We start from the raw sequence: 57,671 nt of genomic DNA on the forward strand, positions 1-57,671 counted from the left end.
ATATAATGCTGCACCTGATTGATGATATGCCGCCAATTGATGCAGTTTTCATTACGCATGACCATTACGACCACATGGATTACCAATCCATCGTAAAACTAAACAGCAAAGTATCGCACTTCTTTGTTCCTCTCGGGTGTAGTGCTCATTTGATACGATGGGGGGTTCCGGAAGAGAAGATCACGGAACTCAACTGGTGGGAAGAAACGGAGTATCAGGGCTTGACCGTTGCTTTGACACCATCCCGACATAGCTCTGGAAGAGATCCATTCAGTATCGATACCACACTCTGGGGAGGATGGGTAATTCTGGGAAGCAAAAACAGAATATATACCAGTGGAGACGGTGGATATGGTCCGCATTTTAAGGAAATCGGGGACCAATACGGACCTTTTGATCTTACCTTGATCGAAGGTGCCCAATATGACCGGAAATGGTCGGAGATTCATATGATACCGGAGCAATCAGTCCAGGCTAATCTGGATGTAAATGGTGAGACCATGATGCTGATGCATTGGGGAGCATTCACGTTAGCCAATCATGCCTGGAATGAACCAATAGAAAGGGCGCTGGAAGAAGCAGGTGAAAGGGAAGTGAACATAATTGCCCCTCAGATCGGTGAAACTGTCCTATTGGATTCAGATCTGCAAATGCCTCCGACTTCATGGTGGTATCTCTGACCTAGAAACACACATCGATCCGTCTGCATTATTGGCAGAGAATAGTAAAGCACCTTCATCATTCGAGGCAGAATAGAGTGAAGTAATTATGCAAAAATCAGAGGGAATCCGATAAATTACTTACATTCCATTATTCTGCATAATACTCATCCTTATATACAAGTAAATGTTTTAAGTAAATGACTGATTGGTCACTCACACTTTAGTACCACCCCTAAAATCCACTCTCATCACCCCAAAACCAACCAAATTGAGTGACTGATCATTCATTTTCAAATAAATTAAGATAACACCAATGAGGTATGAAAATGAAAGTATTATTAGTAAACGGAAGTCCGCATGAGAAAGGTTGCACCTATACTGCTCTTACGGAAGTAGCAGAGACATTGAAAGAAGAAAGCATCGACACTGAGATTTTTTGGATCGGGAAAAAACCACTATCCGGGTGTACTGCCTGCCGGAGCTGTGCCAAAACTGGAAAGTGTGCATTTAACGATAAAGTCAACGATTTCCTTGACATTGCCAAAGATGCTGATGGATTTTTCTTCGGTTCACCTGTACATTATGCCGCTGCCACTGGCGCTATAACATCTTTTATGGACTGTGCATTCTACACAAACCTGCTTGGAGGCAGAAATACCTTTTATTTGAAACCTGCAGCAGCAGTTATCTCTGCACGCAGAGCAGGAACTACAGCCACACTTGACCAGCTTAATAAGTATTTCACCATTTCGGAGATGCCCATAATTTCATCTAGATACTGGAATATGGTTCATGGAGCAAAGCCGGAAGATGTAAAAAAGGATCTGGAAGGATTGCAGACCATGCGTGTGCTTGCACGGAATATGGCATGGTTCCTTAAGTGTAAGGAAGCTGGCATGAAGGCTCGCGTACAGCTCCCGGTGAAGGAAGAGATGATCTTTACAAACTTCATTCGGGAATGATCAGTATTTGAGATTTTTGAGTGCTGGTAAACAAAAAAAGTGGGACAAAACTGATGAATTTGAAAGATAAGAAATGTCTGATAGCCTATTATTCCCGTAAAGGGAATAACTATGTTAGTGGACAGATCATGAATCTGCCGATCGGTAACACTAAAGTGGTAGCTGACATGATCTGGGAAATAACAGGGGGCGATGTTTTCCAGATTGATACTGTAAAGTCATATCCAAAGGATTATTCTGCAACCACCAACATGGCAAAAAAGGAATTGAATGAAAATGCCAGACCGGAACTTTCCGGCCATGTGGAGAACATGGAATCTTATAACGTGATATTCCTGGGTTATCCTAACTGGTGGGGAACGATGCCAATGCCGGTGTTCACATTCCTGGAAGAATATGACCTTTCAGGAAAGACCATTGTCTCATTCTGTACGCATGAAGGAAGCGGAATAGGTCGCAGTGAGAATGATATTGAAAAGCTTTGCCCGGAAGCGACACTTTTGAAAGGCTTCGCTATTTATGGATCTCGTGTAAGTGCTGCAAAAAAGGATGTTGCAGACTGGTTGAACCAACTATCATAACTTCACAAACTGCTTGAATATCGATATTTGAGAATCTTTAACTGACAAATAAGGAGATAATTTCAATGAGCAAAAAAGTATTGATACTATCCGCCAGCCCGAGGAAAGGCGGAAACTCCGACCTGCTGTGTGACCAGTTCATGCGTGGAGCAGAAGAAGCGGGCAACCAGTCTGAGAAGATCTTTGTGAATGACAAGATGATCTCCTACTGTATAGGCTGTGGAGTCTGCTTTAACAGAGGGAATGGATGTTCCCAGAAGGACGACATGGATGAGATACTGGAGAAAATGATTGCAGCAGATGTGATCGTAATGGCTACTCCGGTGTACTTCTACACATTGAACGGTCAGATGAAGACCCTGATAGACCGTACCTGTGCCCGATATACAGAGATCAGTGACAAGGATTTTTATTTCATTGTAGCAGCTGCCGTAGATAGCGAACCGGCCATGGAGAGAACACTTGAGGGATTCAGAGGATTCACTTCCTGTCTAGAAGGACCAAATGAAAAAGGTGTTGTCTATGGAACAGGTGCCTGGAATATAGGGGATATCAAAGGAAGCAAAGCAATGGACCAGGCATATGAAATGGGGAAGGCGGTTTAATCCTGGAAGAAAAATAATGAGTGGAGCAGGATTATCCAAACCGAAAATTGAACAATTATCTGGAGATGGCAGGCTGGAAAATTATTTTTGGCCGTTCTTGCGGCTGATTAATTACTCGTGATAGATTGTTGATAAAATCTATCACGATTTTCAAAAATATTAAGTTCAGAGAAAATTGACGAATGGAAAAATACCGGAGGTACTTAAAGACGATAAAGATCAATCCAATACTCATCATTGGACTACTGTTTATCTTGGCAACATTTATTACAGGCTGTATGGAAAAAGATACTGTCATTCATCCTGTGCCCGAAGGTACAACAGTTACTTCAAACTCGACAAGTAATGGGAGGATTATTCTTTATGGGGCAGTTCGGCGGGTGCCAGGATGGCCGCTCGGCTCGGTTCAAATGGAGCTTTTGCCTATGGAGGGAATGATATTCCAAAACCATGTACTGTTGTAATGGCTTATACCGGTCATTCGGATTTTTCTCTAAATGACCCACCGACCTTTGTTACATCGAGCGAAGATGATCCCATTGCCAGTGTATCCGCTATTGAAAGACGTGTAGAATCCATGAGAAGTGCCGGAATATATGTCGAGTATCGTAAATACAAGAATGCCGGGCATGGCTTTGGGCTTGGTACAGGCACTGATGCCCAAGGGTGGATAGAATACGCAATCCGCTTTTGGGAAGAGCATATGTCTGACTAATACAAATGATCAAGGTAAAAAGTTCACGGGATAATCGGTTCTGTGGACTTTTCATAGAACTTGTTCGTAAATTTTAGATACATGCTGGGTAGCTGAAGGAATAGAGTATATCTACCCAAAATAATGAATAGTTCGAAAAGAGATTAATTTGCCATAATCATGTGAGTGATTGGTCAATCAAAGCAAATATATACTAATATCTCCAAGTATGACTGACTATTCAGTCATTATATTGTGATATAATCTTATACTATTCAAAATACAGGAGAACTAAGATGTTATACAGGAAAATGCCAAAGAACGGAGACGAACTTTCGATACTTGGATTCGGATGCATGCGCCTCACCTCAAAGGAAGACGGCAGCATAGATGAAGAAAGAGCCACCAAGCAGGTACGCCATGCAATTGACAAGGGAGTGAACTATGTTGACACGGCCTGGCCCTATCACATGGGAGCAAGCGAGCCATTCCTAGGTCGAGCTCTTGCTGACGGCTATCGCGAGAAAGTAAAGATTGCAACAAAACTTCCTTCATGGCTCATAGAGAGCCGGGAAGACATGGATAAATTCCTGAATGCTCAGCTTGAGAAATTGAACACCGATCATATCGACTATTATCTCATACACGCTCTCGTTGGTGATTTGTGGGACAGTGCTGAAAAACTGGGTGTAGCGGATTTTCTTGATAAAGCCAAAGCTGATGGTCGCATTATAAATGCTGGTTTTTCCTTCCACGGAGCAGCAGAGGATTTCAACCGCATAGTAGATGCTTATGACTGGAATTTCTGCCAGATACAGTACAACTTCCTGGATGAAACGAACCAGGCAGGTACCGCAGGTCTGGAATATGCAGCCTCCAAAGGTCTTGGTGTTATCATCATGGAGCCTCTGCGTGGAGGGAATCTTGTAAAGAACGTGCCTCATGCCGTGAAAAATATCTGGGACGAAGCCCCGACAAAGAGGTCCTCTGTAGAATGGGCTCTACGCTGGATATGGGATCATCCTGATGTCACAGTGGTTCTTTCCGGTATGAACGAGGAGGCCCATGTAGAGGAGAACCTTAGAATAGCATATGAAGCATACCCGAATTCGCTGACAGAAGCGGAAATGCAGCTGGTAAAGAGGGTGGAAAGCAAGTACCGCGAGCTTCTGAAAGTGGGATGTACTAGTTGTCAATATTGTATGCCCTGCCCGGCAGGTGTGAACATTCCGCTCTGTTTCGAGCATTATAACAACCTGGCTCTCGTGGACAACCCTGAAGGGGAACGGTTCATGTATGCTGCACGTTTGGGCGGTGCTGTCGCTCTCGGGGAACCAGAGTTTGCATCCCTGTGCATACAGTGTGGAGAGTGCCTTGAGAAATGCCCCCAGAGTATTGATATACCAACGGTTCTTGCATCGGTTGTGGAAGAACTGGAAGGATCTGACATTGAGCAGAGAGCTGCCATGGCAAGGGAGATGTTCAAGCAGGTATAAACAGCGGAAATTATCTGCCGTACAAAAAGACAACAATAAATATTGTTTCAGGTTCTTTTGTTGAAAGATCAGACAGTATTCCATTTCAATTTGTTCATCTTTTTGTTAACTATTGAAATATTATCCTTTTTAGGAAAGGGTTATCACATGGAACTCACTGAGCTTTTCAGAGCTGTCAAAGACGGAAAAATAGATGTTGAGACTGCGGAACAGCAGGCACGTGGTCTTGGTTTTGTGTCCTATTTGGATATTGCAAAACTGGATTCCCACAGGAAATGCAGAACGGGAGTTATCGAGGCTGTTCTTGCCGACTGCAAAGAGCCTGATGATGTCGTTGAGATTGCAAGGGTGATGGTCTCACATAGCAAAAGAGCTCTGATCACCCGTGTATCTGCAAAACATCTTAAGGCTTTGAAAGCAGCATTTGCTGACGATAAACTTGAGTGGAACAGTCGGGCCCGTGCAGCTGTAGTCCATGACGGTACTCTTGCTCCAAAAACTGGCGGAGTTGTAGGAATCATCTCTGCAGGCACGGCAGACATTCCGGCCGCAGAAGAGGCTAGGGTTGTAGCTTCCGAAATGGGGTGCGAGACTGTTACCGTATACGATGTAGGAGTTGCAGGTATTCATAGACTCGTTCCCGAACTTCAGAATATGAAATCGAAGAATCCGGGGGCTATCGTGGTTGCAGCCGGAAGGGAAGGCACACTTCCCACGATAGTCTCGGGACTTGTTGATGTGCCTGTGATAGGTCTTCCTGTTTCCACAGGCTACGGTGCAGGCGGCAAAGGAGAAGCTGCCCTGATGTCGATGCTCCAGTCCTGTTCCACACTTGCAGTCGTTAACATTGATGCAGGTTTCGTAGCAGGGGCATATGCGGCCAGGATAGCGAACATGATCGCATCTGCAGGAACAGGATGTAAGAAAGAACAGGAGGAAAGATCATGAGATCACTAATATTCAATCCTTTTTCCGGGGCAGCCGGAGATATGATCCTTGGATGTACTCTGGACCTCGGAGCTGACAGGGAATCCGTAAAAGAACTCATAGAAGCTTCTGCTCCCGTATCTGTGGATATAAGGGAAGTCGTGAAAAAGGGAATAAAAGCCTTAGATGTCAGGATAAACGTACCGGAAAGAGAGCATGCACGCACATATCCCGAACTTGTGGATCTGATAAAGGAAGCAAGACTGCCTTCTAGAGTGGAGGCAAGTGCACTCGATATCTTTTTGAAGATGGCAGAAGCTGAAGCCTCGGTCCATGGAGTGGATGATCTAGATAAACTCCATTTTCATGAGGTGGGACAGAGTGACGCCCTTGCGGATGTCATTGGCTCTTCGGCAGCCATCCATTCCCTTGGATGTGATTCTGTTTACTGCACTCCTATCAATGTGGGAAGTGGAACTATAGAATGCGCACATGGGACTCTGCCGGTCCCCGCTCCGGCTACTCTTGAACTGCTCAGGAAAGGAAAACTCTATTTCAGAGGAGGAAATGAAGAAAAAGAACTTCTGACTCCGACAGGGGCTGCTATACTTTCCCATTTTGCAAGACCTGTAGAAACTTTTCCACAGGGCAGGGTAATTTCAATAGGCTATGGAGCCGGAGATACCGAGCTTAAAGGGCCAAACGTACTCCAGGGAATATTGTCTGATCTGGATTCCTGCCTGATCCCTGATATGATAGAAGTGCTTGAGACAAATGCTGATGATGTGAGCGGGGAAGTACTGGGTAACCTGTTCGAGGAATTGCTTGCTATGGGGGCAAGAGATGTTGCAATAGATGCTTAAATTTGAACTTGAAGGGCAAATGCATGAATCCGCAGTGAAGATTGCCAGAGACATTGAAGGTGTTTTGCTCAATATCTCTGCTGAGTTTGAGGACTGTAAGAAAATTGCAAGAACAAGTGGTATTCCTGTAAAGGAAGTTATGAGAAAGGCAGAAGAGGTCGCAAGAAAGGTATTCCAACATTCCTAAGGTCAAGAAAGTTTGATTTTTCCGTGATTCAGTTACGATCGATTTTGGAGAGCTTGAACGAGAGAAAAAACAGTACATACATAACAATCAACTTTTTTGTATTATGTATGCATTAATGCATATTTTATTATTTGAATATGCTTAATATTATATCGTTAAAATTGACGATATTCAAATTGAACTACTTAATATATAGTTAGGAATGACGATAAATTTGCTGCATATTACATATTATTTATTATATTTAATTGTTAGATTTGTTTATAGAAAAATACTCGTACATTTTAATGTACTATTGTTCGAATTCATGTAAGAAACGATATTACAACAGTTTGAAATTATTTCATAGAACTACTTAAAGTAAGCGTATCTTTTAAATAATATATTATTTTACACTATGTTTTCGGAACTACTGTTAAATTGAAGAAGCTATATAATGGATTCAAATGATATCATATATCTGTTATTGGTACTGAATCCTTTAAATAGTAATCAAAGAGGTCCTTTCCCCATTCAAGCGCAGTGGTGCTATAAGATATCAATGATTTTCCATCGGAGTTACCATCGTTTCGTAACATGACAAGTAAAATACAGTAATCATTCACTGCAAAATAGAGAGAATGAAATGATTTATCGTATAAATAGAAATGATTGTTTTTGTTGCTCAATAACTGCTGAAGCTCTGTAAAGTGTTGTATCCTTAGTTTTTCGAAGAATTCTTTTGTGAGGACCATTTCAATTTTTACTTCATTCTCTGCCCAGAGATTGAACAGATCCATAAAATTAGGGTGAAATATGTTAGTAACGGCGCACATTCTCTTTGATGATGCTGTTGTCCCAATCAACTCCCAGTTAGGTTGATTAATATCGCATAATAATGGCTCGATTATCTTGTAGGGGTATAGCTCTTTTATCCTTTGCAGGAGTGCAGGAGGAATGAAATTTAAATCGCGGTTTCCCATGTAATCTACATCAACGTCAAAAACATTCAGTGTATCCAGAAAGAAAGTAATTTCATCAACGATTAATTTCCCAAGGACTGTCAATTGATAGGTATCCTTGTGGTGAGAAACGAGATAATGCTTTTCAAGTACCTTCACCTGTGGCAGCAGTGCCGTCCTGGTAGTATCCAGCGACTCCAGAATGGCAGGCATTTCCTTAGGCCCGGCCTGTAACAACAGGAGCAGGTTCTTTCGTTTCTCGGAGGCAAATATAACCTCATGTAAAGGTTTATTCATTCCCAACACTCTCTGATCGGCAGGTAAATAATGCTATTTAAAACGAATCGTAGTTCTAATTTCAGATGCAAGTACAAAATCTATTAACGGCTTCATTCCACATCCCAACCCCGAAAAGCTTGTCCACTTAATGTATTTATGGAGTTGTGCTATTTAAAAGAGGCAGAAACTTTAACGCCTATTGAAAATGTATTGGCATTAAAAACTCGCCTGCACGCTAAATAGGTTATTATCTGCATGATTAAAACTGGTTCATGTTATGTAAACGTGACTTGCTAGAAATTGCGTGTATTGGGTCGCTCGCAAAAGGAAGCGTAATTGATGTAAGAAGTCACCTTATTCACAAGATAGTGGTTCATGGATATTCGACATCTGCATTGTTCCACCACTCATAAATGTTCTCACAACTAGTAATCCAGGCGTTTTTTTGATTGCAGTAGTCAAGTATTTTTACATATAACTTATTCCATTCCTTTAAATGCGGAGAACTGAAAATATTATTGTGCCATAGTAATGTTATTATGCCGTTATACTTATGCCCGACATCCAGTATCTGCTTTGATATCTCCCAGGCCTGCCTGAAAGAGCCTGCCTGTTCAAAAAGTGCTATATCCATGATATTAAGAGGTATTTCCAGGATATCCAGCGCCTTTCCCTCTGCATATGGCCTGAAAGGATGACACATACCATTCCTGAAACCTACGACATTATTAAATCCCAGGGTGGTATCATATTTGAAGCCCGCTTTGGAGAGTATTTCCCATGACTCGCTTATCTTTAACTTGAGGTAATGGTTCCTGAACCCAATAACCGGCTTCCCCAGGACCGCTTCAAGCTTTTTCTTTTCATGGACCACATTCTCATAGTTGTCGTAGGAATAGTAACCGCCATGCAGCCCTACTTCGCAGCCTCTGTCAACGATTTCCCTCATATAGTTCCCCACATCTTCTATATCATACCTGAACCTCCTGGGATCCTTTTCTGCAGTCAAAAAATAAAAAGAGGACTTTGCATCGAACTTCTCCTCGATATCCATTATTTCCTTGAAATTTATATATGGTGACTGCTGTTTGCCGTTAACCCTCCACAGGGTGTGCTTTTTTAACTGGGCCAGATTTGCATCTTTGACCGAGTGCAGCATTGATAGGAAGCTATGATGGAAAGGCGGGTAGATATCATCGATATCATGGGTCAGACATACCCCGAATTTCCTGTCTTCAGGAAATTCTACTTCAAGGCCATTTTCAATAAATGTCCTGGAGACATCAGGGGAAAGGACCTCACCGGTATCGTGCTTTTCAAGGTCGCAGTAACTGTCCACAGATGAATATTGGCCAAATTCATCACCTTTAGCGATGAATCTGCCCCATATTTTCGGTTGCTGCTTTATTGAATCATACATTTATACCCGCAGGAAAATCTTCCAGCCTGGCTGGAATGAAGTCCAGATACGCCGTTATAAATTTAGTCACACTCATCTTCCTGGTCAATTCATGTTTATTTAAGGCGAGATCAGTTCAAACTGGCTCACACCTGGAAAATCCTGTTGGAATATATCTTTGGCTTTGTTTTTTGTATCGGCATGAACAGGCACTTCTCTTAAAATCTTTTCATTTTCGTCTTCACGGAATTTTACCCAAAAACACATAGTGTAGTTCCTCCTATTCTTCATTACATGTTCAAGTTGCACAGGTAGTGTATCAGTTTCTGGCTGGCTGTTGCTTTGAAAGCTTATGGAACTTCCTGAGCATCATTTTTAAAGATCTGTCCCTGATCGCATCCCTCTCTTTAATGGAGGAATTACTGGACAAATGGTGCCCGCAGTCTGGACAGAAATAGAATACTTTCCTTCCAAGAACCTGCTTTTTAAGTGCAGCTTTGCACCTGGAACAAGATATCATTTCTTGCTTCCTTATTTCTCGATACTATGCGAATAACATTACCGAATCCATTCTGGCAGTCCCCTTCTGGGTCCAGTATCCACAATTCGCACAATGTTGTATATTTTGGTCCATGAAATGAAGACGTGCCTTACATTCCGGACATTCTTTTAATTGTTTCAAATACTCACCCCATAAGCATTGAAAAATATGCCTTTTCTGGCTCGGTATCCACATATCTCACGATGCTGTATTTTTAGATCCATGTCATGCAGGCGTAGCTTGCACTCAGGACATTCTCTTATCTGTTTCAATTATGTACCCCACTTACATCAGGAAATATAGTTTCCCCATTCGTGTTATATGAATGCCCCGGGAACTTCATCCTGACACTTGATATGAATCATCTGTTTTTATTTAAGGTAAACCGTTATTAAATTCAACAGCTTGTTTCAAATCACATGCCATTGAATTTTTCGATAACGTCTACTTATAATCCTTCTGAAAGAAGAATGGTAACAGAATACACTGTTTCTATGGATTTTCAGCTTTTATTCAATGTACAATTAATATAAAATTAAATATATTACAATGCAGATGCTAATTTTCAACAAAAGCTGGTTTAAGTATTCTCAGGTATGAAAGATTATTCCGGATTATGAAAACAGTTTTCAATAAGTGCAATATGGGACTTGGGTATAAGCATAGTTACGGTCATGGTTTGCTGGATTTGATAATGTGGCTTTTATATAACCATTTATTATCCAAAATTTCTTTTTATTTTCTTGAAAGTAAGTTTCTGGTTATTGTACTCATGAGACTGTCCAATAAAATAGTTAAACAATAATATTATAATAACTATTTATTTATATGTTGACAGTAGATAGTGGTTATGTCATTATCTATACGCTGTAAATATCTATTCCTTGTTGTGGCGCTCACCGGAGCGCTGGTTCTGGCTTCAGGATGCCTCTTGGAAAGTGAAGATCCCTCTGCAGACCTGAGTGGCTCCGCGCCAGCTCTCAACTCCTCAGTATCTCCGGAGAAACTCGTAGTGTTCGTTGAGGAAGCTCACGAATATGCGCAAATTCACGGAAAGGAAGCGGCTCTGCGGGAGTTCAATGACCAAAACGGCCAGTTCATTGATGGTGAACTCTATATCTTCGCCTACGATTCTGAAGGTACTACACTGGCTCTTCCCTTCCAGCCCGAGGTCATCGGGACTGACCGGTGGAACAACACGGACATAAACGGCACAGCATATGTCCGGGATATTGTTACCACTGGACAGTCAGGCGGGGGATTCACCCGATATCTCTATGCAGACCCTGCAGATAATTTCACGGTCAAACAAAAACTCAGCTATGTGATGATGGTGGATCAGAACTGGGTTATCGGAGCTGGCATCTACTTCCCAGACATACGGCCGAAAATGACAACGGATGAGCTGGCTGCATTTGTAGAGAATGCTTCGGAATATGTAGATGCGGTTGGGGAGGATACTGCTCTTGACGAGTTTTCAAAAAAGGACGGGCAGTTTTCGAATGATGTTGCCTACATATACACTTACGATCATAACGGGACACTTCTTGCAGACCCCTATAGCTCCGATGTCGGGAAGAACTTTATGAACTGGACCGATATACGTGGGCTACCGGTGGCCCGGATAGTTGCGGATACTGCTTCCAATGGCGGAGGATTCATAGCATACCTGTATCCGGTAGACGGGGATGGAACAATAGATGAGAAGGCAAAGAGTTCCTACCAGCCTGTGCTCAGTTATGTCTCCCCGGCCGGAGAGCGTTTGTGGATTGTCTCTGATATATACTTCAGTGATCTAACAGGTGAAGGTTCAGGCAAGGTATCACAGATGGTCGAACTTGTTGAGAACTGTGCTGCCTATGGAAAAGATCAAGGATCTGATCTTGCATTTGCCGAAATATCGAACCGTTCCGGAACGTTTGTCGATGGAGAAGGGCACTATATCTATGCCTACGACTACAACGGCACGCTACTCGCCCATCCCTACCTGCCGGAGATGATCGGATCCAGCCTTATAGAGAAGCGCGATCCGTTCGGGATGGAAAATATCCAGGCGCTTGCGGATACAGCACGTTCCGGTGGCGGTTACATAGTATTCGTGTGGCCTAACCCGGATAAAGAGAATAGGGAAGAACTGAAGATTGGTTATGTTCTCCCGGTAAATGACACCTGGTGGGTCGGTTCCGGAGTCTATCTGAGCGAGATCACGGGGGAGGATTCATTCCTATCCTCCTCAGTTCCCACATAATCTCCTATTTTTTGCATAACTCCCTTTCATTTCCCTCCACAGAATCCTATTTTGTCTAAGCATTTTCATACTCCGGCTCTTTGACACTCATCAACTATATCCGTAATGTCTTCAGGTGCTCTGCTCTATCCATATGTAGAACTAGACCACCAAACTATGGAGACAGTCAGGAGCTGATAATCGACAAATATCAAACTATATTATGATATTAATTATTTATTCGAAAAGGATATAGGAAAAGTCTGTATCCAATGTATCAGGCATATTGAAAAAAGAGAGTTAGAATGAACAGTTCAGAGGTTGGTGGCACGGGTATCGGCTTGTGATCTTCTGTGTTCTCTGTAATATCTTGTGGTTGAGCTCAAAATAATGGTTTTTTACACAGCCGCTTTTTTCGTTAATATTATTTACTAAATCAATGCCTTGAGGACGATACTAACCCTGTCAAAGACGGGGGAATACGTATCATAATTCCTCTTCAAAGGACATTATATGGTTAAAAAATAGCTGAGGGCTTAGAGCCCTCCATTATCTTTCTGTTTTTTTTACAATTACGATCACAAGGGCCAGAATAATTACTATGCCGATAATCCAATAAAGATAGCCAAAACCACCTTTATCTTCAACCGTTTTTTCTTCTGCACTCTCAGTGAATGTTTCAGCAACTGCTCCTTGCGTTTCAGCTACTATGTCCTGTGTTTCTTCTGAATCGGTTCCGAACAGTGCATAGAGTGAGAAATGGCTTATCATAGCTGTTGCCCTGCCATTTTCCCAGTCAACAGTTGTTTCAAGGGCGATCCATCCCTCTTCGGATGTGTAAGTGTAGATTACCGGAGCACGTCCTTCAAACAGTTCCGGATCGAAATCCATTGTTATCATTACCTCCTGACTGAATGTGGTTCCGGAAGGACCGAACCTGAAGTAAAGGCCGGACTCGATGACCTCTCCTGGAGTATCGGCAGGCAGGGAGGACGGAGTGGTGATTATTATACTGCTCACAGGATTGCCGAAAGGATCAAGAGCTTTAGTTCCTTTATAAAAGGTCAATGTTGTGGATGTATCTGATGACTTTACAACAGAGTCACCAGTTATTTCCCCATCATTACCTAAAGGCAGATCTGTTATGGTCCCTTCTCTTCTTTCCCTTTGAACTGCAGAACCACTGTTAGAACGGGGAGTTTCTCCATCTATGAAAAGTGCCAATGTAACTGTGTATGTTGGGCTTTCTTCCATTATTCCAACAGGAGCAACACCATCATTTTCATTAATGGTTGCAGAAACATAGTTACCGCTGGTGTTGAGTGTGGCATTTGGAACTTCGACCCATTCATTGCCATTCAGCCTGAACAAAGCGATTGAAGATTCATCCTCATTGCTCATGCCAGGGTTTTCATAGTGAAACTTGATTTCCGTACCTAGGTAGTCTATCGATTCAAGGGCAATGCTACTCAGGTAATCGGGTGAGCGGATAAAGTCTACATAGCCATTGACGTTGGTTTTACCGGATAAAGATACGGAGTTTGAATCGTATCCTCTTAGATAGGTCTTGCCATAATCAGTTACAAAAGACATCTGTGCCAGGTCTTCGGTCAGTATGAGATTGTTTACGGTAGTGTTCAGTGACCTCAATGCATAAAATGCATAATAATTGCCTGTTGAATAGGTACCTGATAGTGTATTGTTGTAACAATCCACAATATGCACTCCATATGATACTGGTGGAATATCATCACTGTATATGGAGTTAATCATATTTGCAGAACTGGATACAAAATTACTGTTGAACTTATTAATGATATTGTATTCGTTAAATGGAGTGTTGCTTAAAGATCCACTATCCATACTTCCCACACCAAAGCCAGAATCGCCTGTACTATCCTTGACGATGTTATTGCCCAATACATTATCACTTGACTCCTGAAGAATAATGCCCGCTAATGAATTACTATTAGCGGTGTTATCTATCAGTTCATTGTCGCTTGATTCGTAAAATCCGATACCGGCAATATAATTTGAATTGGCGATATTACTGACTAAACTGTTATTAGCAGAAGATTCATGGTCAATACCAATCAAATTATCATTGGCAGTATTGTATGTCACGTCATTATTGTCTGATCCTAGAAGTCCGATACCTATCAGATTGGAATTGGCTGTATTGTTCTCTAAAGTGTTCCTATCAGCAGAATTGATAAGAACGATACCGACTAAATTGCCAGTGGCAGTATTACTGTTCAGGGTGTTGTAGTTACTTGAACCCGAAAGAGAAATCCCGTATCCACTGTTGGAATTAGTAATACTGTCGGAGAGCGTATTGTTATTGGATGCACTGATAAAAATGCCATAATCGTTGGTGTTTGCTATGATGTTGTCAAGAACGTTAAAACTGGAATTGAATAGATAGACACCTGATTCACACTCTGATGCTGAGAAGTTCTCTATTATCGAATTGTCCGTATATGCAAATACTGCGCCTGCAAAAGCATTCGAGACTTCAATTTCCCTGACAGTGATGTTAGTTGAGTTTACGACGTATACCTGCCCTACACCAGGGGGAATTTCTTCGTCCGCTTGACTGACTAAGTAATAGAGTGGCTTTCCATTAATTAAATTATTAGTATTATCGATATTATGGATGAAATGCTCAAGGCCAGGTCCGTAAACGCCAAAATTGTAATCATTTGACCCCATTGTGTTATTCATCAGGGTATTGTTGGTTGAATATTCCAGGTAAATGCCATGATCGTTAGAGGTGGCAGTGTTGTTGGTTAAGATGCTGTTGTCAGAATTATAAAGTTTGATGCCTGTGTCACTTCGAGTGGCAGTGTTGTCTGTTAAAGCATTGAAGTTACTTGAATTGTAAATGTAAACACCTTTATCCAAGTTGTCACTTGCAGTGTTGTTTGTCAACGTATTGTAACTTGAAGAGTTGAGATAAATGCCGTGATGAGTATTGTTGCTGACAATATTGCTGCTAATGGCATTGTCATGGGAGTTGTAAAGATCGATCCCGGATTCAGGATTGTCAGTGATGACATTGTCTTCTAATGTATTGTTTCCCGAGTGATCAAGATAGATGCCATCACAGCCATTGGAATTGATAGTGTTGTTGCTGATGATATTGTGTTCACTTGAAGAATAAAGAGCAATACCATCCCACTCGTTATTGCTGACAATATTATTGGTCACAGTATTATAGTAACTTGAAGTGTAAAGATAAATACCTTCAAAAGTGCTGGAATTTACAATACTGTCGGATAATGTGTTATTATTTGATTCATCGATAATAATGCCATAATCGTTGTTATTTGAGCTGATGTTATTAAGGATATTTAAATCAGACTTAAATAAGTAAAAGCCATATTCACATTCTGATGCAGTGACATTCTCTATTTTTGAATTGTTGGTATATGCAAATGTCACACCGTCTAAACAACTCGACACTGTAATATCCTTAACAGTGACATTGGTGGAGTTAACGACATAAACCTGTCCTGCATCGGATGATACCTGCATATTTGCCTGATCTATCAAATAATAGAGTGATTTTTCATTGACCAGATTACCAGGGTTTATATCATGGATAAAATGTTCCATGCTTGTTCCATAAACACCAAAATTGTAGTCATTTGATGTCATTATGTTATCGATAAGGGTATTGTCAGTTGAATCATACAGGAAAATACCATATTCGTTGGAATTGAGCGTATTGTTGGTTAAAGTGCTGTCAGTTGAAGAGCTCGTATAAATGCCAAAGGAATTGTTTACTAAATGATTTTCTGAAATATTACAGTTTGAAACTGATTGCACATAAATACCACTATATTCTGAAGCGCCTGTTATGTTAAATCCGTGGATTGTGACGTTGTTGGCAGTGATATTGAATACATGGTCAGGTGACGCTGCCTGCACGACAGTGCTTGCAGAGCCGTTCTCAGCACGAATTGTAACTTCCTTATTCACCACTATATTCTCAATGTAAGTTCCATCACTTACGGTAATTATGTCACCGTCAGTTGCATTAGTAATTGCAGCGGCAATAGTATCGTTCCCCATATTTTCTCCTACAAGGATATTAGCTGCATGTGCTGTTCCTATGCATAAGAGTAAAACTAACAATACTATCGGATACTTCAATATTCCTGATTTTGTTCTTCCCATCAAAACACCTTTTGTTATTGGAAACTTGATTCTGAAAGAACACATGCATAATATAAAAAACAGTTGATATAATGCTCCTGGTTTTCTGAAACCTCTCTTTTCCGTTGCAACTGGCCGACTTTTAACTCTTAAGTATTTACTATACTCAGGAAGAATAAGACATTTAGAATAATCATCTTTATATATGAATTTCCCTTTTAAAATAATTACTCAACAATGAAATCTCACGGGAATCTGATATGGCAGGTATACTGGAAAATTATTTTCACCTGAAAAAACACGGAACTGATGTAAAGACCGAAGTTATGGCCGGCATTGTCACTTTCATGACAGTGGCATACATAATTGTTGTAAATCCTGCAATACTTGAGGCAGCCGGGATACCTTTTGGTCCATCCATGGTGGCGACGATATTATCTGCAGTTTTCGGAACTCTTCTAATGGGGGTATATGCAAAAAAACCAATTGCAATAGCTCCATACATGGGTGAGAATGCTTTTGTCGCGTATACTGTTGTGGGAGTGCTGGGCTATTCATGGCAGACGGCACTGGGTGCGGTATTCATAAGTGGTGTCCTTTTTACGATACTGACAATTTCAGGCCTCCGGAACAAAACTATAGATGCTGTTCCTGATAATCTCAAATATAGTTTTGCGGCCGGGCTTGGTCTGTTCATAACCTTTATCGGGCTTGTTAATGCAGGTGTTGTTTCACTTGGTGTGGAAGGTGCTCCTTTGCATGTGGGAGCTCTCAATACTATCCCTGTAGCTCTCACACTGTTTGGTTTTCTGGTGATAAGCACATTGATGATAAAGAAAGTAAAAGGTTCTATACTGATCGGTATCATTATCACGGCAATCCTGGGTTTCGTAACAGGTGTCTCCCAGACACCTGACAGGATAGTGAGCATGCCGCCAAGTATTGCTCCAATCCTATTCCAGCTCGATATTGCCGGAGCACTTACATGGGGTTTCTTCGCAGTGATCCTTACTATGTTCACAATGGACCTGATGGATACAATGGGCACTCTTGTGGGTGTCTCCTTAAAAGCAGGTTATATGGACGAGCAAGGCAGGCTCGATGATATGGAAAAACCTTTCCTTGCAGATGCACTTGCCACAATGTTTGGTGCACTTGCCGGTACTACTACCACAGGCGCTTATATCGAATCTGCGACCGGCATTGAAGAAGGTGGAAGGACCGGACTTACTGCAGTTGTGATCGCCTTCCTTTTCACGTTAGGCTTGTTCTTTTATCCTGTCTTCTCAGCAATACCGCCAGCTGCTACATCTCCTGCTTTGATAGTCGTTGGTCTTCTTATGATGGGCTCTATAAAGAAGATAGATATGGAAGATCTCACTGAGATGATACCTGCTATGGCAGTGATAATCCTCATGAGCTTTACCTATAATCTCGGAGTTGGTCTTTGCGCCGGTTTTGTCCTCTTTCCTCTCCTTAAACTGGTCAGCGGCAAAAGAAGCGAAGTTAAGCCGATAGCATGGGCATTGTTCGTCCTGTGCTCCATGTTCTTCATATTCTATCCATACTGAATTGGGTAGAGTATGGATGTTCCATCCCCACACATGTGGGGAACTCATCCCTGGATGATTTGTGCTCCGGTTCTTTTTCGGTTCATCCCCACACATGTGGGGAACTCTTCCCTCTATCAATGGCCTTCTCAACCTTTGACGGTTCATCCCCACACATGTGGGGAACTCGTGTAGAAGCCAGAGGAACCCGTGAAGGTGGTCGGTTCATCCCCACACATGTGGGGAACTCTGTCACCCATGTAAAGCCTCCTTTAGTTTATTCGGTTCATCCCCACACATGTGGGGAACTCGCTGTTGCGTATACCTGGCCTTAGTTCGGTCCAGGTTCATCCCCACACATGTGGGGAACTCGTTTTTGTTGATGGCAAGCCTGCTAAATTTGGCGGTTCATCCCCACACATGTGGGGAACTCTCTGATAGTTGCTGTGGGGTTTGTTACGAGCCCGGTTCATCCCCACACATGTGGGGAACTCTAGGCCTAAATTGTCACGAGTCCCTATAGTGCCGGTTCATCCCCACACATGTGGGGAACTCCATCGATGATGCGCATCAGGTGAATGTGTGTACGGTTCATCCCCACACATGTGGGGAACTCGAGATAGCTATCAGCTTGTAGGCAGTCCAGAACGGTTCATCCCCACACATGTGGGGAACTCTTTGACTCATTTTTGATAGATCCTGTTGGTATCGGTTCATCCCCACACATGTGGGGAACTCTCAGCAATGCACATGGTTTCAGTTTCAAGAGTCGGTTCATCCCCACACATGTGGGGAACTCCCTCTTTGGATATACCAATGTCATTGAGATTTCGGTTCATCCCCACACATGTGGGGAACTCTGCATGAAAAATGCCCTCTACCAGATGTAATGCGGTTCATCCCCACACATGTGGGGAACTCGGTTGCTGTGGCATTGTAGTCTTCTGTACCGTCGGTTCATCCCCACACATGTGGGGAACTCTTTGCAAAGCTGTCGGGCTGTTGTTGAGTTTGCGGTTCATCCCCACACATGTGGGGAACTCGAAACTGCTAACTTGCAAATGGTATTCGGTGTCGGTTCATCCCCACACATGTGGGGAACTCCTCTGGAACATCAAGTCAGGGAGAGAATAGAACGGTTCATCCCCACACATGTGGGGAACTCTGTTTCCGGGACGACATCATCTATTACATCGACGGTTCATCCCCACACATGTGGGGAACTCTTCCGAAACGCTAACCCCATCAAAGCCTCATGCGGTTCATCCCCACACATGTGGGGAACTCTTTTCCTTAGCTATAATTAGTTCATATGGTGACGGTTCATCCCCACACATGTGGGGAACTCCTTCAAGGGCGGGGAAGCTCAATTTAAAACCGCGGTTCATCCCCACACATGTGGGGAACTCATTCGTAGCCCTACGCGCCATCAGCTCACCATCGGTTCATCCCCACACATGTGGGGAACTCCAGTGATAGCAGTATTGTCATCATGCTGGTGACGGTTCATCCCCACACATGTGGGGAACTCATATGCAACATCATTGAGGCGCAGGACACAGTCGGTTCATCCCCACACATGTGGGGAACTCCGTATGTTCCAGTCTACGAATCACATGCGTACCGGTTCATCCCCACACATGTGGGGAACTCAGCCCTTATTGACATTTTCTCTCCTATGGAGTCGGTTCATCCCCACACATGTGGGGAACTCCCTGCACAACCCATTGCCATACCGTAGAATCTCGGTTCATCCCCACACATGTGGGGAACTCTCATAACCGAATTAGATAGTATAAACGTTACGCGGTTCATCCCCACACATGTGGGGAACTCATAACCTGTCAAAGACGCTATATCAATGAAAACGGTTCATCCCCACACATGTGGGGAACTCCTCATCAATAAAATAAATAAAATAACAAGTGGCGGTTCATCCCCACACATGTGGGGAACTCTAGGCTGTGGTGTCACTCTCTCGTATTTCCTCCGGTTCATCCCCACACATGTGGGGAACTCTGTAGCATGAGTATTCGTTATGGCGGCAAGCGCGGTTCATCCCCACACATGTGGGGAACTCTATGTCGCAGCTAATGCAAAGCATAAGTTTGACGGTTCATCCCCACACATGTGGGGAACTCTGATCAGACAATTTAGAGAACGTGGAAAGAATCGGTTCATCCCCACACATGTGGGGAACTCTGCTTCTGGATGTTTCTTAATTCTGCTAACTGCGGTTCATCCCCACACATGTGGGGAACTCCATATGAATTTGCAGGAAATCACCGCGACACCCGGTTCATCCCCACACATGTGGGGAACTCTTCACTACGGTTTACAATACCAATTAAACAGACGGTTCATCCCCACACATGTGGGGAACTCAGAGTATCCAGTATCAACAGGAATATCTAAAACGGTTCATCCCCACACATGTGGGGAACTCTTCACTACGGTTTACAATACCAATTAAACAGACGGTTCATCCCCACACATGTGGGGAACTCAATTGCAACCGATGGTGTTTATTCTGATAAACCGGTTCATCCCCACACATGTGGGGAACTCTTCTGGTTTAGTTACTACTTGTATTCTGTAACCGGTTCATCCCCACACATGTGGGGAACTCTTCTTACATGGACTATGAGTACGTTTGTCGACCGGTTCATCCCCACACATGTGGGGAACTCTTCACTACGGTTTACAATACCAATTAAACAGACGGTTCATCCCCACACATGTGGGGAACTCATCAGAGTCTCTATGGGTAGTAAAAAAAGTTGCGGTTCATCCCCACACATGTGGGGAACTCGGAATAGACAGAGATATTGATGTAGTGAATGTCGGTTCATCCCCACACATGTGGGGAACTCCCGGATGTACCTGTTCACTTCTCTGATCACATCGGTTCATCCCCACACATGTGGGGAACTCCATTCCACAACATTTTTATGCTTAGAAACTATCGGTTCATCCCCACACATGTGGGGAACTCTAGCTGTTTCTACAGGGGCTCGCAGGGAAGACCGGTTCATCCCCACACATGTGGGGAACTCAGGATCGTAAGCAACCATGTCAAGGTGATCACCGGTTCATCCCCACACATGTGGGGAACTCTGTGCATCTTTTATGTAATTAATTAGGAAAGAGGATTCTGACTTTCCCACATAAGTAACTATCATCTACATTATACATATTTTTGGATAATTGATTCTGCAAATAAATATTTACGTGCATAGAAATCCTCTTTTACTTTACTTGGTATCTGGCAAAAAAGATATTAACTTTATCCCATCCATTTCTATAGGGATGCGGCGGTTTTCACCTAGTGTTACAAAATCGAACCCCGTTTCGTTTGGAGAAGACCACATTACGACTGCATTACCTTCCTCTAATCCCTCTTCGATGTTTTGTAGGATCATCTCTCTCACTTTTACGGAATAATCTCCCACATAAACACCTGCACGGACTTCCAGAAGCCAGACAGCAAGACGACCACGCAATCTAGCCGGTGCATTCTCAAGTACGATGGCCAACATCACCAATGCTCCTTTCATTCGGTATTGCAGGAGGGACTGATTCTTCAGGTGCATCAGGTATTTCTATTCCACCAGCTGAGAGAACCTCTTCGATAGATGGGATGATCTTTTTCAGCAATCGAGTTTCTCTGAAAGCATCCCTGCAAGCAAGTCTTACAGCCCTTTCGTAATTATTATGCTTCTCGGATGCAATCCTAAAGGCGAGTGGGACCACTGTTTCAAATTTGAACAGATCTGCAATATCATATACAAAAGATCTGGGTTTTCCTGTGTGAATAAAACCAACTGCCGGAGAATATCCAGCAGCAAGGATTGCTGCTTCAGCTACTCCATATATGCATGAAGTTGCTGAACTAAGGCATTTGTTCTGCACATCAGCACTATCCCAGTCCCCGATATCATAATTGCGTCCCTTCCACTCGATCCCATACTGATGAGCAAACAGTTGGTACATTTTCTTCACACGGACTGCTTCCATCCCACGCATCTGTTCGACACTATAATGGTCAGGGAGAAGCTCATTGAACCTCATCGCATACATTTTTCGGACTACTTTTCTTCTAAGATCATCATCAAGAGCAAGTTTTGCCTGATATAGTAATCTGTCTGCCCTTGCACCGCCTGGCTGTCCTGCTGAATAAAGTCTGACACCTGCCTCGCCAACCCAGATCAATAAACAGCCAACCCTTGAAGCAAGTACTACCGCTGCATGTGAAACCCTTGTTCCCGGTTCCAGCATCAGGCATGCAATCCCTCCAACAGGAATATGAGAACGCACGCCGTTCTTGTCAATTATCACAAAGGCTCCGTCCACCACATCGAGTTCACCTTTCTCGAGGAATAATAGGGAGAAGCGTTCTTTTATGGCTATGGGTTTTAGTTTTGGAAGCATGGATTACCACTTCATTCTATGTGAATCAGATTTTAGCAAGAGTTAAGAGACCGCACCCAAAAGATTTAGCTGGACCAATTCCTTTTGTCATTTTAGAGAGCAATAATTCAGGTTCTTCGGCAGTTAGAATCCCTAAAAAAGTTACAGTTTGAATCTTACCAATATGCTTGTCTCCAGATTTATTTTTGTAAAAATGAAGCACGCTCTTTTGAACCAATTCAACTGAGTCAACTTCAGCACTACCTGCTAATTGTCTCTTTAGCCATGCTACTATTTCCTCATCATGAATAAGGGGCACTCTTATTTTGCCTTGATTTTCTGTCTTTCCATCTTTGTCATTTATTTTTTTAGTTGGATTCGCACACAACATGAACCTATAGCTATTCCCGGATTTTATGTCAAGATTAACTTCCTTTGGACCTTTTAACAGTATCAGTTCCTCAGATACTGCTTGTGGCTGAGAGATAGATTGCAACAATATGTGTTGTTCGCACTTTTGCCCGATGCTTTCAACTCGAAATAAGAAAGAACGTTCATCATCAGCTTTATCCGGGAACAACTGCCATATTTTCCGATGTAATTGATATGGATCTACCGGTTTATTGGATTTGAGCAAACACTTACTGTAGTACATGTTCATCTCCTAAAATGTATATTGTTCTGGTAGCAAATTGCCTTACAGGGTCTTTGATAGGAACATCACGGATTTGCATGGGTGAGGAACCTGCTAGTTTTTGTTCACTATATATAGTGCCTTGTTTCGGTTCTATCTGATCAAGTGCTTGCTGAATATTCTCAGCTGATACAATTTTTTCGAATAAAGGCCGATGTATAGGACATGACCGACGCCCTAGAACAGGAGTGTAATGGGGATTTTGAATAGCTTCCTTTACCCTTTTCAAGGTGTAAACCGCATCATCTCTAAAGCCTAATGCTAATGTAAATTCTGCGTCGTACAGATATTCACGATAAGAAATAATTGCATCTGGTCTTGGGCTTCCGTCGACTTTACGGGCATCAAGGACCGTATGATAGTCTGTCAATTTTTGCATCCTTAATGGCTTTTCCTCGATACGGCCAAAATGTTCTGTTTTGAGCTTACGGCGGTCTGCCCTCACAATGAGCTCAAAACTGGCGTTTAAATCTGCCCTGCTTTGGATGTCAGATCTGTCTATGCCCAGACAAGCTCCCAGCAAACCTACAACTGCACTGCGAGTAGGAAATATGTGGCTTGGACGATAATCCTCAAAGGTATGCCCACCCCAGGATTGCATTGCACCCTGCAACTTGATTATTAAATATTCTTGCATGGTTTATATCCCAGCTCAATTTGCATCGTTTATTAACCATTCTTTCAGCTTTGAGAGGTCAGCACCCACATTCATTGCATTTTCTAGATTGCATTTTTTTGTGCTGAAGAGACCTTTCTTGTCATCAGTTAAGCCATAAGCACTGGAAATCGTTTTATGATAATCCAGCAAGGCGTTAATTGAAGGCTCCATGAATCCGTTTCCTTTTGCTCTAACAGGACTTTCAAAAGCATTTGCTAATGAAATTGGTTGATCGCTAAAACTGACAAGTGCGAAGTCTGCGAGATTAAAAGCTGCAAAAGCATTCTGTTTGGCAGATGGCACGACCGTTGCCAGCATATGCAGGACATGTGCAGCAATATCTAATGCTTGCTCGCGGTCTACATCGCCTAAGTTTTCCTGAAGCTGCCGGAGGTTTAGACTTGCATATCGGTAGAATACCCCTGAACTGAATTCAGTTGTGTCTAAGTGAGCAGAACCTGTTTCCCCAGTCTCTTGGTTCAGATCATCAACCGCAGTGAACCAATCTATGTCAGTATCTACTGTATGTGTTGTTATTGCATGTGCGACTGCCAGTGAAGCGTCCACAATAGTCATTATTCCTGAAGTAGCCATTCTTCCGGATAAGGCAATATCCTGACCATTTTGTAATGCTTCACGGAACAGCTTCACCTTTGTCTTATCATCCAGAAGTTTCTTTTTATCTGTTGCATTTTTCCATTCCTTTTCAAATTCCTTCTCGTCCGGAAATTGTCTCTGTAATTGTTGATATAACTGGCAGTATTGTTCCACTTCAGAAACAGTCCATGCTGCGACTGCACCAGACTGAGTGTTCTCTTTGATCTCCGGTTCACCAGAAATCAGCGACATGACAGCTTTTACCAAGTTTTCATCATATTTGTCTTGCAAAGCTTTTACGTACTTTGCTGTTAGTTTTCCTAATTGCCTGGTTCGATCACTTGGTTTTCCAATGTGGTTTTCATAGTAGTCTGAATGTCTCATGGCCCTCTTCAGACTCTGACTGGATATTCGGGTTCTTTTTACTCCACCGAATACAGCGGTTTTCTGCATGTTCATGTCATCCCTGTTAAGATTGGATGGGCTGTGCGAAATCAAAATATGGTAGTTGACATAATTCTTTTCATCCATGATTTACTCCTCCTCTTTCGTGTAAATAAAGAAACTTTGAACAAGTTGTTTTTTTGATCGTTTCCCCCAATAGAACAGATTTTTCCCAAATACATCCCAATCGATGCTGCTTAACTTGGCTTGCTGGACTGCACGACGTAATTGGACCAGATCATTTGGTGAACTTGAACGGACAATCTGAAAAATGCGCTTCTCACTGATTTTCGCATCACTGAGTTGCCTGCCTAAAAGCTTGGTATTTTCGCTATGCTTCTCAGCAAATGGCAAAAGGAAAGCTACACGTGCCAGCGGTCTTATTTCTCCTGGATTGTGATATCCTATAAGGTGGTAAAATGCTGGCAAGCATTCCAGGTCTTCTGGATTTGAAGCACGCCTTATTTCGGCACGTTGCCCATTATCCAGCGTTTCCCAGAAACGTTGATGAAGTTCAGTAAAAGGAATCATAGTGATACTCCAGATTTAAATATTTGCTGATTATACAGACTCATTCAATTCTCTCCTATTTTTTTTAATGCTCCATTTAGTCTTGCACGGATAACAACTATATATCTGAGAAATTTAGGATCGTGTTCATATGGTAACATCAGCTGGTCAAATATGCTTCTGCACAAAAAATTTAATGAGCTCTTGAATGTGCCTATTTTATGATCTGCTTGTTGCCAATCCATTTGAGAAATATAACTATGAATCAAAGATTCAGATTGTTGATAAAATAAATCTTGACCTTTGTCAGAAAGACCTATTACACCATTTTCTCCTCCTATATTTTTAGCTACTCCATACAGTTTGTTCCTCAATTCATTTTTGTAATTGAGACTCAGAGAAACAAGATACTTGATATTTTCTTGTCCAGTGTTGTTATCCCATCCCTGAGAAATAGACAATAGTTCATGTCTACGCTGTTCGATCTTAGCTTGATTGTTACGATAGCCCCCGATAATTAAATGAAGTGATCTGCCTCTAAAAAGGTCTCTATATTGTTTTATTACCAAAGGAGGCTCATGTCCTTCTTTATCCATATCTTCTCTAATCAGGATATTAGTTAATTGAGTCCAAGCGGGTGCAGTAGTGGTAAATGAAAGATATGTTTCTTTTCGACCATCCTTACCTAAACTCCATTTTTTAGGACTATGGGGATGTAGCCAACGATGTTCGGGTTCATCTTTTAACTGGTAGGTCATTTTTTCGGACGACATACCAATTACTTTAGAACCCTCAACAGCTAATTTGATTTTAGCCGGTTGCCAAAACAGGCCACGTCTAAAACCAATTTGATAAGAGTAAAATTCTGATTGTGGAACAATGAGATCCATCCAAGTTGGCAAATCTTTCTCTTGCTTTGCTTCAAAATTAGGATAATGCGTTTGAATGGTTTCTCTAGTTAGTATATTGCACCATATTGTTTGCCGTAAACTCTCACTTACAATTAATGTAGTAGCTGGTGCACCACCTCTTAAACTACTTTTAAATCCTCCACCTTCAGAAGGAGCATTTAATGCACGATTGAACAAAGCAATTGTAGCAATGTTCAAATCCAACATGTCTACATCTTCAATGTCATTGAAAAATTTATGCGACGATGCAGATGTGCTTGTTTTTTCTGGCAGTCCCGTTAATAACGCTTGTGGGGACTTTATTTTACTAGCCTTTACATTTGTACACTGCATGAACGGATATTCAGGATGCAATAAATCAAACCATTCTATATATGGTAATATTCCCTTCTCATAGTCCGCCTCTTTCATCGGTTTGCTATATGCCTCTCGCAAATCGTCTTCATCATCCGGCATGAACACAACTTGTACAATACAAACTATCAGTTGCAAAGCAGCCATTTCCATATCATCGCGGGATAGGCAGATATGCCAGTCCTCATCGTTACAAAGCAAACGCTTCAGGCTGATAGTTTCAAACTGCCCTTGCTTTTGAACTGGAATCCAATTCTCGGTAAGTAAATTAAAACCCGTCATTTTTTAACCTTCTGCAAACCTCTGTCCTGAGTATAAAGTAAGTAACCGTCATCATAATCAAAACGCCATCCTTCGCCTGCTTTCATCATAGGTAAGTAATGTAATCCATTCTGGCTTTTGGGTAATACAGACCTCCAAAAATTGCTATCTGGAACACCCAGACTGTTTTGGCTCAAAAGCTCGCGATCAAACTTATCATTGGGCCTGGGAACAGGAATGCCATCCAAAAAGTGCTTTACTCCGCTTTCTTCCGTCACCGGGATCACACTTAGATTCATTTTCCCTTCTCTGGTGAGCGCATTTGCATTACCTTCAGAGTCCATAAAGTAAGTATCGGCCTGAGTCAGCCCCTTTGAGATCCACTTACTTGCCCACTCCTCCGTTTCATATTCTTCATGTAGTTTAGTCAGTGATTCCGGTTCGTTCTCCCATTTGTCCTTAACATAAACACGTTCAATCCAATCACGGTATGCTTCTGGAAACTTTATTGTACCGTTTTGCTCCAACAGGCATTGAGTACGCCAAAGAACTCTGGTATTTTTATAAATAAGATTGTGCAATCCATATATTTTCTTTGGATTTTCCATTAAATCTGCGTCATTGATATTTGGCATTACAACCGTGCATCGTGGCTTGTTATAAGATTCTGGACGTTGCTTAAAATGTCTGTGCAACCTCCCCATACGCTGAAATAGCAGATCAACCGGACATATAAAAGAAATCATCCAATCAAAATCGATATCCAATGATTGCTCTATTACTTGAGTTCCAACTAATATCCTACCTTGATTTAAACTATCTTTTCCGTAATTATCCTTAACTGCTTCTTCTTTGTTCATTCTGTCACAGTATCGATATCTTGAATGAAAAATATCAACGGATACAGAAGTCATTTCACTGAGATGATGTGCATATATTTGTGCATCATCGACTAAATTGCAAACAACGCCGACTTTAGCCCCATTCTCCACCGCTTTAACTATCTGTTCAAGTTGTTCATTGGTTATTGAGCAATCATCACTCTTCCACAAATCGATTTCGACGTTTTTTTCCTGAATACAATTCTGATCCTCCAATGTGAATGTATGAACATCACTATCTTTTGCCTGCATGATCAATGGATATGCCTGTTCATCTCTCGCTTCACCAGTACCCCAAGCATTGCACAAGGATTGTTTTTGGTATGCCGGAAGAGTTGCAGACAATAAAATAACACTACCACCAGCTTGTTTCTGCTGTTTGATAACTGCTTCCAAAATACCGTACATGTAAGCATCATAAGCATGAATCTCATCAATGATCAAAACACCTTTTCCAATCCCAAAACTGCGAACAAAATAATGTTTTAAAGGTTTTATTGCTGAAAGCATGACCTGATCAACAGTAGTCACAGCAATTTGCCCTAAAAAAGCACGTTTTCTGCTGGAAGATAACCATTCACTACATTGTGATCCGGCTTCAAAATCACCCTGAATGCTTGTGAATCGTTTGTGTTTTTCAACCATTCTTTTGAAGTGGTCATTTGAGTCCCGCTTCCCATGTGCCAGTATAATATTGTCCCTGCTTCCGAATATTTTACCAGCAACTTTTTCCAACCGATCCAGCATTGCGTTTGCAGTCGCTTGCGTAGGCAAAGCAAAAACAATACTATCCGCTAAGCCAGATGCCAATAATTTGGAAGCGTAAGCCAAAGCAGCTTCTGTTTTTCCACTACCGGTATTCGCTTCAATTATGATCAAAGACTGTTCTACTGACAATCTATCGATTAGTGTCTGTATGTTCTGTGGAGTGTAATCAGGATAAAGAGCTTCCATTCCACCGATGGTGTTTATGTGAGATAACAGGCCAAAGTCATTCAAAGAATTCAAAGCATTCTCTTTCCTGCTAACAAAATACTTTTCCAATGATGATTCATTCTGTTGAAATTCGAAATACTCTCTATTAGAACCCAGCCAATCACAAACACTACAAAATCCTGCAAGCAATACTGGTGGATTTTTTGTAGGAATATCATCAAAAGTAATACCAGCAGGTTCCAAAAAGATGCGGCTCAATTCTTGTACCCACTTTTGACGAGCAATGCAGTCTTGCATTTTTATAGACTCATCAACAAACGGAGGAAGATTGGGTTCAGCGTTTGTAGGTATTGATCCGTGATGCCCTGCAACTGAAGCAAACCAATTTTGCAACCATCTTTGTCTTTTGTAATCAACATCCCTAAAATACAAGTCTTCACTTTCAAGCACAAACCACTTGTACCCTTCATCACCGTGAAAATAATCTTTACTTCTTATGCCCGCAGGCAAGTTGATTTTGTAGTTTTCTGTTGCCAAATCCAAATTTTTCATCTGGAATCTAATGTCAAATTTGCCAAAATCGTGTAAGGCAATAAAAAACATTACCCATGCATAAGCTTGTTCTTCAGACAAGCCTGTTTCGTGGGAAAAACTCTGACGTATGCTAGGACTGTTCTCCCACCATTGATCAGCCACTGCCGCAACATCCATAGAGTGGTATGGCAATAGATGCCAATATAATTCTTCGGCCTTGCCCCAGTATTTGTATATGTTTTCCAATTATTATCACTTGTAACAAATTATTGACAATATACTGAGTAATTTACTATAAATCAACTTTACTAAATCACCCAGTAATTAATTAGATTCAATTTCTATCAAATGTTAATATTGTACACCTTTAATATATACTTTACTATTCTTTATCTGAACAGTAACACATACGAATATAGATATGTCTATTTACCCTGATTAAAACTATATAGAAACATTAACATACTATTCTCCGATGTCCAATCTAACACTCATCACTACACTCTACACCCTTGAACCTGTACTTGTCTGTGTGACACGCCTCTCGCCTTCAAGATTGATCATACTCACGGAGGATGGGGCCGTGGACAAGAAAGTGCAGGCGGAGCAGATGCTGGAAGCTACATTCGGGAAGTTCATCGAAGTGAAGAAACTCATCACTTCCCTGTACGACACCGTGAGGGTCGCACAGGACGTGGCCGGTGCGGTTGAAGAAGAGCACGGGCGGGGCAACCAGGTGATGATTAACGTCTCAGGAGGAAGGAAGCCCCAGGCATTCGGAGCCCTGTTTGGAGCCTACGCGCGCAGCGACATGGTAAAGCGGGTCGTTTACGTGACCGAAGAGGACAACTTCATGATAGACTTTCCCATCCTGAGCTTCAACATATCGCCCACGAAAAAGGCAATACTCGAGCACATCAGGCAGGGTGAGAAAGCAGTTACTGTCATTGCCGGTAAGGTGGGTATCTCACGAGGGATGGCTTATAACCACATCCGGGAACTCAAGGACATGGGATACATATCCGATGATGAGGGTTTCAGTATAACCGATTCGGGAAGGCTGGCAGTCATCTGACCCAGCAAAGAATAAGCAATAAGGAAGAGGGATGAAGAGGTTATCCAATTAGAATTTTGATTTTAAAGCCTATTCATTTTTTCATTAAGACTATCTATTTTTCAAACAACTGCCTAGACATGGATTTACAGGATTAACACGGATTCATGGTAGTGCTGGAAACTAAGACCGGAAAAAGATAAAATCCGTGTAAATCCCGTGTTAATCCGTGTCTTGATGTTCCATGGATGGATACGAATCGTGAAATAGTAAGGAACGCCGTCAAATTAGAACGGGAGGGTTTCAGGAGCTAATAAGGTATCCTCTTTGAGATTAGTTTCTGATTCCAGAGCTCTTATATACCTACAACCCAAAAGTATCTTATCATGAGGAGCTTCCATACTTTTACTCGTAGGTTTAGCAGTAAAAAGATAGCTGGAGTCAGGAAAGCCTCTTATCCTTCTGAAGAATGTTTGGATTCTGAGTTCATCAAAGAAGTAGAGCAAAGTATACAGGACGTTAAAAACGGAAAAGGTACAAAGTACGATTCACTTGAAGATTTGTTTGCCAGCTATGAAAAATGACATATCGGATTCTTACATCACCTGATTTTGAGAAGGAGATCGCGACTCTGTTCAGGAAGTATCCTGCAGTAAACCCTTTTCAAAACCTCAGGGCTTGCGGTCATCCGGGACAGGAAAATGCGCGGGAGCAACGCCGGAAAAAGAATGCAGGCTTGCCCCCTCACAAACTCACGCCGGGACTTCCATCTTCTTTTCACGGTCCCAGTGGCGGTGCTCTTTCATTGCAGCTATAAAGGATTCATTGAACGCGTTACTCCCGCCGGAGTTACGGACCGTTACAACGCCCCTGTCTGTCACAACAGCGGAACCGGGCTCTGCAAGGTTAACTCCCATTATGCTGGAAGCTGCGAGCAGATCCACGCCGTCGCCTGTCGCTCCGATAGGCTTGCAGTGTTTGAAAACCTCATTGATGAAGTGGATAGCATCTCCCTGCATCCTGAGGGTGTTTATGCTCTCCTGACCTCCGGGGATATATACAGCGTCGTACATTACGGAAGCTGCACCTTCAAAATTCTTGTCGACCTCCATTTCCTTCCCATCGGAATTTTTAAGCATCTTCCTGAACTTTGAAATGAGATCGGCCTGTGCTCCTGCACCCATCAGGGCCTTCTTGACGCTCTCTATCTCTGCATAGTTGTACCCGTCAGCAGCAAGAATTGCGACCTTTCTGCTCTTGACCGAGTCCTTGCGTGTATGCTCGCTCAGTTCCTGGCTGACATTCCTTGATTTCTTTGTCACAGGAGAGCCGCCCTTCATTTTAGGCGCATCCGCAGCAACACCTTTTGCTATTTCAATAGCAAGGTCCCCATCAACATTATTGAACATGTCCACAATACCTTGCCTGATACTGCGGTCTTTGACCTTCCCCACCTCAAAATGGAATGCCCTTATGATATGCATCTTCTCAGGCTCTGACATGCTGTTCCAGAAGAGCTTGGCCTGGCTGTAGAAGTCCTTGAACTTCTCGCTCCTGGCACGGATCTTCCGGCCTTCCACCTTCTCTGCATAGTGCACGAATGCCCCTTCCTCTGCAGATGCAGGTTTTGGCAGGCCTTGGGCAACCGAGTTGGGGAAGTAGCTTCCCTTGCCTTTGTTGATGGTCATGCGGTTGTAGCCTTCCCGCTGGTTGTTACTGATGGGTGCAAGAGGCCTGTTGATAGGTATCTCATGGAAATTAGGACCACCAAGACGTATCAGCTGCGTATCAAGGTAGGAAAACAGCCTGCCCTGCAATAGGGGGTCGTTGGAGAAATCTATACCCGGAACTATGTTCGCAGGACAGAACGCAACCTGTTCCGTTTCCGCAAAGAAATTATCCGGATTGCGGTTAAGTGTCATCTTACCGATCCACTTGATAGGCACATCCTCTTCCGGCCAGATCTTTGTCGGGTCAAGGATATCGAAGTCAAAGTTGAACTCATCCTCTTCTTCAAGGAGCTGCACACCCAGTTCATATTCGGGATAGTGTCCCATCTCAATGGCTTCCCACAGGTCACGTCTGTGGAAGTCAGGATCCTTCCCTCCTGTTTTCTGTGCCTCGTCCCACACCATTGAATGGATACCAAGCATTGGCCGCCAGTGGAACTTAATGAACCTGCCCTTACCCTGTGCATTGACAAAACGGAATGTGTTGACACCAAATCCCTGCATCATCCTGTAACTTCTCGGGATACCGCGGTCTGAGAGCAGCCACATTATCATATGAGCATTCTCCGGATGCTGCGCCACGAAATCCCAGAAAGTATCGTGAGCCGCTGAGGCCTGTGGTATCTGATTATCCTGTTCAGGCTTGATGGAGTGAACAAGGTCCGGGAACTTCATGGCATCCTGGATGAAAAAGACCGGGATATTGTTACCCACTATGTCATAATTGCCCTCTTCAGTATAGAACTTAGTTGCAAAGCCTCGCACATCTCTTACAGTATCAGCTGAACCCCTGAAACCAACAACTGTAGAGAATCTGACAAATACAGGTGTCTTCTTAGAAGGGTCCTGGAGGAACTTTGCGGAAGTATACTCCGCCAGGGGTTCATACACCTGAAAAAACCCATGCGCTGCGGAACCCCTTGCATGAACTACCCTCTCAGGTATACGCTCGTGATCAAAATGTGTCAGCTTTTCTCTAAAGTGAAAATCCTCAAGCAGAGTTGGTCCCCTTTCTCCCGTTTTGAGCGATATGTCTGTATTTTCGACCCTGAGTCCCTGATTGGTAGTCAGGAACTCCCGTTCCTTATCCTCACTGAACTGTTCAAGTTGCTCGTTTTTGCTATTTTCATTTACTTTCCCTTTCTCCATGATCTTGTCCTCTTCAGTTGTATGATGGAACTTTTCGAATTCCCAGTGTTGCCACTTAGATCGAATACGATAGCACGAGCAATCTCCTGATCGCACATAACGGAAAGAGGCAGAAAAGCATTTTTGCTCTGCGGAATCATCCTGCCTTTTTTTAGCATACTTTTTTGGCATGCTATGATGGAAGCTCCAGATGACTATACAATAAGCTCCAGATCCGTTCTAATGGAATGGCTGGCTGCTTAAATATAAGCCAAGCTACTTTCTGCTACCTACTCCCCCTTTAAATATAGGTGTTCATCATTATTTGAATGTTTTTATATATCTTGGGGTAAATATTTTAATCCTAATGCTTCAAAAAAAGTAATTCTGTGCATAAGATCTAATTTTGCTGTTGATCATTAGGAATTGGGAACATTACTGCGACCACATAAGAACAGGATGGTTTCTCAGAGCACACCATCAAAGTAATGTCCCTGTGTGGTATACTCGCTCCTGGAAAGTGGCCTGCAGCTTTTCCCCTCCAGTCCACTCCTGTAAGCTCGTATTGTTTCCCTTATCTCTTTTTTGCTATTCATGGACAGGTAAAGTCTGAGCACGCCTATGCCGCTGTCTCTCAGGCTCTCCAGATGTTCACGCATATCAAGCACCTTTGAATGATAGATCAAAGTGCGTCTTCCCGTGCGCTTTACAGGGAAATTCTCTCCTTTGTTATCTTCAAGTGATACGTTGCTGCCCTGTTCAAGGATCTTTCTGTCAACAAGGGGCTTTAAAAGATCGTTCTCTGTTATAAGAAGCAACTCCCTGCCATATGCAAGCAATTCTAACTGATGCTGCTCTCCTTCCTTTCCGGCCGCTGAGGAAATGTCCTTTATCTCCTCCAGGTTCAGTTCAGTGGAAAGTGTGACCCTTCGGGCCCCCGATTCAAAATAAGCAGAAGCTGTCTCATTATTGAATATATTCAGCTCCCTCTGGGCCACAAACGATATTCCCATCTGCACTGCAACTCTCACGGTGCCGGGATTTGAGCATGCTACCGTGAATTTTGCCCGGTGCACATCTTCCATCAGCTTTTTCAGGGCCTCAAGCTCATGATCGAAAGCCACCTGGGGAGTGACAAAGACTATCTCTGTTCCCTTTGCCCGTATCTCACCGATATGCAGGCTGTTCTGAGCCTCTGTCAGTTCACTGAACATCTCAATAGGTATATAAATGATATCAGCACCGGCATTCACAGCAGCAAACAGTGATTCGGTGCTGCTGACATCAGCGCTCAAAAGAAGTCGTTTTCTGGTTTTTGCAAATGCGATATCTGCAGGCTTTATGTTTTGCTTTCCAGGTTCCCGGATCGCACATCCATCTGCAGCAGGCTGTTTCCTCTCTCTCTTATATGACATCAGAACCGCTTCCTGGAGAAGTGACACTGCCTGCCTCCTTGCATTAGTAAGGACACCAACAGGTATGAAGATGTTCTCATCTGATACAACTTCGACAGAGCCTGGATGATAGGGTGTGTCACCAAGTTTTTCCATAGCCCGCGATATCTGTTCACCAGTAGTCGGAGAGCTTATCGCCTCCAGGACAACAAAATCATCTGTGAAGGATACAGAGTTTCTGTTTTCTTCCATCTCTATCCTGAGCTTTTCTCCAAGGCGGGCAAATACCCTGATAACAATCGGGATAGTCCGTAGCTTCTTTTTCCGGATGTTGTCGATGAGCCTGTTGTCGGTTGAAAGAAATACTTCATCCTGTGGCCGGACAGCCTTGCCAGTCTTGGGGCTGATCTCAAGAATAACCTCTTCGCCTTTTGAGGCCTTTTCAACCCTTTCCCCTCCGGAAGTGATGAAGTCGACCCTGCAACCGAGCATTCTCATGCTGGTGAGTATTCCGATCCCGTCCTTGTCATTGATGTCCTGCAGGAGTTTTATTTTCAGGCCTGCATGGTGTTTTGACCGGGATATCTCCTTTACCCTGCCAAGAGTAAGACCATAACTTGAACTGTATTTCTGGTGTGTGACATCCTTCTGTCCTAAAACAAAACCCTTTGTAAAGCCTCTGTAAAACAGTTTTGCAAGATCCGTCTCATAAGCCTCAATTTCCTGGGAACTGAGATTACTGCCGGTCCTGCATATCCTCTCGACTGCCGTCTTATAGGCTTCAGAACTTGCGGTCACATATTCCGGTTTTTTCATCCGCCCTTCTATTTTCAGGCTTTTTATGCCGGTCCTGACTATACTGGCAAGTTCGGGAAGAGTGCAAAGTTCGGCACAGCTTATGGGATATTCACCTATTAATCCCCTGCCTGCCTCCTCTCCGTCGATCATCAGATGATACTGCCTGCGGCACGGCTGCGTGCAGGCCCCCCTGTTTGCACTTCGGTCGCTGAGGAAACTGCTGAAGAGGCATCTGCCTGAGTAGGAATAGCACAGAGCCCCGTGGACGAAGAGTTCAATATCAATGTTGCTCCTGTCAACGATATCTTTGACCTGTTCCACAGTAAGCTCTCTTGAGAGTATGACCCTGGATGCACCTGCCTCTTCAGCAAAGGCCACTCCCTCCAGGTTATGGATGGTCATCTGGGTGCTTGCATGTAATGGAAGATCGGGATAGGTGCTGCTTAGCATCTTCATCAGTCCCAGGTCCTCAATTATGATGGCATCGATCCCATAGGAATATGCCTTATCGACAACATCAAGCGCATTCTGTAGTTCTTTCTGCTTGACAGGGATGTTCAGTGCCAGGAAAACCTTAACGCCTCTGGAATGCGCAAGATCTATTGCTTCTTCCAGTTCGTCCAACCTGAAGTTCTTTGCCCCCTTTCTTGCATTAAAATCCTCTACCCCAAGGTATACAGCATCAGCTGCTCCCTTTATTGCACCAAGCAGGGCTTCAGTATCGCCTGCAGGAGCCAGTATTTCCGGTGGCTGGCAGTATTTGTAAATATTATCACTAGCGGTCATTTTCACGAGGTATGATGTTTATCTATAGTGTTATTTATGATAGTGCCTAACAAGTGTATTATTTAAAACGGTTTCTCAGAACATCCTTTAGTGTGAGGTGTTCAGCTCTTGCAGAAACTCATATTTTTCGGACGACACGAATAAATATGATCATTCTTCTCCTTAAATTGAAGAAGGCGAAGAATGAGAATTAAATGTTCCGGAAAGAGAGGGGTTATGTATGGCTATAAGTAAAGTTTATTTTCAGATCATATGTTTTATTGTGTTTTCACTCTCATACCTGGTTATAATCAATCTGTATTTTATGTCAAGAGGGAATGCTGCCTGGGTTTTTGCTCCGGGCACCTTGCTGGTCGGTCTGGTGGGATATTGGATAGGTGATTATCTCTATACGCGCTATTTTAAATAATATTCTAAATATAAAACCAGGGCACCAAAAGAATTATATACGTATGAATATTATCAGATTTAATATATAATAAAAGGTTGTTATAATATGCAAACTTCACAATTGACCGGCCAGGATATTATCAGTATGGCAAAACATGCCGTAGTAAGCCTTGACATGGAAGAAGCTGAACATGCTGCAAGGGAGGCGCTTGAAGCAGGCCTTGATCCTGTGACATTCATCGAAAAAGGATTTGTGGCCGGCATGAAGGAGATCGGAGATATGTTCGAGGAAGACAAAATCACACTTATGCAGATATTTGCGGCTTCAAAGATCATGGACGCAGGTCTTGATATCCTAAAACCTGAAATGGATAACCCGGAGCATAAGTTCTGTTTCTTTGGGAATATCGCCATGAGTGTTTAAAAGTGCGAATGACCGTAAAGAAATCAATGGGATAAATAAAATAAAGGATTTTATAAAGGTGTGAGCAGGCTTTTAAATCTGATTATTGTCTGTTCCTCTCAAAAAGTACTTCCTGAGACGATTTCCATTATTGAATCCCTGCAACTGCCTTCTATATGTATCACGGAGAATTTCGACTCCAGCATCTTGGCAAACTCCGGGCAGAAACTTGAGAGCGGAACCTTATCGTCAGCCCACCACATCCGCCTGTAATGACTCAGGTATCCGAAATTGTTCCTGAACTTATAGAATTCCCTCACTTTTCCCACTCCGGCAAGCCCTTCGGATTCCAGGGGTAACACCACGATATCATTCAGCCTCATGCCCATTGTAAAATTGAAAATGTCCTCAGACCATACATCAAGAACTGACTCGTCAAGCCCGGACAGTTTTGCAATGATCATCTCCTTGATCTGCTCACGTTTTTCAAAGTTATCGAACTTATCCATGGTCTCGTCAAAGTGCTTCAATTCCTCATTGAAGTTCTTCAGTTTCCTGTTAAGTCCCTGCATCTTCCTGACCACTTCAGGGCGCTCTGAAGAGAAGTCAAGGTCCTTGGTGGCCTCCTCGAATTCCTTCCTGAACTTGTCATCAAAATCTCTGTATTGCTCCCCCAAGTAGAAGTGTTTCTTGTGATCAGCAGGTGTGTCCCTCAGTTCCATGAACTCCTGGCCAAACTGCTCCAGAAGGTGCAGGTTCAGGTCCAGGGAAAGCACTCCTCTCTCGAAACAATCCTTTTCCTGGTGGCCGCAGTATCCCGCGCGCACTATCCATACATTTGCCTTGCGTTGGTAAACCATATTGTCTCTCATATAAGTATGCAATTATTCTAACTAATAGTCACTCGCAGTTACTTAAATATATAATACTCAGGCTCTACAGAAACCTGCATTCTAATTCAAATATATGTCCCCTATGATTATATTATTCGATCTGTATTTATTCTGAGCGTCCTACAGAGCCAATAGTTAGTTATATCTTATTGAATGTGGTTTGTGATAAGCATAATCCATGGGAGCTTACAGGTACCCCGCTTCACAAAGATCGATGTGATATATTCCAGCGAGCTCCCAGTAAAAACAACGGACATAATATGATGCCTGATGATTCGTATGATATAATAGTTGTTGGCGCCGGACCGGCAGGTTCCACGGCAGCCATGTATGCAGCCCAAAGAGGCATGTCTGTGCTCCTCCTGGATAAAAAGAAGGATATTGGAACGCCTCTCCAGTGCGGAGGCTTCCTGCCCCACTATGAGACCCTGCATGAACTGGTCCCCAATGCGGAATTACCCTTCACCCTCGAAGAAATACCCTCTAACTGCATCCATGCTACCACCTCTTACCAGCGTTTCATAGCTCCTGACGGTTACTCAAAGGGATTTCACGTTACTGCTGACGCTATCGACAGGAGGCGCTTTGACAAGCATCTCGCAAGGCAGGCTGCAAAAGCCGGTGCACATCTGCTTGTCGGGACCAACGTCACGGAAGTAAGAGGCACTGAACTTATAATGGACGGAGTCTTTGGGGAATTCGTCGTCACAGGTAAGATCATCATCGGAGCAGACGGGCCGAACTCAGTCGTTGCAAAAGCTAACAATATGCTAAGGGGTGCCGACCCTATGGGCACTGGCACAGCATTCGAGTATGAGATCAGCGGCGCAGATACGGACAGGGAAGCCGTGGAAATGTATTTCGGAAAGGAATATGTGCCCGGAGGTTATGCCTGGATCATCTCCCAGGGGGAGGACACGGCCAATATAGGTGTCGGCATTCGCGAAGCAATGTTCGGTCAGGGAATGTGTGCAAGAGACTACCTTGACAAGTTCATGCATGAGCACCCCCTTGCAAGCAAAAGGCTTGAAGACGCGTCCATATTATCCGTTGTTGCCGGCCTTGTACCCGTTGGTGGTGCGCCGAAGATTACAGCCACCAACGATACAATCATAGCAGGAGATGCCGCAGGACATCTCATCGCCACCAACGGAGGCGGCATATCCACTGCAATGGTCGGTGGCAAGCTTGCAGGTGAAACGGCCGCTGATCACCTAGAAGGCAGGTGCAGTCTCATAGAATACGACAGGCGCTGGAGGGAGCAGATGGGAATGGAAATAAGGACCTCGGTATATGCGCGCAAGCTCATGGATAAGCTCATGCTCTCGGATAAGCTCATGAGCGCCGCTATAAGAATGATCTCACCGGAACATATGAAGGCCATCCAGTGCGGACAACTTCCCGCTCCTGTCAGAAAGAGCCTTTTGAAACTTAATATAGGTCTTGACTGAATATGTATATATTTGTTTACGGCTCACTGAAAAAAGGGTTCTCAAGGCATGATCTGATAGAGGGCTCGACTTTAATCTGCAAGACCCGCACCAAGGATCACTTTGCTATGGTTGACCTGCATCGCTTTCCCGGTGTGATCAAAGAGCAGAGTGTATCCCCGATATATGGGGAGGTTTATGACATCACCGACAGTTTGCTGGATGATCTGGATGATTATGAAGGTGACTGGTACTGCAGGGAACAAGTGAAACTTGAAGCAGGGTTCACAGCCTGGATGTATTTTCTCAAAAATATCCTTGGTAATGTAAAGAAGTACGGGATAGTTAGTGAAGGCCTCTGGAATGAGAAGCAGGAGAATAAGTATGTCGGAGAATAATAAATTAACTAACGGGAACAAAGAAAGCCGCTTCACCGGAGGGACCATTGGTTATGAAGCTCACGGGAATCTCTATCTTAATATAACTAACAGGTGTACCGCAAAATGCAGTTTCTGTCTTCGGGATATGTGTGACGGCGTTTATGGTTATAGTCTCTGGTTATCAGCGGAGCCTACTTACGATGATATCATAGAGGAGCTTGAGGGCAGGGATTTGAGACGATACAAGGAGGTCGTGTTCACTGGATTTGGAGAGCCGACATGCAGGCTTGATACTCTTCTTGAGGTAACCAGGTGGCTCCATGAAAAAGGTAAACGGGTGCGTCTGGATACCAACGGTCATGCCAAACTCATGTATCCTGAAAGGGATGTCGTCGCAGAACTAAAAGTGGCAGGTATGGAATCTGTCTCTGTCAGCCTTAATGCCGAATCCGGGGAGAAATATGATCAGCTTTGCCACCCTGCATTCAACAATGCATATGCATCTCTCCTGGAGTTTACAAAAGAATCTGTAAAAGCAGGCATGAGAACTCAGATGACGGTTGTGGGTATGCCTGATATTGATATAGAAAAATGTGAAAAGATAGCAACCGGCCTTGGAGCTACTTTTCGTGTAAGATAAGATCAGAAGTACTTGTACAGATCATCCCTCTTCTCAGAATGCAGGCGCTGCCTGATAATGGAGTTCAGGGGCTTGATCTTGCCCTGCTTTGCACTGATGGGTGCGATAATGTCTATCCATTGTCTCCAGGGAGGCAGCATTCCAAGCTTGTTCGCGATGTCATCAAGGACAGTGTTCTGCTCTTCTTCTTTTACTTTGTCCATTTTATTGACAGCTACAACAGTATCGATATCAAGCTCCTTCAGGAAGTCGTACATCTCAATATCTATCGGAACCTCGTTCCTTGACTCCCAGCGGTCCACAACTTCCACAAAAACAGGACCATCGACAACCATTACAGCCATACGGATTCGCCCGGCTCCTTTTTCTATGTAGCGCACTATCTGGTCCTTTACGATGTCCTGCTTGCGCTCCTTAATACCGCTCATGAACCCGAAACCAGGCATATCTGTCAGGAGAAGGTCTGAAAAGCGTATCTGTGTAGGTTTCAGTGTAACGCCGGGGCGTTTACCTACCTTTACTCTCTGCCCTGTGACCTCCCTGATGAGAGAGGATTTACCCACATTGGACCTGCCGACAAATATGATCTCAAAATTCACTCCTTCAGTAAGATCTTCACTCTTAGCCATTATAACTCACACTTGAACCTTAAGTATTTCTTTTCCTATCGCAACATCCATATCCTGCAGGAATTGCACAAAAGAAGCCGCCGGGATTCTTGCTCCTGCTGCTGCGGCGTGACCTCCGCCTGTACCTCCATGCTTGAGTGCGATAGTTTTTAGCAACCTGTTCAGGTCGATATTTTCTCTTGACCTTAGGCTCATATCATATACATCTTTATGGTTGCGATACTCGGCAGCTATGCCCACCCCGCGCATTCCATACGATGCTGCGTAAATCGCAGATTTTGACATATATCCTTTCGCATCGATGACATATGCCATGTTCTGAAGGGACACAACATCTTTTTTCACTCTGAGGCGCAAGGCTTCTTCAAATCGCGCACCTTCCCTCGCTATCTCAAGTACACCCGGGATCTCGGTGGGGATCATGTCTTGGGAAAGGGGATGAAGCATTTTTCGTTTGAAATCGTAATTGCGGCCCATATGAATAAGAGCCTGTATGAGCGTGCCTGCCTGGAAGAAAAGGCTTCTTTTATCCCAGTCCTGCAACCATTCCCTGATAGAAGGAGTATTATCGTAATAGTCACCGATGGCGCCATATATTGCCACTCTGCGCATGTCACTGTTCAGCCGGTCCTCCAACACCTTATATGTCAGCTCTGAAGAGCACATGTTAAGGTCGTTATGCATCCACTCGACATCCCAGTACTTATCCGGCAGAGGATGATGGTCAATATATGTTATGCTGGCATTTCGGGCAAGCTTTTCAAGACGTTTATACAGTTTGGTGGATGACCTGACATCAATAGCAATATCACAGATGATTATATTCCTGTATCCATCCGCCATCTTCAGTTCATCAAGTATACCTACCGGAGAAGTAAAATACACATCTGCATCAGGGTAGGCACTCTTGGCAATAGCACCGGAGCAGACACCGTCAGAATCCCCGTGTGTCAGGATAAGGGTCCTGTTCATGTCGGAATATATGCGTTTTATCCCGCTTGCTGTTTTTGATCTGTTCATTTATAGTAAAGGAAAGCGCTATTATGTATTTTACTTTTGCCTTAAGTTTGATATGAACTGCTTGACAGCATCCGCAAGATCATAGAATATCCGGAATATCCCATGGTCCTCTTTCACAACTGCAGGCTGCTCCGCATTTATGCTATCATATGATGCATCTTCCGGGGAAATATCATCGTAGTACCCATCCTGTTCATATCCATCCTGCCCATATTCATCTGCTACATATAGCATATATCGTCTTGAATTAACAGTGTCCTCATAGTCCCGGGGATCCGTAAAAGTAGCTTTTGCCGACGGCATCACAACACTTCCGGCCTTATCCATCCGCAGTGAGTATGTAAGGGTGATATTTTCAGACGGGTGCAGGATCTTACTGCTACTTATAGTGCCTCCCACAAGCACAGCTCCTGTGGCGATCTCATCAGAGACTGACACATAGGCAGCCCGATCGCCTTCATTAACAGCACTTACCTGTATCTGGATAACATCATTCACCTGCACATTTTCGGCAGAATGGGATTTGGTAAGGTTTATATAAGGGCCATGAACAATAAGCTGTGTATCGTGGAACGTTTTCTTGTAAATTCTATCGTCCATACTGACCAGCACCTGCGTACCGGTGAAATTATAAGTACCAGGCCTGAGAGCCTTAAGGGAGTAGCTATAGGACTTCTGTCCGTTAGCAGCAATAGTGGAGTTCCAGTCCATATCGATATCGGGATCAAATACCAGGCCGCCCGGGATTTCCTGGATAAGTTGTATCGTTGTAGGAACAACCCTGAGGTTTCGGACCTTTATCTCAAAGTGAGCCCGCTCATCCATGTATACTTCTTTTGCCCGGTTCTCTTCCACAATAATTGTCTTATCTATCTTCTCAATGACAACTGTCGGGGTCTGGGATACATTTGAAAGAAATACAGTAATGTTCGTGTAGGGCACCGGGATATTGTTACCCGTAACAACGCTCAGTGCAGTGATGTTGAGCCGGTCTCCAAATATATAATTGTCAGGGATGTTGGAATTGTTCACGGCAAGAATCGTTTGCCATGATTCGGAACGGTCGCTCAGTACCGTCAGCATCACATAATCACTATCTGTATCGAATGCTTTGGAAGGTGAAAAGTCAGCAGCTTTTATCATGTAGCCGCTGGCATTGACTTCTTCTCCCCAGTAAAGCGTATAGTTTCCTGTCTCAAGCCACTCGACACCGCCATCATCGGTAAACGATTCTGCATTTGCAAGGCTGCAGAGGCATACAAGAAGGGCCAGCACTCCCATTCTTAAAGCTATCTGTCTCATAGTCTCTATTATTGTTCCCTGCGCTTGATCACGGCAAAGACACAGATAAGGATGAATATCATCAGAGACCCTTCAAAACCAGGTTGCACCCTGGTATCATCAGAATTGGTTACTGTGTTGTCTGTGGAAGAAGAACTGCCCGATGTGCTGCTGGGAGTGTCACTCTGGGAGTTATCAGAAAGAGAAGCGGAAGTCTGCTCTTCCGGGTCTACAACCGACAGTACGGGCATGTTGGATATCCTTTCACCTTTAAAGCCTTCCATATCAATGAACGTAGCAGTTGTTGCAGGCATCTTTACCTCTCCTGTCTCCTTCGTTCTGATCACATATGAGTATGTGGCTGATTTGCCTCCTTTCATAACTTCCTTGAACTCCAGGTTCCCGCTTACAAATGATACGCTGGATGGCATACTTTCTGCTGTTGTTACACTGGCATCCTTGTTACCCTGATTATGCACAGTTATAGTCACAGTAGCTTCTTTGCCAGGGCTCACGGAAGAAGGACTTATGGTTTTAGTAAGAACTATATTGGGTCCATTAACTTTGACCTTGGGTGCTTCTGACTTGAATGTGTGCACCTTGCCGTCGGGCCCTGTGAATGTAGCTGTCGTTGCAGGAATTGTTATCTCGCCGGTCTTTGTGGGTTTCAGTGTATATTTAAAAAGGTCTGCCTTTGTCTCACCTTGGCTAAAACTGACTGTTGTTTCCTGATTGGTATTATCCTGCAATTCAAAATACTCGCTGATCGAATCGGTGACTGTTGCGGAACTGACACTATAGATTCCTTTATTGTATACACTCACTGAAACGTAAACAGCCTTATCCATGTATATTTCCTTGGCAATAGTCTTTGTAATTATAAGTTCGACAACAGGCTCTATGGTCAGGGTCTTTATTTTGTCATGGGAGTGTATCTGGTTGTTAATGTCCTTAGATTTAGTTGTTACCTTAAAATCGATCTTTGTCTGGTCCCAGTACTCAGAGGCCTTGAATTTAACAACTATCGGCTCAAGTACTTCATCTTCTTCCACATCATTAAAACTATATTTAATTTTTCCGGAAGTTTGTTCCATTCCACATGAATCTATTTCTACGTCCATATTGTAGGCTTTGGCATCACCTTCGTTCTTGATATTTATTGTTGCTGTAATAATAGAAGAACCAGTATACCTTGGATCATAAGTGTCTTTATCAGTGCTTATATCGATTTTCATCTTTGGATAAGCTCTCTTATATACTTTAACTGCAGTTTTTGGATCTTTCATATTGCCTGTCCATGAGTCAATATTAAGGGTCACGGAATCAACAACTACTTTGATGTCATTGCCACTATCTGTATCACGGTAAGTCAGAGTTTCTCCAACACGCAAAGGGGAAATTGCTTTTACCTGGTTGTTCCTGGAAATGCTGATGCTGACAAAACCTTCTGCATTAAAGTCCTCAGCTTTGATAACATAGCTATCAATTGTTAATGTACCTCCCCAAGCAAGGGTGCCAGTCTTATCTGCACCATCCTTCCATTCAATATCATCCACAGTATAGGCTAATGCAGGCAGGCAGAGAAGATACATCGATAAAAGTAAACAAATAAGGGATTTTTTTAGCATCATTTAACCTCATGTGTATTATTAATAATATTGAAATAGATATTAATTTTATGGAGTCAGTTTTTTGGTATAAGTGTTTTATAACCTTTTATCTGAGAAGGCCTGTCAATTGCTGTTGTTCTGGAGGTGGAACTTGGAAGGTCGGTCATGGTAGGCTGCTGTATGAGTCCTGCTGTGTTCGCATCTGCGGTTCGCTGGCTTTTGTACCCCGCTTCGATAGTTTTATTTATAGCAACCTCTGAATATTCAGGAAAAATATTTGTCCTCTCAGATTGCTTTTCTGAGCTCCTTTTTGACATATCGGACTTAAGGTCTCTTTCCTTGGCCCTGGTCCCATATTCTTTGCCGTCCCTGTAGTTTTGCATGACGAGCTTTCCAAGACCGGATTCTCTTGCCAGATCCTCAAGCATTGAGTATTGCTCGCTCACCCAGCCAAGTTCGGAATGTTTGTGATACCCTACTTCAAAACCAAGCTTGTACGAACTTTTAACAAGCTCATCGATCTCAGATCTGGTGAGTTGCGTTTGCTCTTCTTTCTTTTTGAAAAACCTGACCATGGTTTCACACCCTCACTCAAGCAATTCTTGCACAGCCATGCCTCTTTCCGTGAAACCCACACCCCGCAGGTTACAGTCATGCTTAGTTCCTCTCATTTTGATTATCTGGATGGCACGTGTCATAGTCTTATCGTAGAGGAAATTATGCAGGAATATGACCCCATGAGAAGCAAACTGCTCTGTGGAGTAAACTGTCGGGTCCGTCATCTCGGATATCAGTATCGTGGTACATCCTAATTTCTTGAGGTTGCGGATGAACCTACTCATCTCTTTTTCCTGAAGGGATGGGTCCTTTGAAGTGAAACGGATCGCTGACACTGAGTCAATTACCAGCCGCTTTACACCATACTCAGAGACATAGCATGCAATTTCCTTGTATACTGTTGCCGGGGAAGGAGCACCCTGGTCGCCAGGAGAATTGATCATGTCGTGTTCATGGATACCGCGTTCATGCAAGTCATCGATAAAACCATAATCCATCCTTGGACCGAGGTCCGCGAACAATAGTTTTTGCATCTTGATCAAAGTCACTACGTTCATACTGTAGTTTGACATGTCATCTATTATGTTCTGCGGGCTCTCTACCAGGCTCACATAAAGGCCGACTTCTCCAAGTGCTGCTCCCTGTGCAAGATATTGGACACAGAAAGTGGTTTTACCACTTCCGGGGGGCCCGCTGAGAAGATAAACACGTTCCGAGAGTAATCCTCCTTGCAGGATTTCGTCAAGACCATCTATTCCAGTTTTAATTCTCATAAGGTGCCCTCTGTAAATATACTAGATTTTATTATATTTATGGTGTACATATATATTACTGTTATTATTCAGCAAATAGTATACATGACATTATTATACATAAAACTATTATAATATAGTATTGGAATGCGACATATTGAAATTACTTGAAAAACATCATTTATCTATGAACCTTTCAGAAGTAGTTGCTGTCCTAGAACAACTGGCCCCTCCTGAGCTGGCGGAGGATTTCGATATTGGTAGAATTGGATTGACCCTGGATCTTGAGAATGATATTCAGAAAATAGCCGTTGCCCTTGATCCCACAAAGTATGTGTTAAAAAGGGCCGCAGAGATAGGTGCGGATATACTTGTGACCCATCACACTCTTATCTTTCATCCGCTGAACCTTGTCAGGAAACCGCTTGCAGATATTCTCAAAATAGCTCTGGACAACAATATTTCCCTGTACTCGATGCACACCAACTACGACAAAGCAAAAAATGGTATCAATGACGCACTTGCAAAACGCATCGGTCTCTCTAATATCATTGACACGGATATCGGAAGGATAGGAACTATCAGTCCGTGCCCTGCAGAGACCTTTGTGAACCATGTTGCAAAAAGCCTGAACACCCATGTCCAGTTCACTGGCAGGAAAGAAGAGATCAGCAAGGTGATGGTCTTTGGTGGGAGCGGTTTTAAAGAAGAGTACCTTTCCATCGCAAAAGAAAATGGAGTCGATGCTTATGTTTCCGCTGAACTGAGACATGATATCATACGCTCATGGGAGGACATGCTGCTTATTGATGCAACACATTACGCAACAGAAAATCCGGGCATGCAGGACCTGTGTCTCCGGCTGGAGGAAAGGCTCAGGATGGATGTGGAATTCATTGACCACAATCCCTTCATAGAAGTAATTTGAGGATCCATGTCTGATAATAACGATCACATTGATGAGGATGAGCTGGAGGAAATGTTGGAAGACCAGTCAAAGCTCAAGGAAAAGCCGAAACACAGGGGATACGGAGATTATGAGAGAAGAGGCATTTACAGGGGGCCTTCGGTAAAAAAGTGATGCAGTAAAGAGGCAGATTAGGATGAACCTGGCCCTTCCTGCCTGTTATCAATGACCTTTTTCCCGCGCTCTGCGGGGATTATTTTCAGCTCTCCGCCATTAAACTCATTTTTAAGGGGGTCGATTGATGCAATTCTGTCAAGTGTTACGGCAACTGCAGCAACCTCTGAATGGGGCTGGTTGCCTACCGCAACATTCCAGTCCGCCATTTCATATATCTCGAAAGGGACCTTCTCAGCCCCCACAACAATCATGAGATCTTCACACTGCCCGATATCAGCCGCGACATCAGGCAGGTTCACACCATACATGGATAAATGGCAGACTTTACCGCCTCCTTCTTTCCACTTCCTGATCTCAGTCTTCCAGTTCACATCGTTCTTAACATAGAAATTTCCGCCCCATCTTTTTGCAACATCGAGTATGTTTTCCGCTAGCTTGCGGTCATCTGATGCCAGCAACATGCCCTCGGCACCAAAAGCCCTTGCAGTCAGGCCTACGTGAGTGGTTATTCTTTTATCCCTCACCGGGCGGTGGCCAAGTCTTAAGATAACAATCCTTTTCATCATGCACCTGTGCTCAGAGTCCCTTGATCTCATCCACTCTTTCAATGAGCATTCCCTCAACGAATATAGGCGGGAACTCCCTTGCATATCTTACTGCGTCTGCAAGTTTCTCTTTTTTATCGGCATAAACCGTGAGAACCGGCTGACCCTTCTCCACGGACTCACCGCGCTTTTTGTGTATCAGGACACCTGAACCCTTGTCATTGGGAGCACCTGCGAAACGTGCCAGCTGCACAATTCTCTTATTGTAGAACTCTATAATGTATCCGTTGGAAGGCGCCAGAATCTCTGCGGTGTACTGGCCCACAGCTATGTCCTTGTGGGTGATGTCAGGATTTCCACCCTGTATTGCGATTATCTCTTTCATTTTTGCCAGAGCTTTGCCATTTCTAAGGGTTTCAAGAGCAAGTTCCCTACCCTGCCCACGAGGCGCGGCTCCGCCCATTTCAAGCAGCATGCCTGCAAGAATGACACTTTTCTCAATAAAACTGTTAGGACCTTCCATAGTCTCAAGGACTTTCAGGGCTTCCCTTACCTCAAGTGCAGGACCCACGGTCCTTCCCACTGGCGAGGCTCCATAGGTCAGGGCGCAGTCCACATCCATACCCAGTCGCTCTCCCAGGCTTATGAGGTCCCTTGCAAGTTTGCGTCCGGCCTTTACATCAAGTATCTTCGTTCCGGGACCGATGGGAATGTCCATGACAACTTTCTGAGCCCCGACAGCACCTTTTTTAGCCATGATGGATGCAAGCAGCTGGCAGTGGGGATCAACAGAAAGCGGGTATTCTATCTTAATGAGCTTGTCATCGGCAGGTGCAATATTGGTTCCGCCGCCCCATACAATTACCCCTCCGACCTTTTCGGTCATTTCCTTGATCTGTGCAGCCGTAAAGTCCACTGGTGCAAGTATCTCCATGAGGTCAGCGGTACCTCCCGCCCCGGTTATGGCACGTGAGCTGGTCTTTGGTATGAGCAGGCCGTTAGCTGCAACTATCGGGACTATGAGAAGGGTTATCTTATTTCCCGGAACTCCTCCTATGGAGTGCTTGTCCATTATCGGGGAACTTGCGAACTTTATCTGCTCACCGGTTTCTATCATAGCTCTTGTCAGCCATTCGGTCTCATCCTCCGACAGGTCCCTTATATATGTAGACGTAATGAATGCGGCGAGCTCAACCTCGCTAAGGTTCTCTTCCACTATATCCCTGACAAGCAGATTTACCTCATCCCTGTCCAGTTTCTTGCCATCCATTACCTTCCTGACAATATGTGCCGACTTGGGTTTATCCGCAGGCTCAACTTCAACAGCCTCGGTCCACTGTTTGCCGAGCTGCTCCTGAACCTCATGATACACACCGATCATTCCCGGAGCTATCATGTCCTCCGTAAAATCCACGATCGCAGTTAAGGTAACATGATTGCGCACCCTTACCCTGTCACCTTCATAGACACCAAGCTCCTTGGCATCCATTGAATTCATCACAACTTTGTATTTACCGACCTTGATATCAATGGGTTGTACTTTTAACTGCATGATCACACCTTTAGATATGTCAACTGCATTAATCGATAAATAACTAAGGGTAAAATGTTTATGGCAATTTACCTGGTTAGTGACACTTATTTGTAGCAGGTTGCCTGGCAGCCGGCTTGATACTGAGTGACATAAGCTGCGTGTACCTGCACACATCCCGTATCCTGCATGACCACTGCTCTTAAAACCAATAAGTAACGATACAATTCTATGAATTATTTCATGCAGACGGCCATAGATGAAGGCAGGCACGGGATGGATCATAATCACGGAGGACCATTCGGTGCGGTGATAGTGAAGGACGGGAATATCATCTCAAAAGCCCACAATGATGTGCTCAGGACCAATGACCCTACGGCTCATGCGGAAATACTGGCTATCAGGCAGGCCTCCGAAGTCCTTGACAGTTTTGATCTGTCCGGGTGTGAGATATACGCCACCTCGGAACCATGTCCCATGTGTCTTGCCGCTATTTTCTGGGCCCGCATCAAGACTGTCTATTTCGGCTCCGATAAGGAGGAAGTAGCGAAAATAGGATTCGATGACAGCCGTTTCTATGAGCTGCTAAAGGGAAATGGTGACGGGTCGCAACTCAACAGAGTCAATATTGAGAGAGATAAATGCATGGAACTGCTTGAACGCTGGGAAAGGAAACCTGACAAGCAGATGTATTAAAAACGCAAAATACATCCACAAACCTTATTACAAGAAGAACGCCTATTGAAATATTTATATATTAAAATAATGGCCTTACAGGCGGATTGACAATAATGCCCCTTCAGGATTTTACAGCAAGCATTTTTTCATTTGTTATAACTTTGTTGCTTATACTGTTGCTCAAATATCTCTTCAGGGAAAAGATGTTCTTTTCCAAGGATAAGATCATACAGCAGCTGGTCATTCTTATCATTCTTGTCATTGGTATGGGAATAGTTGTATTGACTCTTCCCCTGAGCACTGAAGACAAGAATATTATTCTTACTCTAACAGGTATCGTCATCGGTGCGACCATAACCTTTTCTTCGACCACATTTGTAGCCAATGCCATGGCAGGTATAATGCTCAGGATGATCAGTCCTTTCAGAAAGGGCGATTTTATCAAGATAAATGATACGTTCGGAAGGGTCACTGAGATAAATTTCCTGCATACTCAGATACAGTCCATTGACAGGGACCTTGTCATGATCCCAAACCAAAAACTGATATCAGACCCTCTCAAGACCATCCGTTCATCGGGAACCATTATCACAACCAGTGTTTCCCTTGGATATGACATTTCACGTAAGAGCATTGAAAAGAACCTGCTGCTTGCAGCTGAAAATACAGGTCTTGAAAGCCCTTTTGTACATGTCACAAACCTTGGGGATTTTTCAGTCACCTATAAGGTAGGAGGACTGCTCAAAGATCTGGAAAGCCTTATCACCAAAAGGTCTGATTTCAAAAAGAACGTCATGGATTCACTGCATGGAGCTGATATTGAGATAGTTTCACCCACTTTCATGAATCAGAGAGTTTTCGGTCAGGATTATGTATGTATTCCTCCTGAAGAGAAGGACGAAACTCCGTCTCAACCGGATGTGACCGTGCCAAAAACCGAGGATATAATATTTGATAAAGCCATAGAAGCCCGAAATCTGGATGCTATATATACTAATTGGGACCATTTTACAGAGAGAAAGAAGTCACTCGAAGGAAAACTAAAAGAGCTGAAAGATGAAAAAACCATAGAACAAGTGAAACTTGAACTATTGTCCCTGCTAAAACAGGAAGAGGAACTGAAGCCATCTCTGGAGATACTCAGGAACAGTGCTGACATCCAAACTGATATGGATGATAAAGAAAGAGAACGCATTCTTAATCTTATAGTTGATCTTGAGGCAAAAGAGCTTGTAATTGACGAGAACTACCGCAAATTGGAGAACAGGGTAGAAAGGCTGCTGAAAAGGCATACATAGATTTTTATATATCTATATCGATGATTCATCGGACGGCAGATTATTCAAAATGAAGAAAAATACTTCAAACTAAAGGTTGTTTACACTCTCAATGATAATAGGCGTGCTTGGACCCAAAGGTTCCTATACGGAAAAGGCAGCTCAACAGTGGCTTGCTGAGAAACGCAGTAATGAGTGCAGAATTAAATGCAATGATGCACAGGAGGGTGATTTAGCTCTTGAATATTGCGAGGATATACAGGATGTTTTCTCATTCCTTCGTGCCGGTTCTTTAGATGTTGGCCTTGTACCTGTGGAAAACTCCATTGAAGGATCCGTCGGGATCACTCTTGACATGCTCCTTGAACATGATGTTGCAATTGTAGGGGAAACTGTTGTTGCGATCGAGCATTGCCTCCTGTCAAAAGGCAGAAAGGAAGATATCAGGATAATCCTCTCGCATCCTCAGGCCCTTGCTCAGTGCAGGCATTTCCTTAAAGAGAACTTCAAAGGAGTTGAACTGCGGACTACGGGAAGTACATCCCACGCCGCAAGGCTCGCCACGGAGTTCGAGGAAATGGCAGCCATCGCATCCCGCGAATCTGCTCAGACGTATGGCCTGAATGTCCTGTTATCCAATATTCAGGACAGGGAACACAATCACACCCGTTTTCTTACTATAGTGCGCTCAGAATCTTCCTCAATCTATTCCAACCACATCGGAAATGTATACAAGACATCAATAATACTCTACCTGGACCGTGACAGGCCCGGAGCTCTTTATGAGATACTTGGGGAGTTTTCCCTCCGGAAAATAAATCTCACCAGAATAGAGTCAAGACCTTCTAAAAAAAAACTTGGCGATTACCTGTTCTATATAGATCTGGAAGGCAGCACAAGCGATGATAATATAAAAGAAGCAATATATAATATAGAGTCAAAAGTAGGTATGCTCAAAATGCTTGGCTCATATCCGGCATCTAACCCGGTATGAAACTCGTGTAACAGCAAATAATAATTAAAAGCGGTGCTTAAAATGGACATCAGGAAGTTCGTGCAAACCCAGGAAGCTGCCCTGAAGAAGTACCGCAGGACCTATAAACTGCTTGATTTCCTCACCATCCTTACATTATTTTACACACTAATGGTGGTCCTGAGTATTGACCAGGCATTGCCGATCATCCGCACCTTTGAGGTACGTGCGGGAACAGCTTACAACGTGGCAGGCCTCAGCATTGCTTTTGAAACAGTGGTGCTTCTGACAATATCCGTACTCGTATCTCTGGTGCTGACTTTCATTCTGCACAGAAAAGATAAGAAGATTAGCACTATTGAACTGGTTGAAGAAAAATATCCCAGCCTACGGGAAAGGCTTCGCACTGCCTATGACAACATAAGCCTTGACACTATTATAGCCAATGACCTGAAGCAGACAGTGTCTTCAGCTGTTGAAAGCGTAAGGTCATCTATGTTCCTCCGGAAAAAGAGGGTGAACTTTGGTTTAATTGTGTTAATAGCTTCTGTTCTGCTGCTGACTTTTGTGACTTTGAACGATATACATGCAGACATGACCCCGGAAGACTGGAAAGGCTTGGTAGACAATCTCCCCTTCGTTCCAGACAGCTCAAATGGAGATGATCTCGTCGTCATCGATGACGACCCTCAGGAAAGTGCGGGTACAGAGAACCTTACAGGACCTTCTGCAGTCATCGTGGTGGAGGGGACGGAAGTGGACCTTAGCTTACCTCCGGGATCCGGAGTTGGCTTCAATCCGGGTAATGATACTGAACAGGATACGGACTTTGTGCCATCCTCAAGTTACGAGATCGATGCTATATCCTCGGATACGTACTACGAAAGTTTCCCGGCGGGCTATGAAAGTGTGATCAAGTCTTACTTTGAGAAGATGGCAGAAGAATAACAGGGTTGACTGCCGGATTACTAAATTTATATTTACCAATACATCCAAAGGACGAGAACAAAGGAGAAAACTAATGGCTAGCGACATTAACTCAAGGGATCTGACACAAACATACAGGGTTGCCGGAGATATGTTTGGCACCCTTTTCAAGGAAATCGGAAAGGTGGTTGTCGGTCAGAACGATACCGTAGAGCAGATAATTATTGCGATACTGTGCAACGGGCACGCTCTGGTCGAGAGTAACCCGGGACTGGGCAAGACCCTCACCATATCTACTATCTCAAAGTCAATGGACCTCAATTTCAGCAGGATACAGTGTACCCCTGACCTCATGCCGGCTGATATCACAGGAACTCATTTCATCGAAGAAACCGGTGGCTCAAAACATTTCAAATTCGAGCCCGGACCCCTGTTTGCCAATATAGTGCTTGCTGATGAGATAAACCGTGCATCGCCAAAAACACAGTCCGCACTCCTTGAAGCTATGCAGGAAAAACAGATAACTGTCGGTAATGACACTTTCCTGCTGGAGCAGCCGTTCTTCATTCTTGCCACACAGAACCCTATAGAAATGGAAGGCACATTCCCGCTTCCGGAGGCTCAGCTTGACAGGTTCCTCCTCAAGATACTGGTGGATTATCCAAGCTATGAGGATGAGATAGAGATAGTGAACCGCTATACACGCTCCATAATGCCTACTGTTGGCAAGGTTGTTAACAAGAACACGCTCCTTGACCTGCAGAGGCTCACAAGGGACGTGCCTATCGCTGACGACATCAAGAGCCGTGTGATCAAGATAGTTATGACCACACGTATCAGGAGCGAGTTCATAGAGTACGGTGCTTCCCCGAGGGCTTCCATTGGCCTTATCCTTGCAGCAAAGGCACGGGCACTGATCAAGGGGAGGAACTACGTCAGTAATGAGGACATTGAGGCCATGGCCTATCCGGTCCTGAGGCACAGGATAATACTGAGCTTTGAATCCGAAAGGAAAGGGATCACAACAGACCAGGTTATCAGGAATATCCTCGAAAAGACCAAATAACCTTCCACTCCTGAGAAACACCCAGATCCAATATCCGGCAATGAGCGACAAGAAACATACTATCGATGTTGACTTTTTCAGGCAGCTTGACCGCTTCACTTTCATGGTGAAGAAAAGGATGTCGAGCACATACGCTGGAAACAGGCGTTCCCTTCACAGCGGCAAAGGACTTGATACGGTCGGCTACAGGGAGTACAACCGGGGAGACGAACTCCGATCAGTTGACTGGAAAGCCTATGCACGCTCTGAGAAGCTCTACGTGCGCCAGTTCGAAGAGGAAAAGTCCCTCACTACCCATATCTTACTTGATGCCAGCAAAAGTATGGACTACGGGAGCGGTGATATATCCAAGTTCGAATATGCAACGATGCTGGCAGCCGGTTTTGCATACCTTGTTACAAGGGACAATGACAAGTTTGCTATCTCGACATTCTCTCAGGATGTAGATATCACAAAACCGCGCCGGGGAAAGAGATACCTGTTGCAGATGATCGATAGGCTGGAGGAAGTGCATCTTGAAGGCAGGACTGCCATCGACCAGGTCACCTCCCAGTATGTCAAAGCTATCAGTTCAAGGTCCCTGATAATTATAATTTCGGATCTCCTTGATGATCCCGCATCTATCGAGTCAGCCGTTTATCGCTTTGCTGACCATGACCTCATACTTATACAGGTCCTTGACAGAGCAGAAAGTATGCTTACCCTGCACGGTCACAGTAAGCTGGTAGATGTTGAAACGGGAGCAAAGCTGGATACTTACGTCAGCGAGGACTTCAAGAATGAATACCAGAAAAAGCTGACAGAGCATATTTCCAGGATTACTGCTGTGTGTGACAGGGTCGGCGCTGAGTTCTATACCGTTACCACCGACGTACCTGTTTTTGAAGCCTTCCTCAACACCATCAGCAGGAGGATGTGGTAATGCCTTTCGAATCACCTCTTGCACTTGCAGCTCTTGCAAGCGTGATACCGCTTATACTGTTATACCTGCTACGCCCGAAACCGCTTCAGGTGCTTGTGCCTTCCCTGATGTTCCTTATGAATATCCGGGAGGAGAAAAAGCGGTTCTACACTTCCATAACAAAACTGATAAAAGATCCGCTATTCCTGATACAGTTGCTTGTGCTGATATTACTGGCACTCGCTGCAGCAGCACCTTTCATCGAGACCCAGCAGCCTCTCAGCGGAGAGCATACTGTTATAATCATCGACTCATCCGCAAGCATGCAGACCGACGGTCGGTTCAGTGACGCGATCTCAAAGGCCGGTGACTATGTAAGTAACACGAACACTATAATCCTTGCAGAGAACGTACCCGTGACCGTGCTTTCATCTGCGGGATCCTCGGCTGCCTATGAGACTCTGGATTCCCTGCAGCCAAAGGCAGTGGTCGCAGATATCTCATCGGCCGTTTCCGCGGGGATGAGGACGCTCTCGCAGGAAGGCGGAAGGATAGTCGTCATCTCCGATTTCTCCCACTGGGACGGGGACGATCCCGTGAATGCCAAGAACCTTGCCGAATCCTACGGATTACAGGTCGAATATGTCCTTGTGGGCAGCAGTACCGGCAATGTTGGCATTATCCAGGGGGAGGTCTCGGCAGTGGAAGGAAGTTACACTTACACCGGTGTCTTGAAAAACTACAACAACGGCAGACAGAGTGTGAACCTGAATATCGTCAATGAAGGCGGAAATGCACAGCAGGTAAGTCTTAGCGTACCTGCCCGCTCCACCCAGCAATTCAAGGTGACAAATCTTAAGACAGGCATAACCGAAGTAAGGATTGCAGCCGCTGACAGTCTCATGGTCGACAACGTGGCATATATATCAGTCCCCCCCTCATCCTCCAAGCAAATGCTTGTAGTGTCAGATACCGATAAACTCCCATCCCACACCGCTCTCTCGCTCATGCCTAATGTCCAGACCAACCTGCTTGAAGGAGTGCCTTCGGACCTTTCAAAATACAGCGTTGTTGTCATTGCCAATAAGCAAAGGACTCTCGCATCCAATGAGGTATCCACTCTTAACAGCTTCATCAGGGGTGGCGGGGAAGTCGTTTTCATAGCCAGTGAAGCCCTGTCCGCGAACAAAGCAGGAACGGATCTGCAGAGCCTGCTGCCTGTAAGCACAGGCAATGTTGCGAGTGCTGAAAGGGGTGTGACGCTCAGGGTGTTGCAGGAAACAAGACTCAGCGAGGATATCAAGTTCAATGAGGTTGCAGTCTACGAGTATCTTAATGCTACCGCACGAAGAGATGCAACAACCCTTGTGGCTACCACTACAGGTACTCCTATGCTTGTCTACAGTACCTTGGGAGAGGGCACAGTGGTCTATCTGGGACTGAACGATGCTCTTGGCGAGGATGCCTGGAACAATTTCCATAACCTTCCTGAGTATCCGGTGTTCTTGTTCCAGCTGGCAGGCTGGCTTGGAGGCACCGGGAGCATCTCGGATTATAACCTGAAGACAGGCGCTGTATCCGCACTTGCCAGGGAACAGGAGATACAGACGCCAAACGGTGTGCAGACCACAAATCGTGTGCATTATGATGAAGCGGGTGTCTATACAGCTGCAGGAAAGAGGGTCGCTGTCAACCTGTATAATGACAGGGAATCCGACACAACCCTTACCGGGCAGGATGTCATAGACCGCTCAAAGGCAAAGGATTCTCCCGGTATCGTACGAGCCAGCAGCTACACCGCAAAGAACTACCTGGATACATATATGATAATCATAGTTTTCCTACTGGTCATGCTTGAATTAATGATAATCAGAAAAAGGGGTGAGCTGTAATGGTAAGCTTTGAGCATCCGGAAATGTTCTGGCTTATTCTGCCTGTCCTGATAGGCGGAATATACCTTCTAAGAAAAGCCACGAAGAAAGGCCTCATCATTTCCAGGATCATAGTTGTTGCACTGCTTATCATCGCACTGGCGTCTCCCTATACACTCAGCCCCAGGGTGACTGTGGACGACAATCCCAACATTGTCCTGATCTCCGATGAAACGGAAAGCATGAACATCTTTGACAAGCAGGCTGCAACCAATCTGTATGAATCACTGGCAGCGAAAACACCCACTACACTTGTCAGGCTCACCGGGGATAAGACTGCCCTGGGAGATGCAATTATGCAGTATTCCACAGGAGATAACCAGTTAGTAATGATAACGGACGGGAACAGCAACAGTGGAGCTGACCTTGAAGAAGCCCTGAAATTTGCACAGGATATCGGGACCACGGTATACTATGTTCAGCCCGACCTTACGTCCAACGATATCACCGCTCAAATCACTGGCGACAAGACGGTTATCGTGAACAACGTGAACCAGTTCGATATGATCATCTCCCAGGCTGGCACCGGGGAGATCAGCTACCGCTATGAGTTGTACATCAACGATCAGCTTGCAAGGAGCGCAAATGTCGTGCAGGAAGGCAGGCAGAAGAACATA

50 protein-coding genes, 1 pseudogene and 1 CRISPR repeat array (1 of these 52 running past the window's edge) are annotated in these 57,671 nt (G+C 43.9%); of the genes and pseudogenes, 26 read left to right on the forward strand and 25 right to left on the reverse strand.

Annotation, left to right across the window (positions count from 1 at the left end):
• From QZZ22_RS07505 to larC, 8 genes and pseudogenes are all read left to right on the forward strand, one after another.
• A partial coding sequence (locus tag QZZ22_RS07505; protein ID WP_292463801.1) for an MBL fold metallo-hydrolase occupies positions 1-680 on the forward strand: 680 nt, incomplete at its 5' end.
• Positions 681-988: 308 nt separating this feature from the next.
• The gene (locus QZZ22_RS07510) at positions 989-1,624 is read left to right on the forward strand and encodes a flavodoxin family protein (protein WP_292463802.1); all 636 of its coding nucleotides are present in this window, start codon (positions 989-991) and stop codon (positions 1,622-1,624) included.
• Between the two features lie 128 nt (positions 1,625-1,752).
• Positions 1,753-2,205 (forward strand): flavodoxin, encoded by a 453-nt coding sequence (locus tag QZZ22_RS07515; RefSeq protein WP_292463803.1) that lies wholly within the window; start codon positions 1,753-1,755, stop codon positions 2,203-2,205.
• A gap of 65 nt (positions 2,206-2,270) precedes the next feature.
• Entirely contained in the window at positions 2,271-2,810 is a 540-nt protein-coding gene (locus QZZ22_RS07520) for a flavodoxin family protein (RefSeq protein WP_292463804.1), read from the forward strand.
• A gap of 388 nt (positions 2,811-3,198) precedes the next feature.
• Positions 3,199-3,525 carry a hypothetical protein gene (locus QZZ22_RS07525; protein ID WP_292463805.1) on the forward strand — a complete coding sequence of 109 codons (327 nt, stop codon included), beginning with the start codon at positions 3,199-3,201 and terminating at the stop codon, positions 3,523-3,525.
• Positions 3,526-3,800: 275 nt separating this feature from the next.
• A complete protein-coding gene (locus QZZ22_RS07530) occupies positions 3,801-5,000 on the forward strand; it encodes an aldo/keto reductase (protein ID WP_292463806.1) in 1,200 nt (399 codons plus the stop codon).
• A 147-nt stretch (positions 5,001-5,147) separates the two neighbouring features.
• Positions 5,148-5,948: a nickel pincer cofactor biosynthesis protein LarB gene (gene larB, locus QZZ22_RS07535; RefSeq protein WP_292463807.1), complete on the forward strand. Its 801-nt coding sequence runs from the start codon at positions 5,148-5,150 to the stop codon at positions 5,946-5,948.
• Positions 5,945-6,977: pseudogene (larC, locus tag QZZ22_RS07540) on the forward strand (nickel pincer cofactor biosynthesis protein LarC). Before larB ends, larC begins: the two are co-directional and overlap by 4 nt.
• Before the next feature lie 452 nt (positions 6,978-7,429).
• Here the strand turns inward: larC and QZZ22_RS07545 are convergent.
• The 5 genes from QZZ22_RS07545 to QZZ22_RS07565 form a co-directional block, all read right to left on the reverse strand.
• A complete protein-coding gene (locus QZZ22_RS07545) occupies positions 7,430-8,215 on the reverse strand; it encodes a winged helix-turn-helix domain-containing protein (protein WP_292463809.1) in 786 nt (261 codons plus the stop codon).
• Between the two features lie 355 nt (positions 8,216-8,570).
• Positions 8,571-9,617 carry a polysaccharide deacetylase family protein gene (locus QZZ22_RS07550; protein WP_292463810.1) on the reverse strand — a complete coding sequence of 349 codons (1,047 nt, stop codon included), beginning with the start codon at positions 9,615-9,617 and terminating at the stop codon, positions 8,571-8,573.
• 99 nt (positions 9,618-9,716) lie between these two features.
• Entirely contained in the window at positions 9,717-9,887 is a 171-nt protein-coding gene (locus tag QZZ22_RS07555; protein WP_292463812.1) for a hypothetical protein, read from the reverse strand.
• 28 nt (positions 9,888-9,915) lie between these two features.
• Positions 9,916-10,116, reverse strand: a complete 201-nt coding sequence (locus tag QZZ22_RS07560) for a hypothetical protein (protein ID WP_292463813.1) — start codon at positions 10,114-10,116, stop codon at positions 9,916-9,918.
• Positions 10,117-10,274: 158 nt separating this feature from the next.
• Positions 10,275-10,409 carry a hypothetical protein gene (locus QZZ22_RS07565; protein WP_292463814.1) on the reverse strand — a complete coding sequence of 45 codons (135 nt, stop codon included), beginning with the start codon at positions 10,407-10,409 and terminating at the stop codon, positions 10,275-10,277.
• Between the two features lie 578 nt (positions 10,410-10,987).
• On the opposite strand from QZZ22_RS07565, the gene QZZ22_RS07570 reads away from it, so the two are divergent.
• Positions 10,988-12,385 carry a cache domain-containing protein gene (locus QZZ22_RS07570; protein ID WP_292463815.1) on the forward strand — a complete coding sequence of 466 codons (1,398 nt, stop codon included), beginning with the start codon at positions 10,988-10,990 and terminating at the stop codon, positions 12,383-12,385.
• A 528-nt stretch (positions 12,386-12,913) separates the two neighbouring features.
• On the opposite strand, the gene QZZ22_RS07575 is transcribed toward QZZ22_RS07570, so the two are convergent.
• Positions 12,914-16,546, reverse strand: coding sequence for a NosD domain-containing protein (locus QZZ22_RS07575; RefSeq protein WP_292463816.1), 3,633 nt, complete (start codon positions 16,544-16,546; stop codon positions 12,914-12,916).
• A gap of 239 nt (positions 16,547-16,785) precedes the next feature.
• Between QZZ22_RS07575 and QZZ22_RS07580 the strand changes: the two genes are divergently transcribed.
• Positions 16,786-18,096 carry an NCS2 family permease gene (locus tag QZZ22_RS07580; protein WP_292463818.1) on the forward strand — a complete coding sequence of 437 codons (1,311 nt, stop codon included), beginning with the start codon at positions 16,786-16,788 and terminating at the stop codon, positions 18,094-18,096.
• A 17-nt stretch (positions 18,097-18,113) separates the two neighbouring features.
• A CRISPR array of direct repeats spans positions 18,114-21,192; the repeat unit is 29 nt; unit sequence CGGTTCATCCCCACACATGTGGGGAACTC.
• A 137-nt stretch (positions 21,193-21,329) separates the two neighbouring features.
• Here the strand turns inward: QZZ22_RS07580 and cas2e are convergent.
• Genes cas2e through cas3 form a run of 8 tightly spaced genes read right to left on the reverse strand, consistent with a single transcriptional unit; the run spans position 21,330 to position 29,511 of the window.
• Positions 21,330-21,614, reverse strand: coding sequence for a type I-E CRISPR-associated endoribonuclease Cas2e (cas2e, locus tag QZZ22_RS07585; protein ID WP_292463819.1), 285 nt, complete (start codon positions 21,612-21,614; stop codon positions 21,330-21,332).
• Positions 21,595-22,506 carry a type I-E CRISPR-associated endonuclease Cas1e gene (cas1e, locus tag QZZ22_RS07590; RefSeq protein WP_292463820.1) on the reverse strand — a complete coding sequence of 304 codons (912 nt, stop codon included), beginning with the start codon at positions 22,504-22,506 and terminating at the stop codon, positions 21,595-21,597. The genes cas2e and cas1e overlap by 20 nt, the downstream gene beginning before the upstream one ends.
• Positions 22,507-22,531: 25 nt before the next feature.
• Complete coding sequence (gene cas6e / locus QZZ22_RS07595; RefSeq protein ID WP_292463821.1) at positions 22,532-23,140, reverse strand: type I-E CRISPR-associated protein Cas6/Cse3/CasE; 609 nt, start codon at positions 23,138-23,140, stop codon at positions 22,532-22,534.
• Positions 23,127-23,816 (reverse strand): type I-E CRISPR-associated protein Cas5/CasD, encoded by a 690-nt coding sequence (gene cas5e / locus QZZ22_RS07600; protein WP_292463822.1) that lies wholly within the window; start codon positions 23,814-23,816, stop codon positions 23,127-23,129. Before cas5e ends, cas6e begins: the two co-directional genes overlap by 14 nt.
• 15 nt (positions 23,817-23,831) lie before the next feature.
• Positions 23,832-24,965: a type I-E CRISPR-associated protein Cas7/Cse4/CasC gene (gene cas7e / locus QZZ22_RS07605; RefSeq protein ID WP_292463823.1), complete on the reverse strand. Its 1,134-nt coding sequence runs from the start codon at positions 24,963-24,965 to the stop codon at positions 23,832-23,834.
• A gap of 3 nt (positions 24,966-24,968) precedes the next feature.
• The gene (casB, locus tag QZZ22_RS07610) at positions 24,969-25,409 is read right to left on the reverse strand and encodes a type I-E CRISPR-associated protein Cse2/CasB (protein ID WP_292463824.1); all 441 of its coding nucleotides are present in this window, start codon (positions 25,407-25,409) and stop codon (positions 24,969-24,971) included.
• A 44-nt stretch (positions 25,410-25,453) separates the two neighbouring features.
• Positions 25,454-26,935, reverse strand: coding sequence for a type I-E CRISPR-associated protein Cse1/CasA (casA, locus tag QZZ22_RS07615; protein ID WP_292463825.1), 1,482 nt, complete (start codon positions 26,933-26,935; stop codon positions 25,454-25,456).
• Entirely contained in the window at positions 26,932-29,511 is a 2,580-nt protein-coding gene (gene cas3 / locus QZZ22_RS07620; protein WP_292463826.1) for a CRISPR-associated helicase/endonuclease Cas3, read from the reverse strand. The genes casA and cas3 overlap by 4 nt, the downstream gene beginning before the upstream one ends.
• Before the next feature lie 229 nt (positions 29,512-29,740).
• Here cas3 and csa3 point away from each other — a divergent pair, with 229 nt between their 5' ends.
• Both csa3 and QZZ22_RS07630 read left to right on the forward strand, forming a co-directional pair.
• Positions 29,741-30,340 (forward strand): CRISPR-associated CARF protein Csa3, encoded by a 600-nt coding sequence (gene csa3, locus QZZ22_RS07625; RefSeq protein WP_292463828.1) that lies wholly within the window; start codon positions 29,741-29,743, stop codon positions 30,338-30,340.
• A 365-nt stretch (positions 30,341-30,705) separates the two neighbouring features.
• Positions 30,706-30,903: a DUF2683 family protein gene (locus QZZ22_RS07630; RefSeq protein ID WP_292463830.1), complete on the forward strand. Its 198-nt coding sequence runs from the start codon at positions 30,706-30,708 to the stop codon at positions 30,901-30,903.
• 168 nt (positions 30,904-31,071) lie between these two features.
• On the opposite strand, the gene QZZ22_RS07635 is transcribed toward QZZ22_RS07630, so the two are convergent.
• Together QZZ22_RS07635 and QZZ22_RS07640 are read right to left on the reverse strand one after the other, a co-directional pair.
• Positions 31,072-33,198 (reverse strand): catalase, encoded by a 2,127-nt coding sequence (locus QZZ22_RS07635; RefSeq protein ID WP_292463831.1) that lies wholly within the window; start codon positions 33,196-33,198, stop codon positions 31,072-31,074.
• 446 nt (positions 33,199-33,644) lie between these two features.
• Positions 33,645-36,155: a U32 family peptidase gene (locus QZZ22_RS07640; protein ID WP_292463832.1), complete on the reverse strand. Its 2,511-nt coding sequence runs from the start codon at positions 36,153-36,155 to the stop codon at positions 33,645-33,647.
• Positions 36,156-36,651: 496 nt separating this feature from the next.
• On the opposite strand from QZZ22_RS07640, the gene QZZ22_RS07645 reads away from it, so the two are divergent.
• Positions 36,652-36,969: a B12-binding domain-containing protein gene (locus QZZ22_RS07645; protein WP_292463833.1), complete on the forward strand. Its 318-nt coding sequence runs from the start codon at positions 36,652-36,654 to the stop codon at positions 36,967-36,969.
• A gap of 98 nt (positions 36,970-37,067) precedes the next feature.
• Here QZZ22_RS07645 and QZZ22_RS07650 read toward each other — a convergent pair whose 3' ends face one another.
• The gene (locus QZZ22_RS07650; RefSeq protein WP_292463835.1) at positions 37,068-37,808 is read right to left on the reverse strand and encodes a hypothetical protein; all 741 of its coding nucleotides are present in this window, start codon (positions 37,806-37,808) and stop codon (positions 37,068-37,070) included.
• A 293-nt stretch (positions 37,809-38,101) separates the two neighbouring features.
• On the opposite strand from QZZ22_RS07650, the gene QZZ22_RS07655 reads away from it, so the two are divergent.
• Genes QZZ22_RS07655 through QZZ22_RS07665 form a run of 3 tightly spaced genes read left to right on the forward strand, consistent with a single transcriptional unit; the run spans position 38,102 to position 40,291 of the window.
• Positions 38,102-39,292 (forward strand): NAD(P)/FAD-dependent oxidoreductase, encoded by a 1,191-nt coding sequence (locus tag QZZ22_RS07655; RefSeq protein ID WP_292464096.1) that lies wholly within the window; start codon positions 38,102-38,104, stop codon positions 39,290-39,292.
• Between the two features lie 2 nt (positions 39,293-39,294).
• Positions 39,295-39,669, forward strand: a complete 375-nt coding sequence (locus QZZ22_RS07660) for a gamma-glutamylcyclotransferase family protein (protein ID WP_292463837.1) — start codon at positions 39,295-39,297, stop codon at positions 39,667-39,669.
• Complete coding sequence (locus QZZ22_RS07665; protein ID WP_292463839.1) at positions 39,656-40,291, forward strand: TatD family nuclease-associated radical SAM protein; 636 nt, start codon at positions 39,656-39,658, stop codon at positions 40,289-40,291. The genes QZZ22_RS07660 and QZZ22_RS07665 overlap by 14 nt, the downstream gene beginning before the upstream one ends.
• Positions 40,292-40,293: 2 nt before the next feature.
• Here QZZ22_RS07665 and engB read toward each other — a convergent pair whose 3' ends face one another.
• The 6 genes from engB to QZZ22_RS07695 are packed head-to-tail and all read right to left on the reverse strand — an operon-like array spanning position 40,294 to position 46,162.
• A complete protein-coding gene (gene engB, locus QZZ22_RS07670; RefSeq protein WP_292463841.1) occupies positions 40,294-40,920 on the reverse strand; it encodes a GTP-binding protein EngB in 627 nt (208 codons plus the stop codon).
• 6 nt (positions 40,921-40,926) lie between these two features.
• Positions 40,927-41,940 carry a DHHA1 domain-containing protein gene (locus QZZ22_RS07675; RefSeq protein WP_292463843.1) on the reverse strand — a complete coding sequence of 338 codons (1,014 nt, stop codon included), beginning with the start codon at positions 41,938-41,940 and terminating at the stop codon, positions 40,927-40,929.
• Between the two features lie 30 nt (positions 41,941-41,970).
• Positions 41,971-43,242: a hypothetical protein gene (locus QZZ22_RS07680; protein WP_292463844.1), complete on the reverse strand. Its 1,272-nt coding sequence runs from the start codon at positions 43,240-43,242 to the stop codon at positions 41,971-41,973.
• Between the two features lie 8 nt (positions 43,243-43,250).
• Positions 43,251-44,852 carry a BatD family protein gene (locus tag QZZ22_RS07685; protein ID WP_292463845.1) on the reverse strand — a complete coding sequence of 534 codons (1,602 nt, stop codon included), beginning with the start codon at positions 44,850-44,852 and terminating at the stop codon, positions 43,251-43,253.
• Positions 44,853-44,905: 53 nt separating this feature from the next.
• The gene (locus QZZ22_RS07690; protein WP_292463846.1) at positions 44,906-45,406 is read right to left on the reverse strand and encodes a hypothetical protein; all 501 of its coding nucleotides are present in this window, start codon (positions 45,404-45,406) and stop codon (positions 44,906-44,908) included.
• 12 nt (positions 45,407-45,418) lie between these two features.
• Positions 45,419-46,162 carry an ATPase domain-containing protein gene (locus tag QZZ22_RS07695; RefSeq protein ID WP_292463847.1) on the reverse strand — a complete coding sequence of 248 codons (744 nt, stop codon included), beginning with the start codon at positions 46,160-46,162 and terminating at the stop codon, positions 45,419-45,421.
• A 166-nt stretch (positions 46,163-46,328) separates the two neighbouring features.
• Here QZZ22_RS07695 and QZZ22_RS07700 point away from each other — a divergent pair, with 166 nt between their 5' ends.
• Together QZZ22_RS07700 and QZZ22_RS07705 are read left to right on the forward strand one after the other, a co-directional pair.
• The gene (locus tag QZZ22_RS07700) at positions 46,329-47,069 is read left to right on the forward strand and encodes a Nif3-like dinuclear metal center hexameric protein (RefSeq protein ID WP_292463848.1); all 741 of its coding nucleotides are present in this window, start codon (positions 46,329-46,331) and stop codon (positions 47,067-47,069) included.
• Between the two features lie 6 nt (positions 47,070-47,075).
• Complete coding sequence (locus QZZ22_RS07705; protein ID WP_292463849.1) at positions 47,076-47,222, forward strand: hypothetical protein; 147 nt, start codon at positions 47,076-47,078, stop codon at positions 47,220-47,222.
• A 17-nt stretch (positions 47,223-47,239) separates the two neighbouring features.
• On the opposite strand, the gene QZZ22_RS07710 is transcribed toward QZZ22_RS07705, so the two are convergent.
• Positions 47,240-47,788 carry a tRNA (cytidine(56)-2'-O)-methyltransferase gene (locus QZZ22_RS07710; RefSeq protein ID WP_292464097.1) on the reverse strand — a complete coding sequence of 183 codons (549 nt, stop codon included), beginning with the start codon at positions 47,786-47,788 and terminating at the stop codon, positions 47,240-47,242.
• A gap of 13 nt (positions 47,789-47,801) precedes the next feature.
• On the reverse strand, positions 47,802-49,322 hold the full coding sequence (locus QZZ22_RS07715) for an AMP phosphorylase (RefSeq protein WP_292463850.1): 1,521 nt from the start codon (positions 49,320-49,322) through the stop codon (positions 47,802-47,804).
• Between the two features lie 222 nt (positions 49,323-49,544).
• On the opposite strand from QZZ22_RS07715, the gene QZZ22_RS07720 reads away from it, so the two are divergent.
• The 8 genes from QZZ22_RS07720 to QZZ22_RS07755 form a co-directional block, all read left to right on the forward strand.
• Complete coding sequence (locus QZZ22_RS07720; RefSeq protein ID WP_292463852.1) at positions 49,545-49,997, forward strand: nucleoside deaminase; 453 nt, start codon at positions 49,545-49,547, stop codon at positions 49,995-49,997.
• Positions 49,998-50,092: 95 nt separating this feature from the next.
• A complete protein-coding gene (locus QZZ22_RS07725; RefSeq protein WP_292464098.1) occupies positions 50,093-51,277 on the forward strand; it encodes a mechanosensitive ion channel domain-containing protein in 1,185 nt (394 codons plus the stop codon).
• 91 nt (positions 51,278-51,368) lie between these two features.
• Complete coding sequence (pheA, locus tag QZZ22_RS07730) at positions 51,369-52,250, forward strand: prephenate dehydratase (RefSeq protein WP_292463854.1); 882 nt, start codon at positions 51,369-51,371, stop codon at positions 52,248-52,250.
• 42 nt (positions 52,251-52,292) lie between these two features.
• Positions 52,293-53,177 carry a hypothetical protein gene (locus tag QZZ22_RS07735; protein WP_292463856.1) on the forward strand — a complete coding sequence of 295 codons (885 nt, stop codon included), beginning with the start codon at positions 52,293-52,295 and terminating at the stop codon, positions 53,175-53,177.
• Positions 53,178-53,250: 73 nt separating this feature from the next.
• Positions 53,251-54,222 (forward strand): MoxR family ATPase, encoded by a 972-nt coding sequence (locus tag QZZ22_RS07740; protein ID WP_292463857.1) that lies wholly within the window; start codon positions 53,251-53,253, stop codon positions 54,220-54,222.
• A 40-nt stretch (positions 54,223-54,262) separates the two neighbouring features.
• Positions 54,263-55,144, forward strand: coding sequence for a DUF58 domain-containing protein (locus tag QZZ22_RS07745; RefSeq protein ID WP_292463858.1), 882 nt, complete (start codon positions 54,263-54,265; stop codon positions 55,142-55,144).
• Positions 55,144-57,015 carry a VWA domain-containing protein gene (locus QZZ22_RS07750; RefSeq protein WP_292463859.1) on the forward strand — a complete coding sequence of 624 codons (1,872 nt, stop codon included), beginning with the start codon at positions 55,144-55,146 and terminating at the stop codon, positions 57,013-57,015. Before QZZ22_RS07745 ends, QZZ22_RS07750 begins: the two co-directional genes overlap by 1 nt.
• On the forward strand, positions 57,015-57,671 hold the start of the coding sequence (locus QZZ22_RS07755) for a VWA domain-containing protein (protein WP_292463860.1). Its footprint extends 1,794 nt past the window's final position; only the first 657 of its 2,451 coding nucleotides appear in the window; it begins with the start codon at positions 57,015-57,017; its stop codon lies beyond the right edge, outside the window. Before QZZ22_RS07750 ends, QZZ22_RS07755 begins: the two co-directional genes overlap by 1 nt.

Origin of the sequence: Methanolobus sp., from assembly GCF_016278365.1 — an archaeon.
Lineage (GTDB): Archaea > Halobacteriota > Methanosarcinia > Methanosarcinales > Methanosarcinaceae > Methanolobus.

Bases quoted from the DNA above. Each gene is read 5' to 3' on its own strand.
- pheA (WP_292463854.1), top strand. From the start codon at position 51,369: ATGATAATAGGCGTGCTTGGACCCAAAGGTTCCTATACGGAAAAGGCA.
- QZZ22_RS07690 (WP_292463846.1), bottom strand. From the start codon at position 45,406: ATGGTCAGGTTTTTCAAAAAGAAAGAAGAGCAAACGCAACTCACCAGA.
- QZZ22_RS07715 (WP_292463850.1), bottom strand. From the start codon at position 49,322: ATGCAGTTAAAAGTACAACCCATTGATATCAAGGTCGGTAAATACAAA.
- cas5e (WP_292463822.1), bottom strand. From the start codon at position 23,816: ATGCAAGAATATTTAATAATCAAGTTGCAGGGTGCAATGCAATCCTGG.
- casA (WP_292463825.1), bottom strand. From the start codon at position 26,935: ATGACGGGTTTTAATTTACTTACCGAGAATTGGATTCCAGTTCAAAAG.
- cas7e (WP_292463823.1), bottom strand. From the start codon at position 24,965: ATGGATGAAAAGAATTATGTCAACTACCATATTTTGATTTCGCACAGC.
- cas6e (WP_292463821.1), bottom strand. From the start codon at position 23,140: ATGTACTACAGTAAGTGTTTGCTCAAATCCAATAAACCGGTAGATCCA.
- QZZ22_RS07645 (WP_292463833.1), top strand. From the start codon at position 36,652: ATGCAAACTTCACAATTGACCGGCCAGGATATTATCAGTATGGCAAAA.
- cas2e (WP_292463819.1), bottom strand. From the start codon at position 21,614: ATGTTGGCCATCGTACTTGAGAATGCACCGGCTAGATTGCGTGGTCGT.
- QZZ22_RS07660 (WP_292463837.1), top strand. From the start codon at position 39,295: ATGTATATATTTGTTTACGGCTCACTGAAAAAAGGGTTCTCAAGGCAT.
- QZZ22_RS07735 (WP_292463856.1), top strand. From the start codon at position 52,293: ATGGACATCAGGAAGTTCGTGCAAACCCAGGAAGCTGCCCTGAAGAAG.
- QZZ22_RS07635 (WP_292463831.1), bottom strand. From the start codon at position 33,198: ATGGAGAAAGGGAAAGTAAATGAAAATAGCAAAAACGAGCAACTTGAA.
- QZZ22_RS07530 (WP_292463806.1), top strand. From the start codon at position 3,801: ATGTTATACAGGAAAATGCCAAAGAACGGAGACGAACTTTCGATACTT.
- QZZ22_RS07685 (WP_292463845.1), bottom strand. From the start codon at position 44,852: ATGATGCTAAAAAAATCCCTTATTTGTTTACTTTTATCGATGTATCTT.
- QZZ22_RS07705 (WP_292463849.1), top strand. From the start codon at position 47,076: ATGTCTGATAATAACGATCACATTGATGAGGATGAGCTGGAGGAAATG.
- QZZ22_RS07720 (WP_292463852.1), top strand. From the start codon at position 49,545: ATGCAGACGGCCATAGATGAAGGCAGGCACGGGATGGATCATAATCAC.
- QZZ22_RS07710 (WP_292464097.1), bottom strand. From the start codon at position 47,788: ATGAAAAGGATTGTTATCTTAAGACTTGGCCACCGCCCGGTGAGGGAT.
- QZZ22_RS07570 (WP_292463815.1), top strand. From the start codon at position 10,988: ATGTCATTATCTATACGCTGTAAATATCTATTCCTTGTTGTGGCGCTC.
- QZZ22_RS07515 (WP_292463803.1), top strand. From the start codon at position 1,753: ATGAATCTGCCGATCGGTAACACTAAAGTGGTAGCTGACATGATCTGG.
- QZZ22_RS07510 (WP_292463802.1), top strand. From the start codon at position 989: ATGAAAGTATTATTAGTAAACGGAAGTCCGCATGAGAAAGGTTGCACC.
- QZZ22_RS07725 (WP_292464098.1), top strand. From the start codon at position 50,093: ATGCCCCTTCAGGATTTTACAGCAAGCATTTTTTCATTTGTTATAACT.
- QZZ22_RS07665 (WP_292463839.1), top strand. From the start codon at position 39,656: ATGTCGGAGAATAATAAATTAACTAACGGGAACAAAGAAAGCCGCTTC.
- csa3 (WP_292463828.1), top strand. From the start codon at position 29,741: ATGTCCAATCTAACACTCATCACTACACTCTACACCCTTGAACCTGTA.
- engB (WP_292463841.1), bottom strand. From the start codon at position 40,920: ATGGCTAAGAGTGAAGATCTTACTGAAGGAGTGAATTTTGAGATCATA.
- cas1e (WP_292463820.1), bottom strand. From the start codon at position 22,506: ATGCTTCCAAAACTAAAACCCATAGCCATAAAAGAACGCTTCTCCCTA.
- QZZ22_RS07750 (WP_292463859.1), top strand. From the start codon at position 55,144: ATGCCTTTCGAATCACCTCTTGCACTTGCAGCTCTTGCAAGCGTGATA.
- QZZ22_RS07525 (WP_292463805.1), top strand. From the start codon at position 3,199: ATGGCCGCTCGGCTCGGTTCAAATGGAGCTTTTGCCTATGGAGGGAAT.
- QZZ22_RS07550 (WP_292463810.1), bottom strand. From the start codon at position 9,617: ATGTATGATTCAATAAAGCAGCAACCGAAAATATGGGGCAGATTCATC.
- QZZ22_RS07745 (WP_292463858.1), top strand. From the start codon at position 54,263: ATGAGCGACAAGAAACATACTATCGATGTTGACTTTTTCAGGCAGCTT.
- QZZ22_RS07700 (WP_292463848.1), top strand. From the start codon at position 46,329: ATGAACCTTTCAGAAGTAGTTGCTGTCCTAGAACAACTGGCCCCTCCT.
- QZZ22_RS07555 (WP_292463812.1), bottom strand. From the start codon at position 9,887: ATGAAGAATAGGAGGAACTACACTATGTGTTTTTGGGTAAAATTCCGT.
- QZZ22_RS07580 (WP_292463818.1), top strand. From the start codon at position 16,786: ATGGCAGGTATACTGGAAAATTATTTTCACCTGAAAAAACACGGAACT.
- QZZ22_RS07680 (WP_292463844.1), bottom strand. From the start codon at position 43,242: ATGAGACAGATAGCTTTAAGAATGGGAGTGCTGGCCCTTCTTGTATGC.
- QZZ22_RS07655 (WP_292464096.1), top strand. From the start codon at position 38,102: ATGATGCCTGATGATTCGTATGATATAATAGTTGTTGGCGCCGGACCG.
- QZZ22_RS07675 (WP_292463843.1), bottom strand. From the start codon at position 41,940: ATGAACAGATCAAAAACAGCAAGCGGGATAAAACGCATATATTCCGAC.
- QZZ22_RS07640 (WP_292463832.1), bottom strand. From the start codon at position 36,155: ATGACCGCTAGTGATAATATTTACAAATACTGCCAGCCACCGGAAATA.
- QZZ22_RS07520 (WP_292463804.1), top strand. From the start codon at position 2,271: ATGAGCAAAAAAGTATTGATACTATCCGCCAGCCCGAGGAAAGGCGGA.
- QZZ22_RS07695 (WP_292463847.1), bottom strand. From the start codon at position 46,162: ATGAGAATTAAAACTGGAATAGATGGTCTTGACGAAATCCTGCAAGGA.
- QZZ22_RS07740 (WP_292463857.1), top strand. From the start codon at position 53,251: ATGGCTAGCGACATTAACTCAAGGGATCTGACACAAACATACAGGGTT.
- QZZ22_RS07545 (WP_292463809.1), bottom strand. From the start codon at position 8,215: ATGAATAAACCTTTACATGAGGTTATATTTGCCTCCGAGAAACGAAAG.
- QZZ22_RS07575 (WP_292463816.1), bottom strand. From the start codon at position 16,546: ATGGGAAGAACAAAATCAGGAATATTGAAGTATCCGATAGTATTGTTA.
- larB (WP_292463807.1), top strand. From the start codon at position 5,148: ATGGAACTCACTGAGCTTTTCAGAGCTGTCAAAGACGGAAAAATAGAT.
- QZZ22_RS07650 (WP_292463835.1), bottom strand. From the start codon at position 37,808: ATGGTTTACCAACGCAAGGCAAATGTATGGATAGTGCGCGCGGGATAC.
- QZZ22_RS07560 (WP_292463813.1), bottom strand. From the start codon at position 10,116: ATGATATCTTGTTCCAGGTGCAAAGCTGCACTTAAAAAGCAGGTTCTT.
- casB (WP_292463824.1), bottom strand. From the start codon at position 25,409: ATGATTCCTTTTACTGAACTTCATCAACGTTTCTGGGAAACGCTGGAT.
- QZZ22_RS07630 (WP_292463830.1), top strand. From the start codon at position 30,706: ATGAGGAGCTTCCATACTTTTACTCGTAGGTTTAGCAGTAAAAAGATA.